Consider the following 53644-nt stretch of genomic DNA (forward strand, 5'->3'; position numbering starts at 1 on the left):
GCAGCCCGATCACCCCGCTCGCCGTCCTGTGAGCGCGCCGGGTCACCAGGTGACGGGCAGGCTCCTGACGCCGTACACGGAGGCGTCGTGCTTGACCGGCACCTCGGCCGCCGGCACGGCCAGGCGCAGGCCAGGGAAGCGCTCGAACAACGCCCGGTAGCCGATCCGCAGCTCGATCCTGGCGAGCTGCTGGCCGAGACACTGGTGCACGCCGTGCCCGAAGGCCAGGTGGCGGCGCGCCTCCGGACGGTCCGGGACCAGCCGGTCGGGGTCGGCGTACACGGCCGGGTCGCGGTTGATCACGGGCAGGGACAGGGCCACGGTCTCACCCGCCCTGACCGTCACGCCCGCCACCTCCACGTCCTCCAGCGCGGCTCTGGACGGCGCGCCGAGATGCAGGATCGACAACCAGCGCAGCAGCTCCTCGACCGCGCCCTCCTCGTACGGGCACCCGCGCTCCAGCAGCGCGAACACCCCCAGCGCCAGCATGTTCGCCGTGGTCTCGTGGCCCGCCACCAGCAGGATCACCGCGAGTCCGGCGAGCTCGTCGTCGTCGAGCTCGCCGGTCAGGTCGCCGATCAGGCCGCCGTCCGGTTCCAGGCGCCTGCGGCGGACCAGGTCGCGCAGGTAGCCGGTCAGCTCGGCGAGCGCCCCCGCGCCGTCCGCGCCGAAGGTGACGAGCCGGGCGCTGAGCTCCTGGAACCGGTCGTGATCGGCGTACGGGACGCCGAGCAGCTCACAGATGACCAGCGACGGGATCGGCAGCGCGTACGCCGTCACGAGGTCGGCCGGCGGCCCGGCGGCGGCCATGGCGTCGAGGTGGTCGGCGGCGATGCGGTCGATCCGCGGTTCGAGCAGGCGCATCCTGCGCAGCGTGAACCGGCCGGTGAGCAGCCGGCGGTAGCGGGTGTGCTCCGGCGGGTCCAGCGCCGCGAAGAAGCCCGGCGGGGCGGGGGCGCCGAGCCCGGCGGGGCCCCCGGGCGCGGCCCGGTGCTTGAGCTCCTGCCGGGCGCTGAACCGGGGATCCCCCAGCACCGCGCGGGCGGCCTCGGCGGTGGTGGCCAGCCAGCCGAGATGGCCGTCGGCGAACTCCAGACGGCTCATCGCCGGAAGGCCCGACAGCCCGGCCGGGGGATCGAAGGGACATTCCGCGGGACGTTCGATGGGAAGTCGCATAAATATGAGAGTAGGCTCTCAATTGAGAGTTGCATAGCAATATCCATCGATCTCCGACGATTGGACGCGCGGGCCGCCGGCCCGGAGAATGCGGTGACATGAGCGAACGACCTGCCCAGGGCCTGCGCGAGCGGAAGAAGGCCAGGACCCGCGCCCTGATCCAGAAGGAGGCGCTGCGCCTGTTCCGCGAGCAGGGCTACGCGGCGACGACCGTCGAGCAGGTCGCCGAGGCGGCGGAGGTGGCGCCCAGCACCGTCTTTCGCTATTTCCCGACGAAGGAGGATCTGGTGCTGGTCGACCAGTTCCCGCCCTTCGTCGAGGCGCTCAGGGCCGTGCCCGCCGAGGTCGGGCCCGTCCAGGCCGTCCGCGCGGCCATGCGGGCGGTCACGGACGCCCAGACGCCGGAGGAGATCGCCGACGGCATGGAACGGGAGAAGCTCATGCTCACCGTCCCCGAGCTGTGGGCGGCCAGCCTGGAGAACGTCACCGGCGTGCTGAGCACGCTGCGGGAGGAGCTCGCGGCGCGCCAGGGCCGGGACGCGGACGACCCGGAGATCAGGAACGTCACGGGGGCCGTCACGGGCGTGATGGTGGCCCTGTGGTTCGAGTGGGTCCGCAACCCGGCCATGGACGGCCCCGCCGAGCTGGACAAGGCGCTCGCGCACCTGGAGGCCGGGCTTCCGGTGCGGCCCGGCCCGCACCGGGCGGCCGGGCGCGCGGGTCAGGCGCCCGGGTAGTTGCCGCCGCCGTACGCGGCGTCGAGGGCGTCGTAGTCGGGGGTGAAACCCTGCTTGGGGATGGCGTCGGCGAACACCACCTCCCGCGGCCTCTTGTACGCCGCCAGCTCACCCCTGACGTGCGCGACCAGGTCCTCCTGCGAGGCGGCGGCGTCCGGCCTGAGCACGACCACCGCCTTGACCGCCTGGTGCCAGCGGGGGTCGGGCACGCCGATCACCGCGGCGTCGGCGACGGCCGGGTGGGTCCTGAGCGCGCGCTCGACCTCGGCCGGGTAGATGTTCTCGGCGCCCGACTTGATCATGCGGAGCCGGGGGCCGATGAAGGTGATGGTGCCGTCGGGTTCGCGGCGGCCGAGGTCGCCGGTGTGATGCCAGCCGTACCGCGACTTCTTCGCATTTAAGTCGGGTCGGGCGAAATATCCGGAAAAGAGGGTCTTGCCCCTCGCGCAGATCTCGCCCACCTCGCCCACCGGCACCTCATCGCCCTCGGGATCCAGGATGCGCACCTGGACCAGCGGCGACGGCCGTCCCGCGAACCCCGCGCCGCCCTCGGCCAGCCCGAGGAAGGTGAGCATGCCGCCCACCTCCGTCTGCCCGTACCCGCCCATCTTCGAGCGGCACCAGGGCGAGTCGTCCACGGTGATCATGTCGTCCCACTCGGCGGAGTGGGCGACGAAGCGCAGCGAGGACAGGTCGTACTTGCCGCCCGCGTTCGCCGCCGCGACCGCGTCGATCATCGGCCCGAACAGGAACGCCTGCGTCACCCGCTCGGCGTCGACCAGCCGGCAGACCTCCTCGGCGTCGAAGGCGGGCGTGAACACGTTCGTGCCGCCGATCTGGAGGGTGGCCAGGCAGAACATCATCGTCCCGACGTGGAAGAGCGGCCCGTCGTTGAGGAAGGTGAACCCCGGCTCCATCTGCCGTACGACGAGCAGCGTGGCGCTGTGGGCCACCAGGGCGGCGCTGCTGAGCAGGGCGGCGCCCGGCCGGCCGCCGAACGCGGCGGTGTAGAGGGCGAGCACCGGCTCGGCGTCGTCCACCTGCGGGAACTCGCGCGGCGAGCCCCCGGCGACCAGTTCCTCGTACGCGTCGCCCGCGCGCACCCACGTGGCCTCGTCGGCCAGCTCGGCGGCGGTGTCGGAGTGCTCCCAGACGACGACCCTCGGCGCCAGGTCGGCCAGGACGAACCGCAGCTCGTCCGCCGACTGCCGCCAGTTGGCCGGGCAGAGCACCGCGCCCAGGCGGGAGCAGGCCAGCAGCAGCTCCAGCACGGCGTGCGAGTTCTGGCCGAGCCACATCACCCGGTCACCGGCGGCCACGCCACGCCCGGCCAGGGCGTCGGCCAGCCGCGTCACGCGGGCGTCCAGCTCGGGGTAGGTGAGCCGCACGTCCCCGTCCACCACGGCGATGACCCGGGGGCGGCTGCGGGCGTGGTCGGCCAGGACGTCGGACAGGGTGAGGCTGTGGATCATCGTCATCCTCCTGCGGGGGCGAAGGCCGGCATGACCTCGGCGGCGAAGAAGCGCATGACCCGCTTCATGTCCTCCAGCGGCATGGGCCTGGTGCTGCCGAAGTCGCACAGGAGGTTGCCGAAGCCGGCGTCCCTGAGCAGCGAGATCTGCTCGATCACGCGGGCGGGGTCGCCGATGACCTCCAGCTGCTCCCAGCGGAAGTCCGGCGAGACCGAGCCGCCCTTGAGGTAGCGGTCCTGGTAGTACTCGAAGCCCTGGGCGGCCTTGCCGGTCCTTGGGTCGATGGGCGCGCTGCGCTCGTTGAAGATGCGCGAGCGGTCGAAGGAGGCCTCGAACCTGGCCTGGTCCTCGCGGGCCCGCTCCAGCGTGGAAGCGACGTAGACGCTGCGGGCCACCACCAGGTCGGCGCCCGCCGGGTGGCCGGCCCGCGCGGCCGTCTCCCGCCAGGTCTCGGCCGCCTTGACGACCTTGCGGAACGTCGCCGCCGGGTCGGCCAGGACCGGCAGGCCGCGCTCGGCGTACATGGTGACGGTCTCGGGGGAGACCGCGGCCACGTGCAGCGGCGGGTGGGGCGACTGCAGCGGCCGGGGCGCGAGCGAGACCTCGGCGCCGGTCCGGTAGAACTTCCCCTCGTGCCGGTACGACTCCCGCGTCCACAGCCCGAGGATCACCTCCAGCGCCTCGTTGAACCGGTCGCGCGCCTCGGCCAGGTCGATCCCGAAGCCCTCGAACTCGAAGCTCTGGTACCCCCGCCCGATCCCCAGGTCGAGCCGCCCGCCGGAGAGCACGTCCACCTGCGCGGCCTCCTCGGCCACATGGACGGGGTTGTGCAGCGGCAGCACCACGATGCCGGTGCCGAGCCGGAGCCGGGAGGTGCGGGCGGCGGCGTGGGCGAGCATGGTGAACAGGTTGGGCGCCACGCCGTAGTCGCGGAAGTGGTGCTCGGCCAGCCGTACCCCGTCGAAGCCCAGCTCCTCGGCCAGCTCGATGAGCTCCAGATGGTAGTCGTAGACGTCCTTGAAGCTCTGCCCGTCGAAGCGGTGGAAGAGGTGGAAGGTCGAGAACTTCATGCGGCGGCCTCTCCGTATATAAACCAAGCGCTCGCTTGGGAGCGTATCACGCCGGCTGCCGCTCCAGGACCACCTCCTGAGCCGCCTCGCGCGGCCGCAGCACCGGCGCGAGCAGCGTGAGCGCCACCAGGATCCCGGTGATCAGCGCGAACGCCGCCGGGTACGACACGCCGTCGGCCACCCATCCGGTCACCGCCGGCGCGGTCAGCCCCGACAGGTACGTGATCGTCGCGACCCCGGCGACCCCCTCGCCCGGCGTGGGCCCCGCGTTCCCCGCCGCCGCGAAGACCAGCGGCACGATGACCGCGACCCCCAGCCCGACCAGCGCGAACCCGACGATGCCCAGGGCGGGCGTGCGGGCCAGGACCACCAGCACGCCGCCCGCGACCGCGATGATCCCGCCCGTCCTGACCGCCCGCACCGGGCCGGTCAGCCGCACCACCCGGTCGCCCAGCAGCCGGGCCCCGGCCATGCAGAGCATGAAGATCGTGTAACCCGCGGCGGCCACGCCGGGCCCGGCGTCGGCGACGTTGGTGAGGTAGACCGCGGCCCAGTTGGAGCTGGCGCCCTCGGCGAACGTGCCGCAGAAGCCGACCACGCCGATGGCCGCGATGGCACGCGAGGGCAGGGCGAACCGGCGCGGCGCGGGCCCGGCGGCGGCTCGCGGCCCGTCGGGCAGCAGCCCGCGCCCGGCGATCCCGCCCGCGGCCACCAGGACGGCGGCGACGGCTCCCAGGTGCAGGCGGGCGTCGATGCCGGCGTGCGCGGCCAGGGTGCCGAGGCCGCCGGCCGCCAGGCTGCCGACGGCCCACATGCCGTGCAGGCCGGAGATGACCGGCTTCTTCAGGTGCCGTTCGAGCGTGACGCCGTGGGCGTTCATGACGACGTCGCACATGCCCGCCGACGCGCCGTACAGCAGGAAGATGGCGAACAGCCAGGCGGGGCCGGGGGCGAAGGCGGGCAGGGCCAGGCCGCCGCACCACAACGCGAGCAGCGCGCGCGTGGTGGCGCGGCTGCCGAACCGGTGGGCCAGGCGGCCGGCCAGCGGCATCGCGGCGAAGGCTCCGATCGAGGGGCAGAGCAGCGCGAACCCGAGCATGCCCGCGCTCAGGTGGACGTGCTCCTGGAGCCACGGGATGCGGGTGGCGAAACTGCCGGCGACGGCTCCGTGCGCGGCGAAGACGGCCGCAATGGCGCGATGAGGGCTCATGGCCAGAAAAACTATCAGGCAACCTTCCTGATGAAAAGAGCTATCAGGGAGCCTTCCTGACTATTATGGGCGGCGTGAAGACCGCGACCCCGTCCATGGCCCGTGCGATCAACGACCGGCTCGCCCTCGACCTGCTGCTGGAGCACGGTCCGCTGACCGCCCCGCAGCTTCGTGAGCTGACCGGCCTGTCCAGGCCCACCGTCTCCGACCTGATCGAACGGCTCAAGGGCGGCGGCCTCGTCGAGGAGGCCGGCGAGCGCGGCGAGGACCGGCGCGGCCCCAACGCCCGCCTCTACGCGCTGGTCGCCGGCCGGGCCCACGTCGCCGGGGTCGACCTGCGCCGCACGGCGATCAAGGTCACGGTCGCCGACCTCACCGGCCACGTGGTCGGCTCGGCGGTCCGCGAGATCTCCGGCGACCTGGCCGGCCTCGTCGCGGCCACGGTCGCCGAGGCCGCCGCGGGCCGTCCGCTCGACAACGTGGTCATCGGCGCGCCCGGCCTGGTCAAGCCCATGGACGGCGAGCTGGCGGTGGCCAACGACGTGCCCGGGTGGCGGCCCGGCCTGGTGGGCGCGGTGCGCGAGCGGCTGGGCGTGCCCGTCGTCCTGGAGAACGAGGTGAACCTGGCCGCCGTCGCCGAGCTGCGCACCGGCGCCGCCCAGGGCAGCGACGACTTCGTGCTGCTCTGGCTGGACGACGGCATCGGCGCCGCGGTCGTGCTCGGCGGACGGGTGCGGCGCGGCGCGTCGGGGGGTGCGGGCGAGATCGGCTTCCTCGACGTGGAGGGCACGCCGTTGTGCATCCTGCTCCAGAACACGACCCGGCCCGAGGAGCTGGCGCGGCGGGTCGCCAAGGGCGCCTTCGCGTTCGTCACCCTGCTCGACCCCGGCCTGGTGGTGCTCGGCGGGGCCACCGGCCAGGAGGGCGGCGACGAGCTGGCCGAGCAGGTCGCCGTCCGGCTGCGCGAGCTGTCGCCCGCGCCCACCGAGGTCAGGGCCACCCGGGTCGGGGGCGACGCGGTATTGGAGGGGGCCGTGCTGACGGCCCTCGACACGGCGCGGGACAACGTCTGGTGACCCGCGCCGCGTCAGAAGGTCCGGCTCAGCGGACCCGGCTCACTGGACGGCGGCGGGCTCGCGCAACGGCAGGCGCACCTCGAACCAGGTCTCGCCCGGCACGGAGCGCACCTTGATCTCGCCGCCGTGCCGCCCGGCCACGATGCGGTAGGAGATGTCCAGGCCGAGCCCGGTGCCCTCGCCCACGCTCTTGGTGGTGAAGAACGGCTCGAAGATCCGGTCCTTGATCGCGTCGGGCACGCCGGGGCCGGTGTCGCCGATCTCCACGATCGCCTCGTCCTCGTCGTGGGCGGTGCGGACGGTCAGCGTGCCCTCCTCGCCCATGGCGTCGAGCGCGTTGTGGATCAGGTTCGTCCACACCTGGTTGAGCTCGCCCGCGTAGCAGGGGATGAGCGGCAGCGTGCGGTCGTAGTCGGTGACCACGCTGACGCCCGGCGGGGTCTTGCCGCGGAAGATGGCGATCGTGCTGTCGAGCAGGTCGTGCACGTCGATCATCTGGAACGGCGCCCGGTCCATCTGCGAGTACTGCTTGGCCGAGCGGATCAGCGAGGTGATGCGCTCGGTGGCCTCGGTGACCTCGTTCAGCATCTGGGAGATCTCGACGGCCTCGGCCAGCCAGTGGAGGGCGGCCGGGGTGTGCTGCTCGCCCACCTTGCCGCGGATCTTCTGCAGGTACTCGGCGGTGAAACCGGCGTTGACCAGCGCGGGAGCCAGCTCCCACGCGTCCTCGACGCCGACGTCCTCCAGCGCCTCGCCCAGCTCGTCCTCGGCGTCGGAGATCTCCAGCGGGGAGCGCTGCGGCTGGTTGCCCAGGTTGCTCGTGCACGCCTCCTGGGCCTCGATCAGCGTGCGCAGCTTCTCCGGCGGGATGCCGGCCTCGGCCAGCTGGGCGAGCTGGATGCGGGACGCCTTGATCAGCGAGCGCAGCTCGCTCACCGCGCGCACGGCCGCCGCCGCCGGGTTGTTCAGCTCGTGCGTGAGCCCGGCCGTGATCGTGCCGAGCGCGGTCAGCCGCTGCCGCCGGTCGATGATCTCCCGCTGCATGCGCCCGCCCGACATCATGCCGTCGAGCAGGTGCATCGCCATCGGGAACCACTCGGCCACGATGTAGGCGAACTTCTTGGCGGGCAGCAGGAAGATCCGCGAGGGCGCGGTCGCGCGCAGCGTGTGCTGGTAGGTCTCCGGCGCCCGGTCGCCCAGGTACGCCGAGGTCGCGCCGCCGTAGACGCCGGGCTGGGAGGCGCGCGGCATGGCGACGGTGCCGGCGCTGACCGTCTCGTTGATCATCTGCACCTCGCCCTCCAGCAGCACGGCGAAGCACTCGGCCGGCTCGCCCTGCCGGACGATGTCCTCGTCCTGGGCGAACGAGCGCACCCGGCCGCTGGCGGCCAGCTTGCCGAGCTGCTCGTCGGTCAGCCGCTCGAACAGGAAGAGCTTGCGCAGTTCGTCGATGTCGACGGTGTCGGTCATTGCTTCTCCAGATAACGATGCACCAGCGCGACGGCCATCGCGCCCTCACCGACGGCGGAGGCCACCCTCTTGATCGACTCGGCCCGCACGTCCCCCGCGGCGAACACGCCCGGCACGTTGGTCTCCAGGTAGTAGGGCTCGCGGCGCAGCGCCCAGTTGCGCGGACGCCGGCCGCCCTGCACCAGGTCGGGCCCGGTGAGCACGAACCCCTTGGCGTCCCGCTCGACCGTCTCGCCCAGCCACGACGTGTACGGCTCGGCCCCGATGAACACGAACAGGTACTGGGCGTCGACCGTGCGCTCCTCGCCCTTGGTCGACAGCGTGAGCCGTTCGAGGTGGTCGTCACCGGCGCCGGCGACGACCTCGGTCAGGAGGCTGACCTCGATGTTGTCGATCGCGTTGATCTGCTCGATGAGGTAGTGGGACATGGACTTCTCCAAACCATCACCCCTCACCAACAAATGGACCTTGCGTGCGAATCCCGCCAGGTAGACGGCCGCCTGCCCGGCCGAGTTGGCCGCGCCGACGATGTAGACCTCGTTGTCCTTGCACGCCGGCGCCTCGGTCAGCGCGGCGCCGTAGAAGACGCCCCGGCCGACGAACTCGTCCAGGCCGGGCGCCTCCAGCCGCCGGTAGGTGACGCCGGTGGCCAGGATCACCGCGTGGGCGGCGATCTCCCCGCCGTCCTTGAACCCGATCACCCGGGCCTGCCCGCGCGGCTCCAGATGGGTGACCTTGCGCGCGCTCAGCAGCTCGGCCCCGAACTTCAGCGCCTGCCGGCGCGCCCGGTCGGCGAGCTGCTGCCCGGACACGCCGTCGGGGAAGCCGAGGTAGTTCTCGATCCTGGAGCTCTGGCCCGCCTGGCCGCCCGAGGCGTGCGCCTCGACCAGCACCGTGTTCAGCCCCTCCGACGCGCCGTAGACCGCCGCGCCGAGGCCCGCGGGCCCGCCGCCGACCACGATCAGGTCGTAGAAGTCGGTGGCCGGCGTGGTGGACAGCCCGACCGCGGTGGCCAGCGTGGCCTGGTCGGGGGACTCCAGCGTGGTGCCGTCCTCGGTGACCACCAGCGGCAGGTGACAACCCTCGCCGGCCGCCTTGACGAGCTGCGCGCCCTCGGGGTCCTCGGCCAGCATCCACTGGTAGGGCACATGGTTGCGGGCCAGGAAGTCCCGCACCTGGTACGAGCGCGCCGACCAGCGGTCGCCCACCACGCGCAGCTCGGGACGCGCCGTCCGGTCGGTCCGCATCCAGGCGTCGAGCTGGCCGTCGATCACCGGGTAGAACTTCTCCTCCGGCGGGTCCCACGGCTTGAGCAGGTAATGGTCGAGGTCGACCACGTTGATCGCCTGGATCGCGGCGTCGGTGTCGGCATAGGCGGTCAGCAACACCCGGCGCGCGTACGGGTACATGTCCATGGCGGCTTCGAGGAACTGCACGCCGTTCATCTGCGGCATCCGGTAGTCGGCCAGGATCGCCGCCACCTCGTCGCCGCGCAGCCGCATCTCCTTGACCGCCTCGATGCCGTCGTGGGCCGCCTCGGCGCGGACAATCCTGTACTCATGGCCGTACCGGCGCCTGAGGTCACGAGCCACCGCCCGCGACACCCCCGGGTCGTCGTCAACCGTCACGATGACCGGCTTGTCCATTCCCCTACCTTCTCCCCAATGGTCCCTAAGGGAAGGATGTCATGCACGCGTGGGTTGGTGAGCACTCGCTCATATCATGGGCGGATGAGCACCCGTGAGCGCATCCTCGACGCCGCCGAGCAGGCCATTCGGGAGTTCGGCATCTCGGGCGCGACCACCCGGCGCATCGCCCAGGCGGCCGGCTGCTCCGAGGCGCTGCTCTACAAACACTTCGCCGGCAAGGAGCAGATGTTCCTCGCGGTCCTGCTCGAACGGCTGCCCGCGCTCGCGCCCGCGCTGGCCCGGCTGCGGCTGAGCACGGGCGAGGGCGACCTGGCCGACAACCTCACCCGCTTCGCCCTGGCGGCGCTGGAGTTCTACACCGAGGCCGCCACCATCGCCTCCGGCATGCTGGCCGACCCCTCGCTGCTGGCCCGGTTCAAGCACATGCTCGTCACCACCGAAACCGGCCCCCACCTGCCGATCAGGGCGCTGGCCGAGATCCTCGACGGCGAGCGGGCCGCGGGCCGCGCCGACCCCGGCCTCGACCCCGGCGCGGCGGCCGCCCTGCTGATGGGCGCCTGCTTCCACCGGGCCAACCTGTCCTACTTCGTCGACCCGGCCGACAAGGACGAGGAGTGGGCGGCCGGCGTCGTCGCCACCCTGCTCAGGCGATGACCCGGCCGGCGCCGCCGTCGACCAGCATCGAGACGCCGTTCACGTACGAGGCCCGCTCGCTGGCCAGGAACGCGATCACGTCCCCCACCTCATCGGCCTGCCCGACTCGCCCGACCGGCACCGCCCGGCCGCGCTCCTCGACCACGTCGTCGCCGCCCGACATGCCGCGCAGGCGTTCGGTGTCGATCGCCCCCGGCAGCACGTTGTTGACCAGCACGCCGTCGCCGCCCACCTCGCGGGCCAGCGTGCGCACGAGCCCGGCGACGGCCGGGCGCATGGCGTTGGACAGCGCCAGCCCGTCGATCGCCTCGCGGACGGACGAGCTGGTGACGGTGACGATCCGGCCCCAGCCGCGCGAGCGCATCTCCGGCAGCACCGCCTGGATCAGCCGGACGGTGCCGAGCAGGTTGCGCTGCACCGCGACGTCCCAGTCCTTGAGGCCGACCTCGTCGGAGCGGCCGGTGGGCGGGCCGCCCGCGTTGGCCACCAGGATGTCGATCGGGCCGAGCACGTCGCGCGTCTCGTCGGCCACCCGCTGAGCCGCCGCCGGGTCCTCCACGTCGGCCAGCACGGCGTGCACCACGTGGCCGAACTGCTGCAGCTCCACCACCGCGTCCGCGAGCCGTTCGGGGTTGCGCGCGCTGACGCACACGTCGCAGCCCTCGCGCGCGAGGCTCTTGGCGGCGGCCAGGCCGATGCCCGCGCTGCCGCCGGTGACCAGGGCGACCTTGCCCGAGATGCCGAGATCCATAAGCCGACTATAGTGACGGGCCGATCAGTCAGGCCGCACCCGGGTCAGCTTGTCCGGGTTGAGTACGCCGTAGAGCCCCTGGATGCGGCCGTCGCGCACGTCGAGGGCGATGAGCTGGTCGGTCCCGGCCACGTGCGTCCACAGGGCGGGGCGGCCGTTGGCCTCGACGAGGCGCGCCCGGCTGAAGTCGTAGCGGGCCAGCAGGCCGCCGATGAAGCCGCTGACCTTGCGCCGGCCCTGGATCGGCCGCAGGGCGGCCCTGACCTTGCCGCCGCCGTCGTTCCACATGACGACGTCCTCGTGCAGCAGCTCGGTCAGCGCGTCGAGGTCGCCGCCGCCGGCCGCCTCCATGAACTTCGTCAGCAGCCTGGCGTGGTCCTCGTTCGTCGGGGTGAACCGGTCGCGGCCCTGCGACACCCGGACCGAGGCGCGGTGGTGCAGCTGCCGGGCGTTGGCCACCGACGAGCCGACGATCTCGGCGATCTGGTCGTACGGCAGCTCGAACGCCTCCCGCAGCACGAACACCGCCCGCTCCGGCGGCGACAGCTTCTCCATCAGGTGCAGGGTCGCGAACGAGACGGTGTCGCGCAGCTCGGCCGTGTCCAGCGGCCCGGCCTCGCCCGTCGCGACCGGCTCGGGCAGCCACGGCCCGGTGTACGCCTCCCGCCGCACCCGGGCCGAACGCAGCTGGTCGAGGGCCAGCCGCGAGACCACGGTCAGCAGGAACGCGCGCGGCTCCCTGATCTGGCTCCTGTCGGTGCCCTCCCACCGCAGCCAGGCCTCCTGCACGACGTCCTCGGCGTCCCACATGCTGCCGAGCAGGCGGTAGGCCAGGCCCAGCAACATCGGGCGGTATTGCTCGAAGTCCACGTCCGGCATCATGCCCTGTCGCCCGGCGGGGCGAGTCGGCGGGGCGGCCCGGTGGAGGGGCTCGGTGGGTGGTCAAGGCGGGCCGGGCGTGATGGGCTGGGGGCGTGGCGAGAAATCTGATCCTGTCAGGAGGGCTCTTCCACGACTTCGCCGCCACGTCGGCCGTGCTCGCCGACGTGCTGGGCGAGGTGGGCGTCGAGTCCGAGATCACCGAGGACATCGCGGGCGCGCTGAGCGAGCCGCCGGAGGTGCAGCTCATCACCGTCAACGCGCTGCGCTGGCAGATGGGCCAGGAGCGCTTCGCCGACCTGCGCGGCGAATGGCGCTTCGCGCTGCCCGCCCAGGCCCGCACCACGCTCCTCGACCATCTCGACCGGGGCGGCGGCCTGCTGTGCATGCACACGGCCGCGGTCTGCTTCGACGACTGGCAGGGCTGGCCGCGGGTGCTCGGCGGTTGCTGGAACTGGCCCAAGTCCCACCACCCGCCCCTGGGCTGGACCGGCGTGCGGGTGCACGGCGCCGCCCACCCCATCGTGGCGGGCCTGCGCGACTTCGACCTGGTGGACGAGGTCTACAGCGACCTCGACGTGCTGCCGGACGTGCGCCCCCTGGCCTCCTCGCACGGCCAGCCGCTGGTGTGGGCACGTCCGGTGCGCCGCGGCCGGGTGGTCTACGACGCGCTGGGGCACGACACCAGGTCCTACGACAACGAGGTCCACCGGACCCTGCTCCAGCGGGCCGCGTCGTGGCTGCTGAAACGGCCGGTGGGCGACACCGGCTGACGTGTCCGGTTCGGACAAGACCCGAGCTCGCGCGGCGGGCACGATGGCCCCATGAACGTCAATCTCTCGGCGGTCGCCGGGTTCCTGGCCACGCACGCGCGGGTCCTGGACCGGCGCCGCTTCCACTTGCTCATGGAGGAGACCGGCCCGGCCTCCGTGCTCGACGCCCTCGACGCCCTCGACGCCTACCGCAACCCCGACGGCGGCTACGGCTGGGGCCTGGAGCCCGACCTGCGCTCGCCGGAGAGTCAGCCGGGCGCGGCGCTGCACGCCTTCGAGGTGTTCGAGGAGATCGGCCCCGACACCGCGCCGCAGGCCGTCGCGCTGTGCGACTGGCTGGAGTCGGTGACGATGCCCGACGGCGGGCTGCCGTTCGCGCTGCCGCTCACCCTGGCCGACGGCACCGCGCCCTGGTGGGCCGGCGCGGACACGAGCACCTCGTCGTTGCAGATCACGGCCGTCTCCGCGGCGGCGGCCCACGGTGTGGCCGCCCACGACCCGGCCGTGGCCGCGCATCCGTGGCTGGAGCGGGCCACCCGCTACTGCCTCGACGCGATCCAGGCGCTGGACGGACGGCCGCACGCCTACGTGCTCTCCTTCGCCGTGCGCTTCCTCGACGCCGTGCACGGGACGCGGCCCGAGGCGGCCGGGCTGCTCAAGCGGCTGGCCGCGCACATCCCCGAGGACGGGCGGGTGCCCGTGGAGGGCGGTACCGCGGAGGAGCGGCTGCACCCCCTCGACTTCGCGCCCTACCCGGGGCGGCCGGCGCGCGGGCTGTTCGCCCCCGAGGTGATCGCCGCCGACCTCGACCGGCTGGCCGGGACGCAGCAGGAGGACGGCGGCTGGGTCGTGGACTACGCGCAGATCTCGCCCGCCGGCGCGCTCGAATGGCGGGGCGCGGCCACCGTGCGGGCCGTCGAGATCCTGCGGCGCAACGGCGTGCTCTGACCGGCCCTGACCGGCTTTCGGCCGGCGCTGACCGCTAGCGCTGCCCCACCCGGCGGGCCGACTCCGACTCCTGGGCCATGCGGCGCAGCGTGTCGAACGCCTTGCCGTACAGGACGGTGCCCAGCACCAGGGCCTCCACGGCGGCGTCGCGCGGCCCGTCGAAGGGGATGGTGTCCATCTCGACCTCGGTCACCAGCCTCCTGACGGCCTCGACGTACGGCGTGAGGTCGACGCGCAGGCCGAGCTGGCGCATGCGGACCACCGTCTGCGCCAGCTCGTCGCGGGTGGGGGCGTCCGCGGCGACGGTCCAGCCGAGCTCGTCGAGCAGCCGGTCGACCTCGGCCCTGGCGGTCCGCCACTCCTCGTCCTGCTCGGGCTCGACGACCGGGCCGAGCGCGTAGTGCGCGATCCCCAGCATGTGGTGGATGGGCAGCGTCTCGTCGTCGACGGCGGCGATGACCTGCTTGATGGCGGCCACGGGGAGCCTGCCCACCTCCAGCAGGGCCCGGATCAGGCGCAGCCTGCGCAGATGGGACTCGTCGTACTCCGCGCGGGTCGCGGCGGTCTGCTCGCCCTGGTGCAGCATGCCCTCACGCAGGTAGTACTTGATCGTGGGGATGGCGACACCGGATCGGGCGCTCAGTTCTGAGATGCGCATCGATAGATAATAGCGCTATCCAGAGCGGGCGACGTGGCGGGCCGCGCTCACCACCTCGTGCACGTCGGCCTGCCGGTTCCACAGGAAGACCGCCTCCAGCGGCGGCACGTCCTCCTTGATGGGGACGAAGGTGAGCGCGTCGGGCACGGTGCTGCCCTCGTGGACGCACAGGCTGTAGCCGGCCCCCGCGCCCACCATGTCGATCACCAGGTCATGGGTGGCGGCGGACGGGCCCAGCCGGGGATGCAGCCGATGCCGGACGAACCCCTGCAGGAACCGCCGGGCCCCGGCGACCGCGTCCGACTCCGGCATGATCAGCGGCTCGCCGGCCAGGTCCGCCAGCGACAGCGCCTCCTGCCCGGCCAGGGGGTGGTCGCGGGGGAGCAGCGCGCGGACCGGGAAGCGGTGGACGAGCATGCGGGCCACGCCCCTCGGCAACGAGCCGGGGGCGTAACCGAGGCCGGCCTGCAACGTGCCGTCGGCGATGGAGACCATCTGCTCGGCCGTGCTCATCGGCGCGATGCGCACCGGCACGTTCTGGAGCTGCGCGAGCAGGCGGGCGGCCACGTCGGCCAGCCCGTCGGCCACGCCCAGCCGGGCGGTGCGGCCCCTGCCGCGGGCGGCGGCCACGGCTCGTTCGTAGGCGTCGAGCGCGACCGTGGCCTGGGCCAGGAACGCCTCGCCCGCCTCGGTGAGCCGCACGCCGCTGGACGAACGGCTGAACAGCTCGACGCCTATCTCCTTCTCCAGCGCCCTGAGCTGTTCCGACAGCGTGGGCTGCGCGATGTGCAGCGCGGTCGCGGCGCGGCGGAGGCTGCCGGCGCGCGCGATCGCCATCGCGTATCTGACGTAGCGCAGATCCATCTCTCACCTCGGGGTGATGATGATGGGCTATCGGCTGATCACCTCTCCGTATTACAAGACGGGGCAGCCCGCGTGAAGACATCCAGTCACGGCTTATGCCTTCCCGCTGCTCAGGACCTCGCCCAACCTGGCGGCGAAGGCCTTCGGACGGAAGACGCCGCCGTTGTGGCCGCCCGGAAACTCCGCGTACGGCACCCCCAGCGCCTCGGCCAGCAACACCCCGCACCGGTACGGCATGATCGGCCCCGTGCTCACCCCCACGGCGGGCACCAGGCGGTCGGCGACCGACCTGAGCGCGGCCAGGTCCAGCCGGTGGCGGCGCACGGCGGGGGCGTCGTGGGTGAGGAAGAACTCCAGGTTCGCCTGCCGCTGCCGGCCCGGCCGGGGCAGCACGGCGTCCTGCTCGCGGTCGGCCGGGTCGATGCCCGCCATGACCGCGAACTTGGCCAGCGCGGCGAAGGCCCCCTCCGCCGCGAACGTCTCCTCCACCTCGCGCTGCGCCGCGTCGGCCGCCGCCCGCTCGACCTCGGGCAGCAGCTGGACGGCGGGCGGCTCGTGGGCGACCAGCAACCGCACCTGGCCGGGGTGCCGGGAGAGGTGCTCAAGGGCGATCAACGCGCCGATGCTGCTGCCGTAGACGTGGGCGGGCTCGGTGGTGAGCGCGGCCAGCAGCCGGTGGACGTCGTCGGCGTGGGTGGCCAGGGTGGTCGGCCGCGCGGGGTCGTCGACCGTGCTGGCCGACAGGCCGCGCCGGTCGTAGGTGAGGACGGTGTAGCGGTCGGCCAGCCCGTCGGCCAGCGCCGCGCTCGCCCGCGAGTCGCCGTCGCCGCCCGCGACGAGCAGCAGGAGTGGGCCGGTGCCGCGCAGCTCGTAGTGGAGGCGGGCGCCCGGAACGGTCAGCATGCTCGTCCTCGATTCCCTCGACGTTGCGCTACAGGTATACACGCCCATCTGCCGAGCAAGCGCTTGTCTCGTCGTGTTATCGTGATCGCCGAGCTGGAGGGGGCGGGATGCAGTCCTTCGCCGGGTGCGCGGCCGTGGCCGGGATCGGGATGACCGCGCTGACCAGGCAGTCCGGGCGCACCGAGCTGGAGCTGGCCGCCGAGGCGTGCCGGGCCGCCTGCGCGGACGCCGGGATCGCGCCCGGCGAGGTCGACGGGCTGCTCAGTTACCACATGAACGACTCCGCGCCGGTCGTCCAGGTCGCCCGCGCGCTGGGGATCGAGCGGCTGCGCTGGCACAACGACATCTCCGGCGGCGGGACGCAGGCGGCGTCCGTGCTGGGGGACGCGGCCATGCTGATCCACGCCGGCGTGGCCAGGAACGTCCTGGTCTTCCGGGCGCTCAACGGGCGGTCCGGCACGCGCATGAACACCGCCTCCACCGGCCCACTGGAACGCCACACCTACGGCCTGGCGGGGCCGATCCCGCTGTTCGCCATGGCCGCGACCCGCTACCTGCACGACACCGGGCTCACCGCCGAGCACCTGCACGCCGTCGTCGACCAGTCCAGGCGCAACGCCGCCGCCAACCCGCGCGCCCTGCGCCGCGAGCCCCTCGGCCTGCCCGCCTACCTGGCCAAACCGTACGTCTGCACGCCGCTGCGCACCGCCGACTGCTGCCTGGAGACCGACGGCGCGTGCGCGCTGCTGGTGAGCGGCGTCCTGGACGGTCCGCGCATCCGGGCGGTCGTCCGCGGGGGCGGGCCCGGTTGCTCCTCCATGGACCGCTCGCCGGACGTGACGGCCGTCTTCTCCGCGCACGTCGCGCCGCTGTTGTGGGCGGCGTCCGGGATGCGGCCCTCGGACGTCCGGGCGGCGCTGCTCTACGACGCCTACTCCTGGCTGGTGCCCCGGCAACTGGAGGACTTCGGGCTGGCGGCACGGCAGGACCTGGGGGCGTACCTGCTGGAGCGGCGGCACGCCTGGGTGAACCCGCACGGCGGCCTGCTGTCGGAGGGGTACGTGCACGGGCTCAACAACGTGGCCCAGGCGGTGCGGGAACTGCGCGCCGGGCGCGAGACCGCCCTGGTGACCGGCTTCGGCGGCAGCTACGGCAGCGCGGCCCTCCTCACGCGTTGAACGTCAGGGGGGCGAGCGTGAACGCGGCCCTCCTCACGCGTTGAACGTCAGGGAGCGAGCGTGAACGCGGCGTGCGAGCTCCTGCCGTCGTCGCCGGGCAGCACGCCGCGGGCCGCCAGCCAGGCCGCCGCGCCCGCCGCGTCGCGCGCCGTGCGCACCCGCTCGCCGGACAGCCGCGCCAGCACGGCCCGGCGCACCGGCCCCTCGCTGGTCAGCACGCTGCCCGCGAGCACGACGTCGCCCGAGACGTGCACCCTGCGCAGGGTGGCCACCAGACGGTCGGCGGCCTCCTCGGCGACCTTGAGCGCCATCGGGTCACCGGCCTCGGCCGCCCGGCTGACCAGGGTGGACAGCGCGGCCAGCCGCATGTGGTCGGCCTGCGCGAGCCGTACGAGCCGGTCGGCGACCGCCCGCGGCGACCCCGGACGCTCCTCGCCCAGGAAATGCTCCACGACGAGCGCGACCAGGCCGCCCGGCTCGCCCGTCGCGCCCCGGTCGAGGGCGCGGACCACGGCCTTGGCGGCGGCGCGGCCGATCCAGAAGCCCGAGCCCTCGTCGCCCAGCAGCCAGCCGAGCCCGTCGGCGATCGTCTCGATGCGGTAGCCCGTGACCCTGGCCGCGACCGCGCCCGTGCCCGACAGCAGCAGCGAGCCGTCGGGCTCGGCGGTGCCGGCGGCGTAGGCCACCGCCACGTCGCGCTCGATCCGGGGGCCCGCCTCGATGCCCTGGCCGGCCCACACCCGGGCCAGCTCGGGGACCAGCGTGTCGACCTGGCCCGCGACCCCGGCCAGCGAGGCCACGACCTGGCCGCCGTCGTGCGACCCCAGCGCCTGGCCGAGCGCCGTGCCGATCGCCGCCACCGCCTTGTCCAGGCCGTGCGCCGATGGGTTTCCGGCGCCCGCCCGCGCGTAGCCGACCCGGATGCCGTCGAGGGTGTGGACGGAGACGCGCGTCGAGGTGGCTCCCGCGTCGACACCGACCACCAGCGATTTGGTCACGGTCGAATTCTGGGGGTTGACGTGACCGGGAAGCAAGAATAATTTTCGCCAGAAGACCGAGTATTCGGAAGGAATATTCGTGACTTCAGGAGCCCTCGGGCGCGTCGAAACAGAACTGCCCGGTCTGCCGGAGGCGTTGCGCCGGGTCGGCGAGGTGATACTCGGCGATCCCGCCGAGGCCGCGCGGTCGACCATCATCGCGCTGGCCGAGCGCGCGGGCAGCTCGCCCGCCACCGTGACGAGGTTCTGCCGGGCGTTCGGCTTCTCCGGCTACGCCGAGCTGCGGGTCGCCCTCGCCACGGAGACCGGCCGGGCCGCGCAGGCCGGCTGGGGCGCGGGCGTCGGGCACGAGATCGGCCCCGACGACCCGCTCGACTCGGCCATCGAGGTGATGGCCGCCGCCGACGCCAGGCTCATCCAGGACACCGCCGCCCAACTCGACCTCGCGGTGGTCGCCCAGGTCGCCGACGCCGTCGTCAGGGCCCGCCGGGTGCTCCTGATCGGCGTCTCCACCAGCGGGAACGTCGCCACCATGCTCGAAGGCAGGCTGCGCCGCATCGGCATCCCGTGCTGGAGCGCCGGCGACGCGCACGTGGCGCTGTCGGAGGCGGCGCTGCTCGGCGCGGACGACGTCGCCATCGGCATCAGCCACCGGGGCCGCACCCGCGAGGTCATGGAGGCGCTGGCCGAGGCGGGCAGCCACGGCGCGACCACGGTCGCCGTCACCTCCTTCGCCCGCTCGCCGCTGGCCGAGCTGGCCGGCCTGGTGCTGACGACGGCCAGCAGGGAGACCACGTTCCGGCTGGGCGGGCTGGCGGCCGTGCACTCGCAGCTCTTCGTGCTCGACGCCGTCTACGTGGCGGTCGCGCAGCGCACGTACGAGCGCACCAACGAGGCGTTCGAGCTCACGATCAGCGCGGTGGAGAGCCACCGCGTGGAGAGAGGCTGACATGCGGTACGCGCCCACGGCCCTCGCCCTCGCGGGACGGGTCGCCGAGAGCCAGGCGGAGCCGGTGCGCCGGGCCGCCGCCCTGATCGTCGCCGCGCTGCGCGCCGGCGGGGTGGTCAACGCGTTCGGGTCGGGGCACTCCGAGGCCATCGCCATGGAGATCGCCGGACGGGCCGGCGGCCTGGTGCCCAGCAACCGCCTCTCCCCGCGCGACCTCGTCCTGTACGGCGGCCGGCCGCCGAGCGTGCTCACCCCGGAGCTGGAACGCGACCCGGCCGTCGCCCACGCGATCTACGACCTGGCCCCCGTCGAGCCGCAGGACGTGTTCGTCCTGGTCTCCAGCTCCGGCGTGAACGGCACGGTCGTGGAGCTGGCCACGCTGGTCAAGGAGCGCGGCCACCCGCTCGTCGCGATCACCTCGGTCGCGCACAGCACGCGCATGACCTCGCGCCATCCCTCGGGCGGCAAGCTCATGGACCTGGCCGACGTCGTGCTCGACAACGGCTCCCCGTACAGGGACGCCGTCCTCGACCTGCCGGACGGCGGCACGTACGGCGCGGTCTCCACGATCACCTCGGCGCTGCTCGCGCAGATGGTGGTCACCGAGGCGGTGGAGGAGCTCGTCGCCCTGGGCGAGCGGCCCCCCGTCTACCTGTCGGTCAACGTGACCGGCGGCGACGAGCACAACAAGGCCCTGGAGAGCCGATACGCAGGGCGAATACGACGAGGATCATGAACATCTAGGAGCCATCAATGTCTGACACCCCCCATATCAGCCGTCGTCAACTCCTGCGCGGCGCGGCCCTCGTCCCCGTCGCGGGGGCGCTGGCCGCCTGTGCCACCCCGGCCGCCAAGCCCACGGCCACCACCTCCTCCGCGCCGGTGGCGACCAGCGCGGCCAACCCGTTCGGCGTCGCGGACGGCAAGCCGCTGGAGGTGTGGATCTTCGACGGCGGCTTCGGCCAGGACTACGCCAAGAACATCCACGAGCCGCTGTTCAAAGCGAAGTACCCGAAGAGCGAGATCAAGCACAACGCGACCAAGGAGATCACCAAGGTCCTCCAGCCGCGGTTCGCCGGCGGCAACCCGCCGGAGGTGATCGACAACTCCGGCGCCAACTTCATGGACTTCGGCGCCCTGTCCCAGGACGGCCAGCTCCAGGACCTCACCGCCCTGCTCGACGCGCCGAGCTGGGACGACCCCGCCGTCAAGGTCAGGGACACCATCGACCAGTCGGTCATCGACATCGGCACCTACGACGGCAAGTTCAGCGTGCTGGGTTACGTGAACTACATCCACGGCATCTGGTACTCACAGAAGGTGTTCAGGGACAACGGCTGGGAGATCCCCAAGACCTGGGACGAGTTCGTCAAGCTCTGCGAGACGATCAAGAAGTCCGGCAAGATGGCGCCCTTCACATACGCCGGCAAGTTCCCCCAGTACCTGTACGAGCCGCTGCTGACCATGGCCGCCAAGATCGGCGGCAACGAGGTGCTGGTCAACATCGACAACCTGGAGGACGGCGCCTGGACCACCGAGGCCATGAAGACCGCCGCCGCGGCCTGGGCCGAGGTGGGCGCCAAGTACCTCATGGAGGGCACGACCGGCCTCGACCACGTGCAGACCCAGACGGCCCAGAACAAGTACAAGGTGGCCATGTTGCCGTCCGGGTCGTGGCTGGAGAACGAGCAGAAGAGCACCACCCCGCCCGACTTCGAGTACGGCATGTTCCCGATCCCCGACGTCACCGGCTCCGACAAGATGCCGTACGGCACCCTGCACACCCAGCCCGGCGAGAACTTCATGGTCTCGGCCAGGAGCGCCAACCCGCAGGCGGGCATCGAGTACCTGCGCGGCATGTTGTCGAAGAAGGCGGCCGGCGACTTCAGCGAGATGGTCAAGACGGTGACCGCGGTCAAGGGCGCGACCGAGGGCCGTACGATCTCGCCCGGCGTCACCAGCGCATCCAAGGCCGTCGCCGACGCGGGCGCCAACACCGTCTACTACCGCTGGAACACCTGGTACGGCCAGCTCAAGGACGAGGGCATCGCGGCCACCGGCGAGCTGATGTCCGGCGGCCTGACGGCGGAGAAGTACCTGGAGCGCATGCAGAAGAAGGCCGACGAGATCAAGAACGACTCCTCGATCAAGAAGTTCAAGCGCTGATGTTGTTCAACAGGTATCGCCGCGGGCTGTTCATCACCGCGTTCCTGGCAGCCCCGGTGATCCTCTATCTCGTCTACGTCATCTCGCCGCTGCTCCAGGCGTTCCGCATCGCGATGACCGACTGGCGCGGCGTGACGGCCACACCGAACTTCATCGGGCTGGACAACTTCGTCCGGCTGTTCAAGGACGGCGTCTTCTGGAAGGCCGTCAGCCACAACGCCATGCTGCTCGTGCTGCTGCCGCTGCTCACGATCGTCATCGCGCTGTTCTTCGCCTTCCTGCTCAACGTGGGCGGGCGCAAGGGCTCCTCGGGCATCGCGGGCTCGAAGTTCTACCGCGTGGTGTTCTTCTTCCCACAGGTCCTGGCCGTGGCCGTGGTGGGGGTGCTGTTCCAGCAGGTGTTCCGGCCCGACGGCAGCGGCATGCTGAACGGGCCGCTGATCGCGCTCGGCGCCAAGCCGGTCGGCTTCCTGTCCGACCCCGGCGTGGCCTTCTGGTCGGTGCTCGGCGTGCTGGTCTGGCAGGCGGTCGGCTTCTACGTCGTGCTGTTCTCGGCCGGGCTGGCCTCCATCCCGCGCGACATGTTCGAGGCGGCGCAGATCGACGGCGCGGGCCGGTTCAGCCTGTTCTTCCGCATCACGCTGCCGCTGCTGTGGGACACGATCCAGGTGGCCTGGGTCTACCTCGGCATCCTGGCGCTCGACGCGTTCGCGATCGTGTGGGTGATGACCGACCAGCACGGCGGCCCCGACTGGTCGACCACCGTCATGGCCGCCGAGATCTACCGCAACGCCTTCCAGTACTTCCGCTTCGGCTACGCCTCGGCCCTCGGCGTCATGATGTTCTTCTTCACCGTCGGCTTCGCCATCCTCTCGCTGCGCCTGTCACGCCGCGAACGAATCGAGTACTAGATGACAACGACGACCACGTGGACGGTGGCGAACTCCCGCAAACTGGCCCGCCAGGAGCGCCGGCGACGGCTCGGGCCGATGGCCGTGCTCTCCCACGTCGCGCTCCTGGTGTGGACGGTGCTCGTCGTGGTGCCGATCCTGTGGACCTTCCTGGCCTCGGTGAAGAGCGAGGACGAGATCTTCGGCGAGGCATGGGGGCTGCCGGCCAAGCTCAACTGGGACAACTTCGCCCGCGCCTGGGAACAGGCGCACATCGGGCAGTACATGCTCAACAGCGTCATCGTCGTCACCTTCAGTGTGGCCGGGACGATGCTGCTCGGCTCGATGGCCGCGTACGTGCTGGCCCGCTACCCCTTCCGCGCCAACCGGCCGATCTACTTCCTGTTCGTGTCCGGGCTGGCCTTCCCGGTGTACCTGAAGCTGACGCCGCTGTTCTTCGTCGTGCAGAACATGGGGGCGGTGCCGCTGGTGGGGCCGTACATCGGGCTGAACACGCACGCGGGGCTGGTGCTGGTCTACATCGCGTACTCGATGCCGTTCACGGTGTTCTTCCTGACCGCGTTCTTCCGTACGCTGCCCACGGCGGTGGGGGAGGCGGCCATGGTGGACGGGGCCTCGCACACCCGCGTGTTCTTCCAGATCATGTTGCCGATGGCGCGGCCGGGCATCATCAGCATCACGATCTTCAACGTGCTCGGGCAGTGGAACCAGTACCAGCTTCCGCTGGTGCTGCTCCAGGACCGGGACAAATGGGTGCTCACGCAGGGGATCGCCGACATCTCCACGTCGGCGGGGTACGACCAGGACTGGTCGGCGCTGTTCGCCGCCCTGACGTTGGCGATCCTGCCGATGCTGGTGGTCTACACGGTGTTCCAGCGCCAGATCCAATCCGGCCTGACCTCTGGAGCCCTCAAATAGGGCCTTTGGGCCAATGGTCTTCGCCGATGGGCGCTTCGCGCCTCGGGAGCTCAGGCAGTTCTTCTTGAGGCGCCTGTCGGCGCAACCCCCGCGCCTGGCGGCGCCATGGTCCGGCCCGCTCACGACCGGCTACCGGGTTGCCCCTGGGCCCCGCCGGGAGGCTCCATCACAGTCGGCATGGGGTCGCCGTGGACGGGCGCGAGCGTCGTTCCGCTTCCACGAGACATCGACGACAACGGAATCCAGGTCAATCGATATGAGGATGCCTCTGCTCCAGATAGTCGATGAGCTGCCGCCACTGGGTCGGATGGATGTCGAGCGTGTGCAGTTCGCCCGGCTCGACCCAGCGCACGTCGCTCGCCTCGTCGTTGGCCTCCGGACGGCCGCCGACCGGGCGGGCGATCAGCATCACCTCGTACTCCTGGCGGACCTCGCCGTCGGTGTAGGCCACGATGTGGCCCGGGTCGGAGTAGACGCCGAGGAGGCCGGTGGGCTCGACGCGGACGCCGGTCTCCTCCTCCGTCTCCCGTACGGCGCACTGTGAAGGGGTCTCGCCGATCTCCATCTTGCCCATCGGCAACGCCCACTGACCGGTGTCGCGCCGGCGCTGCATGAGGATGCGGCCGGCGTCGTCCACGGTCACCGTCCCGCAGGCCGGCACCAGGCTGTTGGCCTTGGGGGCGTCCGGGGCGTTCCAGTACTCGACTCGTCCCATGGGGAATGGCTCCTCAGACTTCCGCGCCGGACCACGGAACGGCTCCGGCCCAGACTCGCTCGAAGGATGACATGTAGTGCTCAGCCATCGTCCCCCCGTCGAGACGATGGAAGTGGAAGGTCGGGTTGGCGGAGGCTGGTTCGCCGTACGCGTGCGGGTTGACCAGGATGTCGTCGTCGTAGCGGAACAGCGAGGCGTACAGAGTGGTCGCGTGCAGACGAATCTCGCAGCCATCCAGGTCCGGCAGCGTCCGGTAGTAGGTCAAGGATGAGCGGATCTTGGCGGGCAGCGTTCCGCCCAGCCCTTCCTCGCGATCTCGCGTCTCCACCGACTGCGCGTCGGGGTCGCCGAAGCACAACCTGATCGCGACACCGCGCTGTGCGATCTCGGTGAGCAATCGGGCGATCCTGGGTTGTGTCTGAGCGTAGAAGGTTCCTGAGAAGACGAGAACGTCCACCCGCTCCTGAGCGTCGGTGAGGAGCCGAAGCCACAGCTCGCGAGGCACGCTGGCACGGTCGGGAAAGACCTCCACGAGTTCGGACCGGTTCGCCCTGCCGCGGCGAGCCCCGCTGCTTTCCAGCACGTCGGGCCACAGGTACGTCTCGTCGGCGGTCAGCAGCTTCGCCGCAGCCCACCTGTGCCTTCGGTGCGGAACACGGCCGGTGTTGATCCAGCGTTCGACTGTCTTGGGCTCGACGCCGCAGGTCTCGGCCAGGTCCTCCAGGGCCACACCATGACGGAGCATCGCTGTGCGTAGGCGCTCGTTCACGCATCCAGTGGACGCGAACGTCCGGGACGTTTCAAGGCCGTCCCGGGACGTTTCCGTGTGCCGTGACACGTCCCGGCAACGGGCTGCGGCGAGGTTCAAAGGTCCCCTCCATTTGGCTTCACTTGGCGTACCGGGACCGAAAGTCATTGGAGGCAGGCGCGGAGTGAATCCACAACACACACGATCTCGCCCGTGGGTCATGACGTCGCTGGACGCGGCCGAGCAGTTGCGGCGGGAGCTGGCGCAGCTGAACGTGCCTGGCGACGTACGTGACGGCTTCGGGATGGCGCTCGTCTCCGTCTGGGTCGGACTCGTCGTCTGGTGTCGCCCCGACGGGTTCTGGTGGCGTACTGGCTGGGAGCCGGAACGCGAGCGCGCCTACGACGCATGGCACCCACTTCCGGAGCCGGGAAGAGCAGCACGGCGCGTCGCTTTCCGTTACGCGGAGCTGCGCCGTTCGCATGAGCGTCCCGCGCTGACCGCGGGAGCGCGGCCATGAGCCTGACCGTGCAGCAAGTGCTCGGCAGGTTTCCCGGCTGGCGGATCATCGACGTGACCGGCGGCTGGGTCGCGTTCCGCGTCCCCCTCGTGTCCCGTGACAGCGGGCTCTCCAACGTCCGCTGCGGGGCGACCCTGGCGGAACTGGCCGGGAACCTCCAGGCCGAGAGCAGGCTCCACGAGTCGCGCTCACCCACGACGAGCAACTGATCAGACGGAGGCCGCCCGGGCACGCCATGCCTGTCCCGCCGCCCCCGAAGCAGTCGTTCTCAGAGTTTTTTCTGGCAGGAGGAGCAGCGAATGGGTGTGGTGCGGGCGCACCACCGTGAAGTGCCGGCGATCGAGCGTGGCCACCTCTGGCGTGTTGAGCCGTTCGGCGATCGCTATGACGGAGGCGTCGACCGCGCCCAGGGGCAGGTTCGCATAGGCGGCGACCAACCTGCTCATACGCCGAAGGTCCTGCTCAGTGAGATCGACCAAGTGCAGACCTGCCCCGAAGGTTCGCAGGAACGAAGCCTCCGCTGAACTGCCCTGCCGCCTCTCCACCAGCTGACACACCTCATGGTGCCTGTCTTAGCTGTTGAGCGCCGCGACCAACGGGCCTGTGTCAAGGACGATCACAAGGGGTGATTGTCCTCCGCCCGCAGGATCTCCTCGGCGCGTTCCGCGACATCCGGCTCCGCCTCGAGCATCCCGATGAACGGCAGGTCCCGCACCGCCTGCTGCTCGTCGAGCTGATCCCGGACCAGACGGAGCAGAGGCGCGACCTTCTCTTCGGGCAGCCGGTCCACCAGGTGATGAAGTTCGTCGCGCATCACGCTCATGCCATCCAGGCTACGAGACATGAGCGTCCTGAGCCTGGGACACCCTTGTCCTGGCAGGGGAAGGTCGTTCCGTCGAGCTCCGGCTCGCCGGAGTAAGGCCGACCGGGCAAGCAGCACCTCGTCGATGACGGCGCCGAAGCACCATCTGATCGCGACGCCGGCCTACCCCTCAGTGACGGCCTTGTGGACGTCGCTGAGGAAACGCTCGATGGTGGCCTGTTCCGTGGTGTCGTACCGGCCCATGAGGGCGACGATGTCCTGGATGAGCGGGCCGAAGAAGCTCCAGCCGAGCGTGACGGCGCTCTCGTCGACCTTCAGCAGCACCCGCCGCCGATCCCGGGTGTCGCGCTCCCGGCGGACGTGACCGAGCCGTTCCAGACGGTCCACCACCGCTGTGGTGCCCGCGCTGTTGAGCCCGAGCTGCGTGCCCAGCGTTCCGGGGGTGGCGGGGGCGCCGGTGCGGGCGGAGTCGAGGAGGCAGATGAGGGCGCGTACGTCGGTCGGGTGCAGGGCATGCGCGGCGGCGAACCGCTCGCCCATGCGGTCGAGTTCCACGGTGACGGCGCGCAGCAGGTGGACCAGCCGCATCCCGGCGTCCTGATCGTCCACGTTCCCGGCGTCCTCCCGCGGCATCGTCATGCCACCAGTATGGCATTATCTCGCCCAACGAGATTGTTGCTGAGCAAGCTATTTAGCGAGGTGCGGCATGTCCGACTTCCTCTCCGCGTACGACGCGGTCCTCGAACGCTGGCCGGTTCCGGTCGAGCCGATCGACCTGCCCTCGGTGTACGGCACGACCCGGGTGAACGCGTGCGGCCCCGCGGACGGCCCGCCGCTGGTCCTGTTGCACGGCGGCGGCACCACGGCGGCGATGTGGTTCGCCAACGTCGCCGAGTTCGCCCGCCGCCATCGCGTCTACGCCGTCGACCGCATCGGCGAGCCGGGACGGAGCATCCGGGGCGAACGCCCCCCGCGCAACGTCCACGACCTGCTCGCCTGGCTGGACGGCGTGCTCGACGGCCTCGGGATCGACAGCGCCGCGGTGTGCGGACACTCCTACGGCGGGTGGATCGCCCTGACGTACGCACTCCACGCACCCCGGCGGGTCCGGCGGCTCGTCCTGCTCGACCCGACGCAGTGCTTCGGCGGGTTCCGGGCGGGATACCTGGCCCGCGCCCTGCCCACCCTGCTGCGGCCGACGGCCTCGCGCGCGCGGGCCTTCCTGGAATGGGAGACCGGCGGCGCGCCCGCCGACCCCGCCTGGCTGCGGCTCTACGGCCTGGCCGCGGAGTTCCCGGACACCAAGATCGTCACCGGGAGGCGTCCCGGGCCCGGATCGCTGCGCGCGCTCACCACGCCGGCCCTCGTGCTCGTCGCCGGACGTGGCAAGGCGCACTCCCCGCACCGCGTCGCGTCGGCCGCCGCCCGCCTGCTGCCGGGCGCGCGGACCGCGGTGCTGCCGCACCTGTCCCATCACGCGATGCCGTGGCACCAGCCCGCCGACCTCAACACCCGCGTCGTCGACTTCCTGGACGGACGAGCTGCCTGACCCGACGTCGGCGCTCACGTGGAACCGCGCCCCTCGCAGGCTCGCAAGGCGTCCTCCCGGAGGCGCGCGAGAGCGCCCGTCCCGCCACGCCGGAGCCTAGACTCCTGGGCATTCCGCGACGCAGCAGGCCGTGAGGAGACTCCCATGTCATCCGCGCCCGAACAGGAATCACTCGCCGCCCTCGCGACCCGGCACGGGCTGCGGCGAGCCATGGCCCGCCCGGACATGCACGTCTACCTGCGCCGATTATGGGAACGCCGGCACTTCATCCTGGTGTACGCGACCTCGCGGACCGCCTCGAAGTACTCCGCCTCCGCGCTCGGGCAGCTCTGGCAGGTGGTGACGCCGCTGCTGAACGCCGGCATCTACTGGGTCATGTTCGGCCTCGTCCTGGGCGGACAGGAGCACATCGAGAACTATGCGGCGTTCCTCGTCACGGGGATATTCGTCTTCACCTACAGCCAGCGGTCGGCCTCGGCGGGGGCCAAGTCCGTCTCGGGGAACCTCTCGCTCATCCGCGCCCTGCACTTCCCCCGCGCCGCGCTGCCCCTCGCCTACACCCTTCAGGAACTGCGGCAGTCGGCCATCTCCATGGGCGTGCTGCTCGTCCTCGTGGTCGTCATGGGGGAGTTCCCCACCTGGTTCTGGCTGCTGATCCCGGTCGCCCTGCTCCTGCAGACGATGTTCAACATCGGGCTGAGCCTGGTCCTGGCGCGGTTGGGGGCCTCGCTGCGCGACGTGAACCAGCTCCTGCCGTTCGTCCTGCGGACCTGGCTGTACGCCTCCGGGGTCTTCTTCTCGATCCAGTACAAGATCGTGGGATATCCGGACCCGGTCACCGGCAAGCCGGTCGGCGGGGTCGGGCTGCCGCAGTGGGTGGCCGACGTCATGTATCTCAACCCCGCCGCCTCCACCATCGAGTTCATGCGCGACCTCCTGATCCACGCGTACAGCCCTCGCCCGCTCGTCTGGCTGAGCTGCGCGTTCTGGGCGGTCGCCGGACTGATCTCCGGGCTCTGGTACTTCTGGCGGGCCGAGGACACGTACGGGCGCGGGTGAGGGCCGGAAAAAGGGTTCGCGCGCGGGGGGCGTGCTCTGGTTTGCTCCCCTTCATGACGTCTGCGTGGGTCGGCGAGCGGGTGCGCCTGAGGGCCATCGAACCGGAGGACTGGGCGGCGTTCCTCGCCTTCGAGGAGGACACCGACGCGGCCAGGAACGGCTGGCGGCTGCCTCCGCCCCGCTCGGCCGCCCAGGCGCAGAAGTGGGCCAGGGAGCTGGCCGAGCAGGAGTCCGACATGGACGAGCTGCGCCTGGTGATCGCCGACGCCGGCGACGGCCGCCCGGTCGGCATGCTCAACACGCACGAGGTCGAGCGTGTGCACGGCACGTTCTGCTACGGCATCTCCATCGGCACGCCCCACCACCGCAAGGGCTACGCCAGCGAGGCGATCGTCCTGCTGCTGCGCTACATGTTCGCCGAGCGCCGCTTCCAGAAGGCCGAGGCGTGGGTCTACAGCTCCAACGACCCGTCGCAGGCCCTGCACCGGCGGCTCGGCTTCGTCGAGGAAGGCCGCCGGCGCAGGAGCCGCTTCGCCGCCGGGCGCTACGACGACGGGATCCTGTTCGGGATGACGGTCGAGGAGTTCACCGCGCTCTACGGCTGAAGCTCGGCCCGCAGCCGCCGGGTGGCCTCGACGACGTGCGCCAGCGAGGCTTCCACCTGCTCGTACGTGCGCGTCTTCAGCCCGCAGTCGGGGTTGACCCAGACCCGCTCGGCCGGCAGCGCCGCCAGCGTCCTGCGCAGCAGGTCCTCGACCTCGTCCGCGCCGGGCACGCGCGGGGAGTGGATGTCGTACACGCCGGGGCCGAGGCCGCGGCCGAACGCGCGCACCGCGCCCAGGATGCGCGCCCCCGAACGGGCCGACTCGATCGTGGTGACGTCGGCGTCCAGGCCGTCGATGGCGGCCAGGATCTGGTCGGCGTCCGAATAGCACAGGTGGGTGTGGATCTGGGTGCGGTCGGCCGCGTCGGAGGTGGCCCGCCGGTAGGCCGCCACCGCCCACTCCAGGTAGTCGGCCTGCGCGGCCCGCCGCAGCGGCAGCAGCTCGCGCAGGGCGGGCTCGTCCATCTGGATGATCGACACCCCGGCCGCCTCCAGGTCGCGCACCTCCTCGCGTACCGCGTCGGCCACCTGGAACACCACGTCCCGCAGCGGCAGGTCGTCGCGGACGAACGACCAGGCCACGATCGTCACCGGCCCGGTGAGCATGCCCTTGACCGGCTTGGCGGTGAGCGACTGCGCGTAGGAGGCCCAGCGCACGGTGATGGGCGCGGGACGGCCGACGTCGCCGTGCAGGATCGGCGGCCGGGTGCAGCGCGACCCGTACGACTGGACCCAGCCGTTCCTGGTGACCGCGAACCCGTCCAGGTGCTCGGCGAAGTACTGCACCATGTCGTTGCGCTCGGGCTCGCCGTGCACGAGCACGTCCAGGCCGAGGCGTTCCTGCACCCTGACGACGTGCTCGATCTCGGCCTCGACGCGCCGCTCGTAGTCCTCCTCCGACAGCGTGCCGGCCACCACGGCCGCCCGCGCCGCGCGCAGCTCGCCGGTCTGGGGGAACGAGCCGATGGTGGTGATCGGCAGCACGGGCAGGCGCAGGTGAGCGTCCTGGGCGGCGGCCCGCACCGCGTACGGCGCGCGCTCCTCCGGCGCGGCCGGCGCGGTCAGCGGCACCGAGGGCCCGGCCGGGACCGGCCCCCGGAAGTCCGACCGGGCCAGCGCCACCACCTCGGCCACCTTCTGCTCGGCGAACGCCAGCCGTTCCCGCAGCGCCGGATCGAGGTCGGGCTCGGCGTCCACGTCGTAGGGCACGTGCAGCAGCGAGCACGACGTGCTCACCGTCACCCGGTCCGCGCGCACGCCGCCGAGGGCGGCCAGGGCGCGTTCCGGCGCGGTACGCCACACGTCGCGGCCCGACACCACGCCCGCGACCACGGTCTTGCCCGGCAGGTCGGGCACGGCGCCGCCGCGCACCAGGTCCACGCCGATCGCCTCGACGGGCGTGCCGGCCAGCACCGGCAGCGCGGGCCCGAGGTCGCCGAAGTAGGAGGCCACGAACAGCTCCGGACGGACGGCCGCCGACCCCAGCCGGTCGTAGGCGAGCCGCATGGCCGCCAGTTCCTCGGGCGTGCGGTCGCCGACCAGCGCCGGCTCGTCGAGCTGCACCCACTCGACGCCCTCGGCGGCCAGCGCCGCGAGCAGCTCCTCGTAGCAGCCGAGCACGTCCTCCAGCCGCTCGGGCGCCCCGGCCAGCAGCAGGAACGTCACCGGCCCGACCACGACGGGCCGCGTCTCGTGGCCGAGCGCGCGGGCCTCACGCACCTCGGCGAGCGGCTTGGCGGCGTCCAGCTTGAAGACGGTCTCCGGGCCGATCTCCGGCACGATGTAGTGGTAGTTGGTGTCGAACCACTTCGTCATCCGCAGCGGCGCCAGGCCCTCGGTGCCCCTGGCCATCGCGAAGTAGGGGTCCTCGGCCGCGCGGTAGCGCTCGGGCACCGCGCCCAGCAGCACCGCCGTGTCCAGCACGTGGTCGTACAGGGAGAAGGTGTTGGACGGCAGGCCCGCAAGGCCCAGCTCGGCCAGCCGGCGCCAGGTCCGCTCCCTGATCTCCGCGCCCGTCCGCTCCAGCTCCGCCCGGCCGGACCGCCCGTCCCAGTACGACTCCAGGGCCCGCTTCAGCTCCCGTCGCGGCCCGATCCTCGGGTACCCGAGCACCGTGGACGTGGGGAATGGCGACATCTCAGCTCCTCGATCACGTCGGTCAGATGCGGGAATCGTGTCCGGCGGAGCCGAGGTGGTGCATCATCGATAAGTGCTGCTTATGCTCAAGGAGATCCACTGCTTCCTCCTGGTCGCCGAGCGGCTCGGCTTCTCGGCCGCCGCCGCCGACCTGGGCATGTCGCAGCCCGCCGTGAGCCAGGCCATCAACCGGCTCGAACGCGCCGCCGGGGTCAGGCTCTTCGAGCGCAGCGCCCGCGAGGTGCGGCTGACGGCCGAGGGGAAGGGGCTGCTGCCGTACGCCAGACAGGTGCTCGAATCGGCTCAGACGTTCACCGCCGAGGCCGCCAGACTGGCCCGTGCGACCATTCACCTGGCTTATCCACCGCTGGTGGGCACGCTCGCCGCGCGCATCGCCAGGCGGCTGGCCGGGCGCGCCCCGGCGATCGGCGTGGAGCTCGTCGCGGCCGGACGGGGCGCCGCGGCCCAGGCGCTGGGCAGCGGGGAGGTCTCGGCCGCGATCCTGGCCACGCCAGCGCCCGCGCAGTTCGTCACGGCGGCCCGCTTCCACGTGACCGTGGACCATCTGGCCGTCCCGCTCGGGCACCGGCTGGCCGGGCACGGCAGGGTCACGCCGGACGACCTGGGCGGGCAGGTGCTGCTGACGCCGGGGAGCCGGCCGTGGGCGGGGCTGCCGGGGCGTTCGCGGATGGTGGCCGACGACGACTTCGCCGCCGCGCTCGATCTGGTGGCCGCCGGGGCGGGGCTGCTGCCGATCCCGCAGCTCCTGGTCAGGTCCATCAGACGGGACGACGTGCGGTTCGTGCCGCTGGAGGCGGGGGAGCTGCGCATCACCTACGCGCTGGCCTGGGCGCGGGAGCGGGTGACGCCGGAGCTGATGGCGCTGGTGCAGGCGGTGCAGGACGCGCTCTGGACCAGGTGAGACCGGGTAGGACCGGGTGAGGCCGGATGGGCAGGGTCTAGCTGACGGGCAGGTTCTTCAGGGCCTCGCGGCGGCTCAGGCCGGAGATGCCCTTGGCGCGGACGTACCGGATGACTTCGTCGGGGTTGGTCTTGGCGTACTCGCGTAAGGACCAGCCGATGGCCTTGCGGGCGAAGAAGTCGGTGTCGGACAGGCTGGGCTCGATGCAGGCGTATAACAGGGCCGTGTCGGTGCGGGACTTGAAGCGGTTCTGGCACAGGATCGCGGTGCGGCGCTTCCACAGGTCGGCGTCGGCCGCCCACTCCAGCATGAGCCGGCGCATGGTGTCGGGGAAGGCGGCCAGCAGGCCGCCGACGCGGTGGGTGGCCAGTTCGTCGACCAGGTCCCACCAGGCGCCGGTGACGATCATCTCCTCGTACATCGGCACGGTGTAGAGGGTCTGGAAGTCGCGGTAGTAGTGGTGGCCGGTCAGCTCGACGGCGGCGTAACGCTCCTCGCGGTATTCGGCCTCCCGCCACAGCGAGAGCACCGCGCGCCGCCACTCGGGCGCGGAGTCGATGCGGTGGCCGGCGAACACCCGCCTGAGCGCCGCCCGCCTCGGCGTCGCCTGCACGCCGAGGAAGGGCATCTCCGACTTCATGTACGCGCGCATCGGCTCGGCCTTGTCCGGCTCGGCGACCTCCTCAAGGGCCAGCCGCACCGCCTTGCCGAGGCTCATCCCTGACGCTGGGTCGTGCGCTCGCCGGTGGCGAGCCCGTCGAACAGCACGGTGATGTAGTGCTCGGCCAGCGCGGTGGTGTTGAGCCTGCCGCCGGGACGGAACCAGCGCACGGCCACCCAGATGGTGTCGCGGATCATCCGGTAGGTCAGCTTGGGGTCGACGTCGGCCCTGAACAGCCCGGCCGCCTGACCGGCCTTGATCTGGGTCACCCAGATCTGCTCGACCTCGTCCTCGGCCTTGACCAGATAGTTGAAGCGCTCGAACTGGCGCAGGTAGTTCCAGTCGTTCTGCATGACGGTGATCGCGGCGCGGTGGGGCTCCAGCGTGCCGAAGCCGATGCGGACCATCTCCGACAGGACCGTGCGGGCGTCGGAGTTGTTGTCGACGGCGGCGCGGTAGCGGGCGATGAGGTCGTCGAGGAAGGTGGACAGCACCTCGTCGACGATCGTCTCCTTGGAGTCGAAGTGGTGGTAGAGGCTGCCGGACAGGATGCCCGCCTCGTCGGCGATCTCGCGTACGGTCGTGGCCTGGAAGCCCTTGCGCGCGAAGAGCTCCGCGGCGAGCTTGACGAGGTGGTCACGCCGCTCTGAGGCCGCCCCAGTGGAGGAGGCGCGCTGGCGCTTCGCCGGTGACGTGGTGGTGCCGGAGTTCTTTCGCGTGGTCACGTTTCCCATTATGAGCCCTCAGACAATCGCTTGTTCACGCGTCAGGCCCAGCTCGTGGGGCATTATCTTGCTTACCAAGCGCTTGTTAGGATGCGGAGATGAACGAGGCATACATCGTCGCCGCCGTCCGTACCCCCGTCGGGCGCAGGAACGGCGGGCTGGCCGCGGCCCACCCGGCCGACCTCGGCGCGCACGTGCTCCGCGAGCTGATGGACCGCGCGGACGCCGACCCCGCCGCCGTCGAGGACGTGATCTTCGGCTGCGTGGACACGATCGGGCCGCAGGCCGGGGACGTCGCGCGTACCTGCTGGCTGGCCGCCGGGCTGCCCGAGGAGGTGCCGGGCGTCACCGTCGACCGCCAGTGCGGCTCCTCGCAGCAGGCCCTGCACTTCGCCGCCCAGGCCGTGCTGTCAGGCACCAGCGACCTGGTGGTGGCGGGCGGCGTGCAGAACATGAGCATGATCCCGATCTCCTCGGCCATGCTGGCGGGCCGGCCGCTCGGGCACGAGACCCCGTTCGCCGGGTCCAAGGGCTGGGCCGCCCGCTACGGCACGGCGGAGGTCTCCCAGTTCGCCGGGGCCGAGCAGATGGCGGTGGCCTGGGACCTGTCGCGCGAGGACATGGAGCGCTACGCCTACGAGTCCCACCGCCGCGCGCTGCGGGCCGTGGACGAGGGGCGCTTCCGGCGCGAGATCGTCCCCTGGGAGGGCGTCGCCGACGACGAGGCCCCCCGCAGGGACACCACGCCGGAGAAGATGGCCGCGCTCAGGCCGCTGGCCGAAGGGGGGCGGCTCACGGCGGCGCTGGCGTCCCAGATCTCCGACGGCGCGGCGGCGCTGCTGGTCGCCTCGCCCCGGGCCGTACGCGACCACGGGCTGACCCCGCGCGCCCGCGTGCACCACCTCTCGGCGCGCGGCGCGGACCCGATCATGATGCTCTCCGCGCCCATCCCCGCCACGGCCCACGCCCTGGGCCGGACCGGCCTGGCCATCGACGACTTCGACGCGATCGAGATCAACGAGGCGTTCGCCTCCGTCGTGCTGGCCTGGATCAAGGAGACCGGCGCCGACCCGGCCCGGGTGAACCCCAACGGCGGCGCCATCGCGCTCGGCCATCCGCTCGGCGCGACCGGCGCGGTCCTGACCGTGAAGCTGCTGCACGAACTGGAGCGCACCGGCGGCCGGTACGGCCTGCAGGCCATGTGCGAAGGCGGCGGACAGGCGAACGTCACCGTCATCGAACGCCTCGGCTGAAAGGCCGCGCCGCGCCAACTCAAGTGAGCATTTCCGGCAATGGTTGAATAAGACACGGAAGGAACCGGGCTGACATCAGAAAATGCCTCTAGCAAATAGGAAACTTTCCTATTAGATTTCGGGTCATGCCCCTCAGCGGTGACCTTCTTCACCTCGCCGACGCCGTCCTCCTCCCTGGTTTCGCGGGACAGATGCCTCCGGACTGGATCCGCCGACGACTCGGCGAGGGACTGGCCGGTGTGGTGCTGTTCTCCCGCAACATCGCCGACCCCGCACAGGTCGCCCGGCTCACCGCCGCGCTGCGCGCGGAGAACCCCGCGGTGCTCGTCGGCACCGACGAGGAGTCCGGCGAGGTCACCCGGCTGGAGGTGAGCACCGGCAGCAGCCGCCCCGGCGGGTACGCGCTCGGCGTCGTGGACGACGTCGGCCTCACCGAGGCCCTGGCCAGGGACATGGGCGGCGAACTGGCGGCCGCGGGCATCACGATCGACTTCGCCCCCTCCGCCGACGTCAACTCCAACCCCGACAACCCGGTCATCGGCCTGCGCTCCTTCGGGGCCGATCCCGCGCTCGTCGCCCGGCACACCAGGGCGTTCGTCCGCGGCCTGCAGTCGGCCGGGGTGGCCGCCTGCGCCAAGCACTTCCCCGGCCACGGGGACACCACCGTCGACTCCCACCACGGCGTGCCCGTGGTGGCCGACGCCGGCATCGAGGAGGCGCTCTTCCCGTTCCGGGAAGCGATCAAGGAGGGGGTCAAGTCGATCATGACCGGCCACCTGCTCGTGCCCTCCTACGACGCCGAGCTGCCCGCCACGCTCAGCCCCAAGGTCCTCACGGGCCTGCTGCGCGAGGAACTGGGCTTCCAGGGAATGATCATCACGGACGGCATAGAAATGGCCGCGGTGTCGGGGGCGTACGGGATCGGGGGCGCCTCCGCCCGCGCCATAGCCGCGGGGGCCGACGCGATCTGCGTGGGCGGCGAGCGGGCCGACGAGGCCACCGCCGTCGAGGTCCGCGACGCCATCGCCGCCGCCGTGACCGAAGGACTGCTGCCCGAGGAGCGACTGGCCGACGCCGCACGCAGGGTCCGCGAGCTGGCCGCCTGGACCACCTCCTCGGGCAGCCCCGTACCGGAGGACGGCTACCTCGGGCTCTCCGCGGCCCGCCGGGCCGTCCGCGTCACCCGCAGGTCCACGGCCCCCGTGCTGCCGCTCACCGGGGCGGCGCACGTGGTCGAGCTGACGCCCGAGATGAACCTGGCCATCGACAAGGGCACTCCGTGGGGCGTCGGCGAGCCGCTGGGACGGCTGCTGCCCGGCACCGCCGTCACCCGGCTGGCGGCCGGGGACACCACCGGGGCCAGGCTGGAGCGGCTGATCGGCGAGGCGGCGCAGCGCCCGCTGGTGATCGTGGTCCGCGACGCGCACCGCTACGCCTGGCAGGGCGAGGCGCTGCGGCACCTGCTCAGCGCCCGGCCGGACGCCGTCGTCGTGGAGATGGGCCTGCCCGCCCGCTCCGACCTCGGCGCCGTGCACATCGCCACGTACGGGTCGGCGCGGGTCTGCGGCCAGGCGGCGGCGGAGGTGCTCACCGGTACGCTGTGACACCGTGATCCTTGACGGCGAAGACCTCTCCCACAGCCGCCCCGCCCTCCACGACGACGGGCCGCACGTCTTCCGCGGCTGCGACCTGACCGAGGCCGACCTGTCCGGAGCCGCGCTGGCCGGCGCCCGCTTCGAGTCCTGCGTGCTCGACGGCGCCGACCTGCGCAAGGCCGACCTCGACGGCGCGGTCTTCGCGGGCGGCGGCGGCATGCGCCCGAGGTTCAACGACGCCGACCTGATCGACGCGACGTTCACCGACGTCGACCTGTCCTCGGCCCAGTTCGGCGGCGCCCTGCTCACCGACGCCTCCTTCCAGGGCTGCCGCATGATCGGCGCCGCGCTCACGGCCTCGCGCGGCACCGGCTTCAAGGTCGCGCGGTGCAACCTGACGCTGGCCAACCTCGGCGGCTGCTCGCTGCGCGGCGAGTTCATCGAGGGAGTGCGCTTCGACGACGCCGACCTGTCGGGCTGCGACTTCACCGAGGCCACCTTCAGCGACTGCCGGCTCATCGGTACGCGGCTGCTCAACACCACGTTCGCCAAGGCCGACCTGCGCGGCGCCGACCTCGGGCAGCCCGACGACGCCAAGCTGCGCGCCTTCGCCGGCGCGATCATCAACCAGGCCCAGGCCAACGCCATCCTCGCCGCCCGGGGCATCACCGTCGTGTGAGCCAGGCGTCGTGCGGGTCAGGTGTCGTGCGGGTCAGGTGTCGTGCGGGTCAGGCGTCGTGCGGGTCAGGTGTCGTGCGGGTCAGGGCAGGTGCTTGCGTACCTCCTCGGCCTCGGCCATCACCCGCCCGATCAGCTCGGCGCACGACGGCAGGTCCTCGATCACGCCCACCACCTGGCCGGAGGCCATCACCCCGAGGTCGGCCCGCCCGTCCACCATCGCCGCGCGCAGCAGCACCGGCGTGTTGGCCGCCTGGAGCACCTGCGCCCAGGTCAGCTCCCGGCCGCGGCGCATCCGGCGTCCCTCGCGGACCAGCGCGCCCCACGACAGGCCGGACAGCCGACGGAAGCGGGCGCCGTTCAGCACCGCGCGCAGCAGCCGCGAGCGTTCCAGCGAGGCCACGAACGGGGTGCTGAGCACGCGGTGCGGCACGCCGTCCACCCTGGTCGTCACGACGGTCTCGCGGGCGGCCAGGTAGACGTCCTTGACCGCGCCGGGCACCGGGGACTCGCGGGTCAGCAGGAACCGGGTGCCCATGGCGATCCCGCACGCGCCGTAGGCCAGCGCGGCGACCAGGCCCCGGCCGTCGAAGAAGCCGCCCGCCGCGATCACCGGGATGTCCACCGCGTCCACGACCTGCGGCAGCAGCAGCGTGGTGGCCAGTGGGCCGGTGTGCCCGCCGCCCTCGCCGCCCTGCACGATCACCGCGTCCACGCCCCACGCGGCCACCTTCTCGGCGTGCCGGCGCGCCCCCACCGACGGGATGGTGACGACCCCCGCGTCCTTGAGCCGGGCGATCAGCTCCCGTCGGGGCGCCTGGGCGAACGACGCCACCCGCACGCCCTCCCTGATCATCACCGCCACCCGCTCGGCCGCGTCGTCGGCGTCGGATCGGATGTTCACCCCGAAGGGGGCGTCCGTCCGCTCCTTGACCCGCCTGACCGCCGCCGTCATCTCGGGCACCGACATGGTGGCGGCGCCGATCACGCCCAGCCCGCCCGCCGCCGAGACGGCCGCGGCCAGCCGGGCGCCCGCGACGTACCCCATGCCGGTCTGGACGACGGGATGGCGGCAGCCGGTGAGCTCGGTCAGCGCCGTCCTCACCCGGCCACCTCGCGGTCGCGCGCCCGCCCGGGATCCAGCCGGTCCAGGACGGCCAGCTCGACGGCGTCCGGCTCCCGTGTCGTGGGCACCTCCGGCGGGACGACCAGGTCGAAGCCGGTGGCGGCCAGCACGTCGGCCACGCTCACCCCCGGATGCGTGGACACCAGGCGCATCGAGCCGTCGGGGGTGGCGAAGTCGAGCACCGCCAGGTCCGTCACCACCCGCCGCAGCTCGTACGCCCCCCGGTCGGTGCCCAGCCCGCTCACCATGTCCACCTCGGGCACGAACACCCGCCGCGAGTGCCGCGGGATCCAGTAGCTCGTCGGGTCGCACCGCGTGTTCCCCGGCGCCCCGCGCACCCCGAGGAGCTGGGCCTTGGGACGGGCCCAGTCGCCGATGCAGGAGATGTTGCTGTTCCCGTGCCGGTCGATCTGGCTCGCGCCGAGCATCACGTGCCGGCGGCCGTTCAGCACCAGCCACAGGTGCTCCCGGAACGGCAGCCACCCCTCCACCACCCCGGGCGCCGCCCCCAGCGCGGGCACGTCGCCGGTGAGCAGGCAGACGCCGTCGGAGGTGAGCAGGCCGGGCTCGAACGTCAGCCGGGCCAGCCGCGCGGCCAGCACCGTGACCGCCCCGCCGATCCCGGCCGCCAGGATCTCCCCGTCGCCCCTGAACGCCTCCGCGCAGGCCAGCACGCACACATCAGCCCTGCTCATCGGTGTCGCCCTCCACGTATCGCCGCTGCCGTTCCTCGTCGCGCCCGTAGTCCGGCTCGCAGGAGGTGAACCCGGCCCCGCCGGGCGCCTCGACCACGCCCGTCACCATCGACCGGCTGATCAGCAACGACTGCACCGGCCCCTCCTTCAGCAGGTCGGCGGTGTCCACCAGCCGCTCGCAGGACACGTAGCAGCGGCTGGCCGCCTTGGCGTACAGGTCGTCGAAATACGGGTCGAGGCCGAGGTACTGGGCGTTCCCGCGGACGTCGGCCCGGTTCAGGTGCACCAGCGCCACGTCCATGGTCAGGGCGGGCACCGCGACCAGCTCCTCCCCGTCCCCGTACGGCGAGCGCACGGTCCGCAGCTCCGGGTTGACCCGCAGCACGCCGGACCCCAGCCCCGCCCGCGTCGGCAGGAACGGCAGCCGGTGCGCCGCCGCCAGCAGCCCGAACATGAACATGCCCTCGTCGTACTCGGTGAACTCGACCGCGCCCGCCTGCCTGGCCGCCCGGAAGTGCGGTTCGAGGGGGATGGAGTCGAGCGTGACGAACGGCGCCACGACCCTGCGCACCTTGCCCGCCGCGCACAACATGCCGACGTCCGGCCCGCCGTAGGAGACGATCGTCAGATCCCGGACGGACGTGCGCAGCAGGCCGCCCACCAGCGCCATGGGCTTGCGCCGCGAGCCCCAGCCGCCGATCCCGACCGTCATCCCGCTCTCCACCGAGGCCGCGACCTCCTCGACGGACATCACCTTGCTCATCGGAACCGCTCCCTGTGCTCGTCGCCCATGCCCATGAGGTTCAGCTCGAAGGTGAAGCCCTGCTCGAAGCGGTAGCTGCGCCGCACGTCCACCGGGTCGATGCCGTTCAGCGACTCCTTGGCGCGGCGGATGACGTACGGGTCCTTGGCCGCGATCTGCCCGGCCACCTCCATCGCCGCCTCGCGCAGCTTGTCGGGCGGCACCACCTCCAGCACCGACCCGAACGCGTGCAGCTCGGCCGCCGTGACGTTCCGGCAGGTGTAGACCATGGCCCGCATGAGGTGCTGGGGCACCAGCCGGGCCAGGTGCGTGGCGGCCCCGAGCGCCCCGCGGTCCACCTCGGGCAGCCCGAAGTAGGCGTCCTCGCTCGCCACCACCACGTCCGCGTTGCCGGCCAGGCCGACGCCGCCGCCCAGGCAGTACCCGTGCACGGCGGCGATCACCGGCACCTCGCACTCGTAGACGGCCGCGAACGCCTCGAAACACTGCCGGTTCGCGGCGACGAGCGCCGTGTGCCCGGGGTCGGCCCGCATCTCCTTGATGTCCACGCCGGCGTTGAACCCGCGGCCCTCGGCCCGCAGCACCACCACCCTGGTCGCCGGGTCGCGCCCGGCCGCGCGCACCGCCGCCGCCAGGTCGGCCCAGCCCTGGACGGTCAACGCGTTCACCGGCGGCACGTCCACCACGACCTCGGCGACCGGCCCGTCCCGCAGTGTGATCCCCATCGCGCTCCCTGGTCGCACCTAACGCTTGCTTGGTACGGTAGCACCCGTGACGGTCACTTACGACTACACGGGCAGGTCCGTGCTGGTGACGGGCGGCACCCAGGGCATCGGCGCGGGCATCGCCCACGCCTTCCGCGCGGCCGGCGCCGACGTGACGGTCTGCGCCAGGAAGGACCCCGGCCCCCTGGACGGCCTGCGCTTCGTCCAGGCCGACGTGCGCGTCCCGGCGGACGTCGAACGGCTGGTCGCCGGGTTCGACCGGCTCGACGTGGTGGTCAACAACGCCGGCGGCTCGCCGCCCGCTCCCGTGTCGGGCACCTCGCCGCGCCTGCACGCCCGCGTCATCGAGCTCAACCTGACCGCCCCTCTGCTGGTCTCCCAGCGGGCCCACCCGCTGCTGGCCGCGGCCCGCGGGGCGATCGTGATGATCGGCAGCGTCAGCGGCGCGCGTCCCTCGCCCGGCACCGCCGCGTACGGCGCCGCCAAGGCGGGCCTGCACCACCTGGCCCGCTGCCTGGCCGCCGAATGGGCCCCCGAGGTCAGGGTCAACTCGGTCGTGGTCGGCCTGGCCGACACCACGGCGGCCGAGCGGTACACCGGGCAGCGGCGGGCGGACGCCACCATCCCCGCCGGCCGCCCCGCCACGCCCGCCGACGTGGCCGCGGCGTGCCTGTGGCTGGCCGCCCCCGGCTACGTGACCGGCGCCGAGGTACGGGTGGACGGCGGCGGCGAGATCCCCGCCTGGCAACACCTAGCTTCTGACGATATTTCTTGATATCTGTGCATGATCCCCTTGGGAGGTCTTGTGGGCATTTGCGCTGGCCGCGTGGTGATCGTGACAGGCGCCGGACGCGGCATCGGCAGGCAGCACGCCCTGGAGTTCGCCCGGCAGGGCGCCCGCGTCGTGGTGAACGACCTCGGCACCGCCCGCGACGGCGGCGGCGCGTCGTCCGGCCCGGCCCACGAAGTCGTCGCGGAGATCGAGGCCCTCGGCGGCCGGGCGGTGGCCAACTGCGACGACGTGTCCGACTGGGCCGGCGCCGCCCGGCTGGTGAAGACCGCCGTAAGCGCGTACGGCCGGCTGGACGTCCTGGTGAACAACGCCGGCTTCCTGCGCGACCGCATGCTGGTCTCGATGACCGAGCAGGAGTGGGACGACGTCGTCCGCGTGCACCTCAAGGGCCACTTCCTGCCGCTGCGGCACGCGGCCGCGTACTGGCGGGAGCGCTCGAAGGCGGGCGAGGAGGTGTCCGGCAGGGTGGTCAACACCTCGTCGGGCGCGGGCCTGCTGGGCAGCGTCGGCCAGGCCGGCTATTCGGCGGCCAAGGCCGGGATCGCCGCGCTCACCCAGGTCGCCGCCGCCGAGCTGGCCCGCTACGGCGTCACCGTCAACGCCATCGCACCGGCCGCCCGCACCCGGATGACCGAGGAGGTGTTCGCGGCGACCATGGCCAGGCCGCGGGCCGGGTTCGACCCCATGGACCCGGCGAACGTCGCCCCGCTCGTGGTCTGGCTCGGCTCGGCGGCCGCCGCGCACGTGACGGGCCGGGTCTTCGAGGTGGAGGGCGGCACGATCGCGCTGGCCACCGGCTGGCGGCACGGCCCCGCCGTGGACCGGGGCGCCCGCTGGTCGCCGGAGGAGGTGGGCGAGGCCGTCGCCACGCTCCTGGAGGCCGCGCCCGCCCCCGAGCCGGTCTACGGCGCGGCCCCCTGATCCCCGCCTGCTAGCGGACCAGGCCGGGCACGGACGACTGGCCGTCCCCCCGCAATGCGAACAGCTCGGTGGCGCGCCCCGAGGTCACGTCCACCGCGTAGACCCTGGCGACGGCGCGGGGGTCGTCGTCCGGATAGGCCAGCAACGTCACCTCCTGGGGGGAGGTCCAGCCGCCCAGCTTGGCCGGCCGCAGCCCCTCGGCGAGTCCCGACGGCCTGACCCGGCGCTCCTTGCCTCCCGTGACGTCGAAGACGACGATCGTGCCGTCGCGCTGCACCATGGGCTCCCGGTTCCGGTCGAGGGTCGTGCCGACGCGGGCGATCGTGCGCCCGTCCGGGGCCAGGGCGCTGAAGTCGTAGGTGTGCTCCGGGACCGTCACCGGGTCGCGGCCGAGCACCCGCAACGACGTGGTGTCCCCCTTGGCCCTGGCCAGCACGACCGGGCCCGTCCCGTCCGCCACGCTCACCGGCCACCAGCCCTTCGTCAGATCGGTCACCGTGCCGCGTTCCAGGTCCACGAGCCGGGGCGCGCCGGCCCCCGCCACCACGAAGCGCAGGCCGCCGGGCGAGAGCCGCAGCGCGTACTCGGCGGCGAAGTCCTCCGCGTCCTGCTTCAGCGGCGACGTCCACACCTGGCCCCCGGCCAGGTCCCGGACGACGATCGCGTGCTTGCCGGGGCTGTAGTAGGCGATCCTGCGCCCGTCGGCCGTAGCCTCGACCGGCCCGTTCTGCGGCCCGTCGGCCAGCTCGTACGTGGCGCCGTCCCGGGTCACCAGCCGCCACGGGCAGGCCGAGGCGTCGTCGCGGCACATCGGCCGGTAGAACTGCTCGACCGGCGCGACCCCCTCGGCGGGCAACTCCAGGGCGGTGGCCGTCGGCGGGGCGAGCACGATCGGCGCCGCCGGGCGCGCCTCCCGCAGGAGCACCGCGCCTCCGCCCCCGAGCACGCAGACCGCCGCCGCGACGCTCACGGCCAGGCGGGCCGCGCGCCTGCGCCGGGCGCGCAGCACGGCCCGCGCGCCCAGGTCGACGACCGGCGCCTGCTCGGCCAGCGCCTGCAGGTCCGCACGCAGCGTCTTCATCGGTACACCTCCGCGGGGGTGAGGGCGCGCAGCCTGGACAGCGCGTAGTGCGTCTGGCTCTTGACCGTGCCGAGCGAGACGCCCATGAGCCGGGCGGTCTCGTGCTCGGTGCGGTCCTCGTAGAAGCGCAGCACGATCACCGCGCGCTGTTTCGGGGTGAGCCGGGCCAGCGCCTCGAGCAGGGCCAGGCGGCGCACGGTCGCCTCGTCGTGCGCGTGCCCGCCGGTCTCCGGCAGCTCGGCGGCGGGCAGCTCGGGCCGTCTGCGCCGGCGCCAGGAGATGGTCTGGTTCACCAGGGCCCGGCGCGCGTACGCCTCGGGGTTGCCGTCCCTGGCGAGCTTGCCCCAATGCGAGGCGACACGGGTGAGGACCGTCTGCAACAGGTCCTCGGCGAGATGGGGGTCTCCGGTGAGCAGGTACGCGGTCCGCATCAGCGACTGCTGACGGGCGCGTACGAACTCGTGGAACCCCTCGTAGCGGTCCATGTAGGAAATCAACTCCACCGAGGGCCCGAGGGTTGGAAGAAGTCGTCAGCGCATCGACGACCGGGCGGTGGGACGCAGGCGCAGCCGCACCGGCGGGGCGGTCAGGTGGGCGTCCAGCATGGGCAGGTCCGCCCGGCGCTCGTCCTCGGGCCGGGCGAACCGGGTGAACCACACGAACACGTTCTCCCCGGTCCGGACCGGCAGGCGGGGAAAGGTGTTCTCGGCGTGCTCGCTCTCCAGGCAGCCGACCGGCGGCGTCCCGGCCTCGGCCAGCGCGGGCGCCACCCGCCGGGCGAAGAACTCGGCGAAGCCCGCCCCGACGTGGCAGATCGTCGCGACGTACAGGGCGGCGGGCGGCTCGGCGGCGCCCACGGGCGGCCGTTCCCAGGAGGGCAGCTCCGGCCCGGACGGGCGGAGCAGGAGCACGTCGTCGGAGTCGATCATCGTGGCGTTGGCGGCGTCGCGGTGCGCCCGCCAGACGGGGCCGTCGTAGAAGCCCTCCAGCGCCGCCCGGCGCGCCTCCATGTCGGGGAAGGCACGCAGCCAGGTGAAGGTGTCGGGCGCGTCGGGATCGCGGAAGGTGCCCGCCACGCGCATGCCCTGCGCCTCCTGCGGCTCGACGAACTCGCGCTCGAACAGCGTGATCAGCGTGTCGCGCCGTCCGGGGTGAAGGGTGTACCGCCGTAGTTCATAGATCATGCCCGGACGATAGGGCGGGGTCGCTGCCACCTCATGTCAGGGTAGGCGGCGAACAATGTTCTGATCACACTGTGCTACCGAACGGCAACGCAGAGTTATATAGTCGCATTGACCTTGATCCCAATGGGTCACAGAAGGTCAAAAAGCGGGCGGCGGTTGCCCAGGGCCCTGGCGCCCGCCGTCCTCGCAGGGGTCCTCACCGAAGGAGCAGAAGTGATCAAAAGGCTGTGCGCCGCAGGTGCCGTGCTGGCCGCGGCCGGCGTCGCCATAGCGGCCGTTCCCGCCCACGCTGACACCTGGTCCGACAACTGGAGCAGCAACAGCGACTCGTCGCAGTCGGGCAACAACTTCGGCGACGTCTCCGCGGCCAACCGTGGTGGCTGGGACTCGACCAACGTCAACAACATCAACGGCGTCGCGACCACCGCCACCGACGGCGGTATCGCGGTGACCTACATCTTCTACTGACCTCCGTACAGCTCTGAGGAAGGGACATCGACATGATGAAGAAGCTCTGCGTGACCACCGGCGCCGTCGCCGCGGCCGCCGCCCTGACGCTCCTGTCCGCCCCGGCCCACGCCGACGTCACCGCGGGCAACTCCAGCTCCAACCATGACACCTCCCAGTCGGGCAACAACTTCGGCAACGTCGTGAACGTCAACGTGAGCGGCACCGACGCCACCAGCGTCAACAACGTCAACGGCAACGCCACGACCGCCACCGACGACAGCCACGCCGGCACCAGCGTCGACTCCTAGCCGGACCCGGGGGCGCCCTCCGGCGCGGAGAGGGCGTCCCCGTGCGGGCCGGGTCGAGGCGGCCCGGCCCGCTCCCACTACCATCCCTGGATGACGAACTGTGCATATGTCACCTTTGATGACCCAACCGGCCTGGACGACGAGCGCGACCTCGCGCTCTCCCACTGGCAGGCCAACGGCATCGAAGGCCGCGCCGAACGCTGGGACGACCCCGCGGCCGACTGGAGCGCCTACGACGCCGTCGTGGTGCGATCGGCCTGGGACTACATCGACCGGCGCGCGGAGTTCCTGGCCTGGGCCCACCGCGTCGAGTCCGTCACCAAGCTGCTCAACCCGGCCGTCGTCCTGGAGGGCAACACCGACAAGACATACCTGAGAGACCTGGGCGTGCCGACCGTGCCCACCCATTGGTCCGCCCACGACCTGCCCGACTGGCCCGAGTACGTCGTCAAGCCCGCGATCTCCGCCGGAGCCCGCGACACGACCAGGACCACCGACCGCGACCAGGCGGCGGAGCTGGCCGCCGCGCTCCAGGCCGCGGGGCGGCAGCCGATGGTCCAGCCCTACCTCGACATGGTGGAGTCGGAGGGCGAGACCTCCCTGCTGTACTTCAACGGCCGCCTCAGCCACGCCGTCCGCCGCCATCCGATGCTCGCGGCGGAGGCGACCCTCGACTACAACGCGCGGGCCGAGCTCCGCACCCCGGCCCCGGACCAGGTCGACCTGGCCGAGAAGGTGCTAGCAGTCATTCCCCACGCCCTTCTCTACGCCAGGATCGACCTGGTCCGGCTGTCCGACGGCACACCGGTGGTCATCGAGCTGGAGCTGACCGAGCCGTACCTGTTCCTGCGGTACGCGCCGGACGCCGCGGCGAACTTCGCCAGGGCCCTGAAGGAGCTGGTCTGATCAGCAGGAGATCCCGCCGTCCACCGGGATGACCGTGCCCGTCAGGTACGACCCCGCCCGCGAGGACAGGAAGACGGCCGCGCCCGCCATGTCGTCGGGCCGGCCGATCCGTCCCAGGGGCACGGTCGAGGCGATGGCGGCGCGGGTGGCGGGGTCGTCCAGGGCGAAGGCCATCATCTTGGAGTCGAACGGCCCGGGGGCGATGGCGTTGACCGTGATGTGCTCCTTGGCCAGCTGCCTGGCCAGGTGGCGGGTCAGCATGTGCACGGCCGCCTTGGTGGAGGAGTAGGCGTAGCTCTCCAGGGCGGGCACCCGGATGCCGTCGATCGAGCCCACGTTGATCACCCGGGCCGGGTCGTCCGGGCCGGCCGCCTCCCGCAGGTTTGGCAGGAACTTCTGGGTCAGGTAGAAGACGCCCTTGACGTTGATGTCCCAGAGCTTGTCGAAGGCGTGCTCCGGATACTCCTCCAGAGGCGCGCCCCAGGTGGCGCCGGCGTTGTTGACCAGCACGTGCAGCGGGCCGCCCACCGCCGTGACCAGCGTGTCCACCCCTTCGGGCGTGGACAGGTCGGCCTGGACGGCCGTGCAGCCCAGCTCGGCGGCGGTCTTGTCGACCTCCGCCGCCTTGCGTGCCGATATGACGACGGTCGCGCCGGCCGCCACGAACCCGGCGGCGATCATGCGGCCGATGCCGCGCGAACCGCCGGTGACGACGACCGTCTTGCCTTCCACCGAGAACAGACTCATGTTCCGGAAGCATGCCATACCGACTGGTCGGTTACTAGCTGCCCTCGTCCTTCACCCAGAGTCGCAACAGCCCCCGGAAGTGCTCGGTGAACCGCTCGCGCTCGGTCGCCGGGTACGTGGCCGCCACCGTGTCGACCAGCAGCCGGTCGAACTCCGGCCCGGCCACCCACTCCAGCACGATCTCGTCGATGTGCCCCAGATGCGTACGGCAGAACTCCTCGTACCGGTCCACCTCGAAGTACCGGTCGGCCAGCTCGCGGTACCGGGCCAGCCGTTCCCCGTAGTCGCCGGTGACCTCGAAGTAGTCGTGCGTCTCCAGGTCGATGCGCGGCCGGCGGCGGGTGGCCACGCAGAACACGCTCCACTTCACCAGCGCCTTGATCGCCCAGGGGAAGTAGTAGTGCAGGCTGGTCAGGGCCACGTCGGGGCAGGCGTTGGCGTAGTCGATCGGGTGCACGTCGGCGCCCTTGACCAGCGTCTCGCAGGAGTTGAACTCCCAGCGGAAGAACGCGTTCACCAGCCGCCCGACGGTGACGACCTCCTCACCCACGGACGGTGAGAGGAACTCGTGGTCCACGGCGTACCGGGCGTGCATCGGCTCGTCGGGGCGGAAGCGCATGACCATGGTCTCCGCGCCGATCGACAACGACCTGGCGAAGGCGTCGTACCCCTCGACGGACTGCTGGAGGTGCATGAGCATCTCGCCGCTCTCGTCGTAGGCGCGGTGCAGCTCGTCGCGGTCGCGGACGCGGGAGACGCCCCGCCAGGCGCCGCCGTCGTACGGCTTCATGAACAGCGGATAGCCGATGCGCTCGGCGACCGCGTCGAGGTCGAAGGACTGGTTGTAGCGCTCGGCGGTGTAGGCGTACCGGGAGTTGTCCACCGGGTTCTTGTACGGCACCAGCACCGTCTCCGGCACCTTGAGCCCCAGCCGCATCATCGCGCAGTAGGCCGCGTGCTTCTCCATCGACTGGAAGGTGAACGGGCTGTTCAGCAGATAGACGTCGTCCATCATGGCGATCTTCTTCAGCCACTCGCGGGGGTGGTAGTACCAGTACGCCAGCCGGTCGATCACCAGCTCGTGACGTGGCTTGGCACGCAGGTCGAACGGCTCGATCGTGATGCGCTCGACGTCGAACTCGCCCACCCCCTTGATCGGCCCCAACCGGCGTAACACGGTCTCGAACGCCGCCGGCCAGTCCTCCTCGGTCCCCAGCAGCAGCCCAATGAGATGACGCACGATGCTCCTCCGCGGCCGCCGCGAGGGCTCACACTCCGGGCAGGCGACCGTTCCTGAACAGGTCGACGAACCGTTGATGGTCTTCACGAGCCTGTGCCCCATATCGGTGGGCGAAATCCACCAACATGCCGATGAATCCGGATTGATCGCCGTTGATGACCGCCACGATCGCCTCCTCCGTCGAGAAGTCCACCAGGTCGTGGCTGGACTCGTCGTCGGCCACCGAGTGCATGCGCGCCACCGCCCGTCCCAGGTCGCGCATGATGGAACGCAGCTCGTCGGGTTCGTTGACGTCGTCCCAGTCGAGGTCGGCCGAGTACGGCGACACCTCGGCCACGAGCTGGCCCACCCCGTCGAGTGAGGCGTACCCGAGCCAGGGGTCGGCGTAGGCCTGCAGCGCCCGCTGCGACTCGGCCGTGCGGTGGCCCTGGTGCAGGAAGTAGGAGGCCGCCTTCTCGTTGTCGACGTACCGGGCCACCGCCGGCACCTGGGCCTGCTTCATGTAGAGGACGACGTCGTTCTCCAGCGCCTGCGAACGCCCCTCCAGCAGCAGGTTGTACGACGGCAGCCCCGCCGACCCGATCCCCACGCCCTTGCGCAGCGCCACGTCCTTGACGACGTGCTCGACCGGGTTGGACGGCGTGGGCAGCGTCCCCAGGTAGCCCTCGAACGCCGCCAGCACCCTCTCCCGGGTCGCGGCGTCGACCTCCTCGCGGCCGTCCATGAGGGCGAAGCGCCGGTCGTAGTCGTCGATCACGGTCTCCACGTCGAGCATCGCCACCCGCGTGCTGAGCCGCGCCGTCTGCAGCACTCGGTGCAGCACGCCGCCGGTGGTCTCCAGGGTGAGCGAGCCGATGGCGTCGTCGCCGCCGGTCGCGATGCCGTGCAGCTCGGTCAGGTACGCCCGCGCGAACTCGGTCACCAGCGCGCTGATCGTCTCGTCCGACAGCGCCTTGGCGTAGCCGATCAGCGCCACGCTGGCGGCGAAGCGCTTGAGGTCCCAGACGTAGGGGCCGACGTAGGCCTCGTCGAAGTCGTTGACGTTGAAGACCAGCACCCCGGAGGCGTTCATGTACGTGCCGAAGTTCTCGGCGTGCAGGTCGCCGTGGATCCAGACCCGGCCCGTGGGCTCGTCGAGGTAGGAGCCGTCGGCGAAGTCGCCGGTCAGGTCGGCGTAGAACAGGCCGGCACTGCCCCGGTAGAAGGCGAACGGGGAGGCCGCCATCTTGCGGAACTTGCGCCGGAAGGCGGCCGGGTCCCGTTTGATCGACTCGCCGAACTCGCTGATCAGGACGTCGAGCAGGAAGGAGGAGCGTGTGCCCATGACACGGACGGTAGCCCGCCGGATGCCCGCCGCCTACCCCGAATTCTCCCTGACAGGGCCAGGTCAGGGATGTTGCGAGGACACCGAGACGGTCTCGCCCGTCATGTACGAGGAGTAGTCGCTGGCCAGGAAGACGATCACGTTGGCCACCTCCCACGGCTCGGCCGACCGCCCGAACGCCTCCTTGGCGGCCAGCTCCGCCAGCAGCTCCTCGCTCGTCACCTTCGCCAGGAAGGGATGCACGGCCAGTGACGGCGCCACCGCGTTCACCCGTACGCCGTGCTCGGCGACCTCCAGCGCGACGCACCTGGTCAACGCCATCACCCCGGCCTTGGCCGCCGCGTAGTGCGCCTGCCCGCGCTGCGCCCGCCAGCCGACCACCGAGGCGTTGTTCACGATCACGCCGGAGCCCTGGCCGATCATGTGCCGGACCGCCGCCCTGGTGCACCGCATGGTGCCGTTGAGGGTGACGTCGAGGACCGCGTGCCACTGCTCGTCGGTCATCTCGGCCAGCGGGGCCGTACCGCCGAGGCCGGCGTTGTTGATCACCACGTCGAGCCGGCCGTGCGCCTCCACCACCGCGTCGAACAGCGCCAGCACCTGCGGCTCCGACGTCACGTCGCACGGGACCGCCAGGGGCTTGACGCCGGTCAGCTCGGTCAGCGCCTCGGCGGCGGCGGCCAGGCGGCGCTCGTGCCGGTCGGACAGGACGATCGTCGCCCCCTCCTCCGCGCAGCGCCTGGCGGTGGCGTAGCCGATGCCCGCGCCCGCGGCGGCGGTCACCAGCGTGACCTTGCCGTCGAGCAGACCGTGCGACTTCGGATAGGGCGGTGCCATCCGTGCTCCAATCAGCGGGGGAGTCCGAGAGTGCGCTCGGCGATGATGTTCCGCTGGATCTCACTCGACCCGGCATAGATCGTGTCCGCCCGGCTGAACAAATACAAGCGCTGCAGGTCGTTCAGCCCGTCCGCCGCCACGAGCCCGGCCTTCCCCTGGACCTCCTGCGCCAGCTCGCCCAGCCGGCGATGCCACTCCGACCAGTAGAGCTTGGCGATCGACACCTCCGGACCCGGGGCCGGGCCCAGCATCCGCAGGGCGTTCAGCCGCATGATCTCCAGCTCCAGCCACGACCGGACGAGCCGGTCGCGCAGCACCGGGTCCTCGGCCGCCCCGGTCCGCCGGGAGGTCGCGATCACTTCTGCCAGCTCCCGCCGGAACCCGATCTGCTGCCCCAGCGTGGACGCGCCGCGCTCGTGGCCCAGCGTGGCCATGGCCACCCGCCAGCCGTCGCCCGGCGCCCCGAGCAGGTTCCCCGCCGCCGTGCGCGCGCCGTCGAAGAACACCTCGTTGAACTCGGAGGTGCCGGTGAGCTGCCTGATCGGACGTACGGTGACGCCCGGCCCGCCCATCGGCACCAGCAGGTACGACAACCCGCGATGCCGCTGCGAGCCCTCCTCGGTCCGGCACAGGACGAAGCACCAGTCGGCGACGTGGGCCAGCGACGTCCACACCTTCTGCCCGGTGATCACCCACTCGTCGCCTTCGAGCCGCGCCCTGGTCTGGACGTTCGCCAGGTCGGACCCGGCCTCGGGCTCGGAGTAGCCCTGGCACCACAGCTCCTCGCCGCGCTGGATCGGCGGGAGGAAACGGTCCTTCTGTTCGTCGGTGCCGAACTCCAGGATGGTCGGGCCGATCAGCCCCTCGCCGATCAGGCCGACCCGGGCGGGGGCGCCGGCCCTGGCGTACTCCTCGTAGAAGGCGACCTGGTCGTCGAGGGAGGCGGCCCGGCCGCCGTACCGCTCGGGCCAGCTCAGGCAGGTCCAGCCCGCCTGGCCGAGCCGGCGTTCCCAGGCCAGGCGCAGGTCGTGCCCCTCGTGCTCCCTGCCGGGCCCGCCGAGACCGCGGACGTGCGCGAACTCGCCGGCCAGGCTCTCCTCCAGCCAGGCGCGGGCCTGCTCACGAAGGCTCAACAAAGCCCCCGTAGCCGCCCTGGAAGAAGACCAGGGGGCCGCCGTCGGCGTGCGTGTCGAGCTGCAGCACCCGGGCCACCACGATCATGTGGTCGCCGGCCGGGTGCTCGGCCTCGATCACGCAGTCGAGCCAGGCCAGCGCGCCTTCCAGCACCGGGTTGCCGCCGGGGGAGCCGGTCCAGGCCAGACCGGCGAACTTGTCGCCGCCCTTGGCCGCCATCTGCGCGCAGACCGGCTGCTGGTGCTCGGCCAGCACGTTCACGGTGACGACCTTCGCGCCGCGTACCCGGGGCCAGCTCGTACTGGTGTGGGCCACGCAGAAGGCCACCAGCGGCGGGTCGAGCGAGACGGAGGTGAAGGAGTTGGCCGCCAGGCCGCACGGCTGGGCGTTCGCCGGGTCGAGGGCGGTGATCGCCACCACGCCGGTCGCGAACCTGCCGAGGACCTGACGGAACCGGCGGCTGTCGACGTGGCCGTTCCCGTTGTGCTGTGTTGGGCCGGGCGGCATGGCGGCTCCGTTGCGAGTCCTGCTGCGCTGGTGGGGCGCCGGAAGGCCGCGACAGCCGTCCGGCGCGATGAGCCGGGCAGCGTGTGTGCTCATGGGGTCCGCCTCCTCGTCACCGACAGCGCCCATCATACATACCAAGCGCTTGCTTGGACACTAGGTCCGTCCCGGAACCCTGTCAACCCGTCCGGAGCTCGGCCCGGCCCGGCCGCCGCCTGCCTCCCGGCTGCCGGGTCGCCCTGTGGTTGACATGGGGAAAAGGGTGGGCATAGCGTGATCTGTGTGCCCAAGCGCTTGCTTGATTTCCGGGATGTGACCGCCATAGCGGGGATCGGCTACACCCCCTTCACCAAGAACTCGGGCGTCAGCACCCTCACCCTGGCCTGCCGCGCCGTCCTGGCCGCCCTCGACGACGCCGGCCTGCCCCCGGACGCCGTGGACGGCCTGGCCACCCACCGCGTCGGCGACTCGGCCCCGCCCTCCCTGGTGGCCCCCGCCCTCGGCCTGCCCGACCTCGCCTGGCACCTCGACCAGTTCGGCGGCGGCAGCGTCTCGCACGCCGTCGTCGGCCAGGCCGCCCTGGCCGTGGCCACCGGGATGGCCGAGACCGTCGTCTGCTACCGCGCGATCAACGCCCGTTCCGAGTTCCGCATGGGCGGCACCGGGCGTGGCGTGCCGGTCAGCCCCGAGGTCCAGTACCAGGCGCCGTACGGCTACTTCGCCCCGCCGCAGCAGTACGCCATGTACGCCCGCGCCCACATGCTCCGGTACGGCACCAGGCCCGAGCACTTCGGCCGCCTCGCGGTCACCCAGCGCGCCAACGCGGTCAAGAACCCGCGGGCCCTCATGCGTACCCCCATCACGCTGGAGGACTACCTGGCCAGCAGGTGGATCGCCGAGCCGTTCCGCCTCCTGGACTGCTGCCTGGAGACCGACGGCGCCTGCGCCCTCGTCCTCACCACCGCGGAACGCGCCCGCGACCTGCGCCGCCACCCCGTCCTGATCTCGGCGGCGGCCTGGGGCGGCGGCACGTCCCACCTGTCGGGCACGGGCCCGGCCGACCCCACGGTGACCGCGGCCGCCGCCCTGGCCCCGCGCCTGTACGCGCAGGCCGGCCTCGGCCCCGGCGACGTGGACGTGGCCGAGATCTACGACTGCTTCACGTACTCGGTGATCGTGCAACTGGAGGACTACGGCTTCTGCGCCAAGGGCGAGGGCGGCCCGTACGTGGAGTCGGGCGCCACGGCCCCGGACGGCGAGCTGCCCGTGAACACCCACGGCGGATTCCTGTCGGAGGGGTACGTGCACGGCGTCAACCACGTCGCCGAGGCGGTGGCCCAGCTCCGGGGCGAGGCCGGCGACCGGCAGGTGCCCGGCGCCGAGGTGGCGCTCTCGACGGCCCAGCCCGGCTACATCCTGCCCGCCACCTCCGCCCTGATCCTCAGGAGGTCCTGACCCATGACCCACGGCCCCCGTCCCGAGCCCGACCGCGACTCCGCCGAGTGGTG

General features: G+C 72.0%; 61 protein-coding genes (2 of these 61 only partly in view). 28 read left to right on the top strand and 33 right to left on the bottom strand.

Going from position 1 to position 53644, the window contains the following annotated elements; translation table 11 throughout:
* On the top strand, positions 1–32 hold the end of the coding sequence (locus tag ABZ444_RS23600) for a cyclase family protein (RefSeq protein ID WP_358000527.1). It extends 877 nt beyond the left edge of the window; the window shows 32 of its 909 coding nt (coding positions 878–909); its start codon lies off the left edge, out of view; the stop codon is at positions 30–32.
* A gap of 10 nt (positions 33–42) precedes the next feature.
* On the opposite strand, the gene ABZ444_RS23605 is transcribed toward ABZ444_RS23600, so the two are convergent.
* A complete protein-coding gene (locus ABZ444_RS23605) occupies positions 43–1176 on the bottom strand; it encodes a cytochrome P450 (RefSeq protein ID WP_358000530.1) in 1134 nt (377 codons plus the stop codon).
* Between the two features lie 98 nt (positions 1177–1274).
* Between ABZ444_RS23605 and ABZ444_RS23610 the strand changes: the two genes are divergently transcribed.
* A complete protein-coding gene (locus ABZ444_RS23610) occupies positions 1275–1913 on the top strand; it encodes a TetR family transcriptional regulator (protein ID WP_358000533.1) in 639 nt (212 codons plus the stop codon).
* Here ABZ444_RS23610 and ABZ444_RS23615 read toward each other — a convergent pair.
* From ABZ444_RS23615 to ABZ444_RS23625, 3 genes are read right to left on the bottom strand one after another with little or no spacing between them, the layout of a single operon-like run.
* On the bottom strand, positions 1898–3385 hold the full coding sequence (locus ABZ444_RS23615) for an AMP-binding protein (protein WP_358000536.1): 1488 nt from the start codon (positions 3383–3385) through the stop codon (positions 1898–1900). The genes ABZ444_RS23610 and ABZ444_RS23615 overlap by 16 nt on opposite strands.
* Positions 3386–3387: 2 nt before the next feature.
* The gene (locus tag ABZ444_RS23620; RefSeq protein WP_358000539.1) at positions 3388–4455 is read right to left on the bottom strand and encodes an LLM class flavin-dependent oxidoreductase; all 1068 of its coding nucleotides are present in this window, start codon (positions 4453–4455) and stop codon (positions 3388–3390) included.
* Positions 4456–4501: 46 nt separating this feature from the next.
* On the bottom strand, positions 4502–5665 hold the full coding sequence (locus tag ABZ444_RS23625) for an MFS transporter (RefSeq protein WP_358000542.1): 1164 nt from the start codon (positions 5663–5665) through the stop codon (positions 4502–4504).
* Between the two features lie 74 nt (positions 5666–5739).
* Between ABZ444_RS23625 and ABZ444_RS23630 the strand changes: the two genes are divergently transcribed.
* Entirely contained in the window at positions 5740–6741 is a 1002-nt protein-coding gene (locus ABZ444_RS23630; RefSeq protein WP_358000545.1) for an ROK family transcriptional regulator, read from the top strand.
* A 39-nt stretch (positions 6742–6780) separates the two neighbouring features.
* Here ABZ444_RS23630 and ABZ444_RS23635 read toward each other — a convergent pair whose 3' ends face one another.
* Together ABZ444_RS23635 and ABZ444_RS23640 are read right to left on the bottom strand one after the other, a co-directional pair.
* Positions 6781–8211, bottom strand: a complete 1431-nt coding sequence (locus ABZ444_RS23635) for an ATP-binding protein (RefSeq protein ID WP_358000548.1) — start codon at positions 8209–8211, stop codon at positions 6781–6783.
* Positions 8208–9857, bottom strand: coding sequence for an FAD-dependent oxidoreductase (locus ABZ444_RS23640; protein ID WP_358000551.1), 1650 nt, complete (start codon positions 9855–9857; stop codon positions 8208–8210). Before ABZ444_RS23640 ends, ABZ444_RS23635 begins: the two co-directional genes overlap by 4 nt.
* Before the next feature lie 84 nt (positions 9858–9941).
* Here ABZ444_RS23640 and ABZ444_RS23645 point away from each other — a divergent pair, with 84 nt between their 5' ends.
* Positions 9942–10514 carry a helix-turn-helix domain-containing protein gene (locus ABZ444_RS23645; RefSeq protein WP_358000554.1) on the top strand — a complete coding sequence of 191 codons (573 nt, stop codon included), beginning with the start codon at positions 9942–9944 and terminating at the stop codon, positions 10512–10514.
* Here ABZ444_RS23645 and ABZ444_RS23650 read toward each other — a convergent pair.
* A complete protein-coding gene (locus ABZ444_RS23650) occupies positions 10504–11265 on the bottom strand; it encodes an SDR family oxidoreductase (protein WP_358000557.1) in 762 nt (253 codons plus the stop codon). The two genes, ABZ444_RS23645 and ABZ444_RS23650, sit on opposite strands and share 11 nt — an antisense overlap.
* 24 nt (positions 11266–11289) lie before the next feature.
* Positions 11290–12135, bottom strand: coding sequence for an RNA polymerase sigma-70 factor (locus tag ABZ444_RS23655; RefSeq protein WP_358000560.1), 846 nt, complete (start codon positions 12133–12135; stop codon positions 11290–11292).
* 104 nt (positions 12136–12239) lie between these two features.
* Here ABZ444_RS23655 and ABZ444_RS23660 point away from each other — a divergent pair, with 104 nt between their 5' ends.
* Together ABZ444_RS23660 and ABZ444_RS23665 are read left to right on the top strand one after the other, a co-directional pair.
* Positions 12240–12917 (top strand): ThuA domain-containing protein, encoded by a 678-nt coding sequence (locus ABZ444_RS23660; RefSeq protein WP_358000563.1) that lies wholly within the window; start codon positions 12240–12242, stop codon positions 12915–12917.
* A gap of 51 nt (positions 12918–12968) precedes the next feature.
* The gene (locus ABZ444_RS23665; protein ID WP_358000567.1) at positions 12969–13865 is read left to right on the top strand and encodes a hypothetical protein; all 897 of its coding nucleotides are present in this window, start codon (positions 12969–12971) and stop codon (positions 13863–13865) included.
* Between the two features lie 34 nt (positions 13866–13899).
* On the opposite strand, the gene ABZ444_RS23670 is transcribed toward ABZ444_RS23665, so the two are convergent.
* From ABZ444_RS23670 to ABZ444_RS23680, 3 genes are all read right to left on the bottom strand, one after another.
* Positions 13900–14523, bottom strand: coding sequence for a MerR family transcriptional regulator (locus ABZ444_RS23670; protein ID WP_358000568.1), 624 nt, complete (start codon positions 14521–14523; stop codon positions 13900–13902).
* 15 nt (positions 14524–14538) lie between these two features.
* Entirely contained in the window at positions 14539–15387 is an 849-nt protein-coding gene (locus tag ABZ444_RS23675) for a LysR substrate-binding domain-containing protein (protein WP_358000571.1), read from the bottom strand.
* Between the two features lie 93 nt (positions 15388–15480).
* Positions 15481–16290 (bottom strand): alpha/beta hydrolase, encoded by an 810-nt coding sequence (locus ABZ444_RS23680; RefSeq protein ID WP_358000574.1) that lies wholly within the window; start codon positions 16288–16290, stop codon positions 15481–15483.
* A 107-nt stretch (positions 16291–16397) separates the two neighbouring features.
* Between ABZ444_RS23680 and ABZ444_RS23685 the strand changes: the two genes are divergently transcribed.
* Positions 16398–17468 (top strand): acetyl-CoA acetyltransferase, encoded by a 1071-nt coding sequence (locus ABZ444_RS23685; protein WP_358000576.1) that lies wholly within the window; start codon positions 16398–16400, stop codon positions 17466–17468.
* A 47-nt stretch (positions 17469–17515) separates the two neighbouring features.
* On the opposite strand, the gene ABZ444_RS23690 is transcribed toward ABZ444_RS23685, so the two are convergent.
* On the bottom strand, positions 17516–18466 hold the full coding sequence (locus ABZ444_RS23690) for a BadF/BadG/BcrA/BcrD ATPase family protein (protein ID WP_358000579.1): 951 nt from the start codon (positions 18464–18466) through the stop codon (positions 17516–17518).
* Positions 18467–18545: 79 nt separating this feature from the next.
* Between ABZ444_RS23690 and ABZ444_RS23695 the strand changes: the two genes are divergently transcribed.
* From ABZ444_RS23695 to ABZ444_RS23715, 5 genes are read left to right on the top strand one after another with little or no spacing between them, the layout of a single operon-like run.
* Complete coding sequence (locus ABZ444_RS23695; protein ID WP_357983927.1) at positions 18546–19415, top strand: MurR/RpiR family transcriptional regulator; 870 nt, start codon at positions 18546–18548, stop codon at positions 19413–19415.
* 1 nt (position 19416) lies between these two features.
* Positions 19417–20151 (top strand): SIS domain-containing protein, encoded by a 735-nt coding sequence (locus ABZ444_RS23700; RefSeq protein ID WP_358000582.1) that lies wholly within the window; start codon positions 19417–19419, stop codon positions 20149–20151.
* Between the two features lie 17 nt (positions 20152–20168).
* Positions 20169–21581, top strand: coding sequence for an N-acetylglucosamine/diacetylchitobiose ABC transporter substrate-binding protein (ngcE, locus tag ABZ444_RS23705; protein ID WP_358000586.1), 1413 nt, complete (start codon positions 20169–20171; stop codon positions 21579–21581).
* Entirely contained in the window at positions 21581–22492 is a 912-nt protein-coding gene (locus ABZ444_RS23710; RefSeq protein WP_358000589.1) for a sugar ABC transporter permease, read from the top strand. The genes ngcE and ABZ444_RS23710 overlap by 1 nt, the downstream gene beginning before the upstream one ends.
* Positions 22493–23410, top strand: a complete 918-nt coding sequence (locus tag ABZ444_RS23715) for a carbohydrate ABC transporter permease (protein WP_352363084.1) — start codon at positions 22493–22495, stop codon at positions 23408–23410.
* A gap of 247 nt (positions 23411–23657) precedes the next feature.
* On the opposite strand, the gene ABZ444_RS23720 is transcribed toward ABZ444_RS23715, so the two are convergent.
* Together ABZ444_RS23720 and ABZ444_RS23725 are read right to left on the bottom strand one after the other, a co-directional pair.
* The gene (locus ABZ444_RS23720) at positions 23658–24125 is read right to left on the bottom strand and encodes an NUDIX domain-containing protein (RefSeq protein WP_358000592.1); all 468 of its coding nucleotides are present in this window, start codon (positions 24123–24125) and stop codon (positions 23658–23660) included.
* 13 nt (positions 24126–24138) lie between these two features.
* Positions 24139–24894, bottom strand: coding sequence for an XRE family transcriptional regulator (locus tag ABZ444_RS23725; RefSeq protein ID WP_358000595.1), 756 nt, complete (start codon positions 24892–24894; stop codon positions 24139–24141).
* A gap of 199 nt (positions 24895–25093) precedes the next feature.
* Between ABZ444_RS23725 and ABZ444_RS23730 the strand changes: the two genes are divergently transcribed.
* Both ABZ444_RS23730 and ABZ444_RS23735 read left to right on the top strand, forming a co-directional pair.
* The gene (locus tag ABZ444_RS23730; protein ID WP_358000598.1) at positions 25094–25393 is read left to right on the top strand and encodes a hypothetical protein; all 300 of its coding nucleotides are present in this window, start codon (positions 25094–25096) and stop codon (positions 25391–25393) included.
* Positions 25390–25602 carry a hypothetical protein gene (locus ABZ444_RS23735; RefSeq protein WP_358000601.1) on the top strand — a complete coding sequence of 71 codons (213 nt, stop codon included), beginning with the start codon at positions 25390–25392 and terminating at the stop codon, positions 25600–25602. Before ABZ444_RS23730 ends, ABZ444_RS23735 begins: the two co-directional genes overlap by 4 nt.
* Here ABZ444_RS23735 and ABZ444_RS23740 read toward each other — a convergent pair whose 3' ends face one another.
* The 3 genes from ABZ444_RS23740 to ABZ444_RS23750 all read right to left on the bottom strand — a co-directional run bounded on the left by ABZ444_RS23740 (position 25603) and on the right by ABZ444_RS23750 (position 26855).
* Positions 25603–25950 (bottom strand): PIN domain-containing protein, encoded by a 348-nt coding sequence (locus ABZ444_RS23740; RefSeq protein ID WP_358000604.1) that lies wholly within the window; start codon positions 25948–25950, stop codon positions 25603–25605.
* A gap of 59 nt (positions 25951–26009) precedes the next feature.
* Entirely contained in the window at positions 26010–26216 is a 207-nt protein-coding gene (locus tag ABZ444_RS23745; RefSeq protein WP_358000608.1) for a hypothetical protein, read from the bottom strand.
* Positions 26217–26378: 162 nt separating this feature from the next.
* Positions 26379–26855, bottom strand: a complete 477-nt coding sequence (locus tag ABZ444_RS23750; protein ID WP_358000611.1) for a MarR family transcriptional regulator — start codon at positions 26853–26855, stop codon at positions 26379–26381.
* A gap of 67 nt (positions 26856–26922) precedes the next feature.
* Here ABZ444_RS23750 and ABZ444_RS23755 point away from each other — a divergent pair, with 67 nt between their 5' ends.
* The 3 genes from ABZ444_RS23755 (at position 26923) to ABZ444_RS23765 (ending at position 29429) form a co-directional block, all read left to right on the top strand.
* The gene (locus ABZ444_RS23755; RefSeq protein ID WP_358000613.1) at positions 26923–27765 is read left to right on the top strand and encodes an alpha/beta fold hydrolase; all 843 of its coding nucleotides are present in this window, start codon (positions 26923–26925) and stop codon (positions 27763–27765) included.
* Positions 27766–27909: 144 nt separating this feature from the next.
* On the top strand, positions 27910–28824 hold the full coding sequence (locus tag ABZ444_RS23760) for an ABC transporter permease (RefSeq protein ID WP_358000616.1): 915 nt from the start codon (positions 27910–27912) through the stop codon (positions 28822–28824).
* A gap of 53 nt (positions 28825–28877) precedes the next feature.
* A complete protein-coding gene (locus ABZ444_RS23765) occupies positions 28878–29429 on the top strand; it encodes a GNAT family protein (protein ID WP_358000619.1) in 552 nt (183 codons plus the stop codon).
* Here ABZ444_RS23765 and metE read toward each other — a convergent pair.
* On the bottom strand, positions 29420–31564 hold the full coding sequence (metE, locus tag ABZ444_RS23770) for a 5-methyltetrahydropteroyltriglutamate--homocysteine S-methyltransferase (RefSeq protein WP_358000621.1): 2145 nt from the start codon (positions 31562–31564) through the stop codon (positions 29420–29422). The two genes, ABZ444_RS23765 and metE, sit on opposite strands and share 10 nt — an antisense overlap.
* An 82-nt stretch (positions 31565–31646) precedes the next feature.
* Here metE and ABZ444_RS23775 point away from each other — a divergent pair, with 82 nt between their 5' ends.
* Entirely contained in the window at positions 31647–32486 is an 840-nt protein-coding gene (locus tag ABZ444_RS23775) for a LysR family transcriptional regulator (RefSeq protein ID WP_358000736.1), read from the top strand.
* Between the two features lie 37 nt (positions 32487–32523).
* Here ABZ444_RS23775 and ABZ444_RS23780 read toward each other — a convergent pair whose 3' ends face one another.
* Complete coding sequence (locus ABZ444_RS23780; RefSeq protein WP_358000624.1) at positions 32524–33204, bottom strand: DNA alkylation repair protein; 681 nt, start codon at positions 33202–33204, stop codon at positions 32524–32526.
* Positions 33201–33872: a TetR family transcriptional regulator gene (locus ABZ444_RS23785; RefSeq protein WP_357983878.1), complete on the bottom strand. Its 672-nt coding sequence runs from the start codon at positions 33870–33872 to the stop codon at positions 33201–33203. The genes ABZ444_RS23780 and ABZ444_RS23785 overlap by 4 nt, the downstream gene beginning before the upstream one ends.
* 98 nt (positions 33873–33970) lie before the next feature.
* Between ABZ444_RS23785 and ABZ444_RS23790 the strand changes: the two genes are divergently transcribed.
* The 3 genes from ABZ444_RS23790 (at position 33971) to ABZ444_RS23800 (ending at position 37399) form a co-directional block, all read left to right on the top strand.
* Positions 33971–35125 carry an acetyl-CoA C-acetyltransferase gene (locus tag ABZ444_RS23790; RefSeq protein ID WP_358000626.1) on the top strand — a complete coding sequence of 385 codons (1155 nt, stop codon included), beginning with the start codon at positions 33971–33973 and terminating at the stop codon, positions 35123–35125.
* 125 nt (positions 35126–35250) lie between these two features.
* Positions 35251–36729, top strand: coding sequence for a glycoside hydrolase family 3 N-terminal domain-containing protein (locus ABZ444_RS23795; protein ID WP_358000629.1), 1479 nt, complete (start codon positions 35251–35253; stop codon positions 36727–36729).
* Between the two features lie 4 nt (positions 36730–36733).
* Positions 36734–37399, top strand: a complete 666-nt coding sequence (locus ABZ444_RS23800; RefSeq protein ID WP_358000632.1) for a pentapeptide repeat-containing protein — start codon at positions 36734–36736, stop codon at positions 37397–37399.
* An 81-nt stretch (positions 37400–37480) separates the two neighbouring features.
* Here the strand turns inward: ABZ444_RS23800 and ABZ444_RS23805 are convergent, their stop codons facing one another.
* Genes ABZ444_RS23805 through ABZ444_RS23820 form a run of 4 tightly spaced genes read right to left on the bottom strand, consistent with a single transcriptional unit; the run spans position 37481 to position 40707 of the window.
* Positions 37481–38503, bottom strand: coding sequence for a nitronate monooxygenase (locus ABZ444_RS23805; RefSeq protein ID WP_358000635.1), 1023 nt, complete (start codon positions 38501–38503; stop codon positions 37481–37483).
* Positions 38500–39219 carry a CoA-transferase gene (locus ABZ444_RS23810; RefSeq protein ID WP_358000638.1) on the bottom strand — a complete coding sequence of 240 codons (720 nt, stop codon included), beginning with the start codon at positions 39217–39219 and terminating at the stop codon, positions 38500–38502. Before ABZ444_RS23810 ends, ABZ444_RS23805 begins: the two co-directional genes overlap by 4 nt.
* Positions 39206–39982 (bottom strand): CoA-transferase, encoded by a 777-nt coding sequence (locus ABZ444_RS23815; protein WP_358000640.1) that lies wholly within the window; start codon positions 39980–39982, stop codon positions 39206–39208. The genes ABZ444_RS23810 and ABZ444_RS23815 overlap by 14 nt, the downstream gene beginning before the upstream one ends.
* Positions 39979–40707, bottom strand: a complete 729-nt coding sequence (locus ABZ444_RS23820; RefSeq protein ID WP_358000643.1) for an enoyl-CoA hydratase family protein — start codon at positions 40705–40707, stop codon at positions 39979–39981. Before ABZ444_RS23820 ends, ABZ444_RS23815 begins: the two co-directional genes overlap by 4 nt.
* A 46-nt stretch (positions 40708–40753) precedes the next feature.
* Between ABZ444_RS23820 and ABZ444_RS23825 the strand changes: the two genes are divergently transcribed.
* Entirely contained in the window at positions 40754–41482 is a 729-nt protein-coding gene (locus ABZ444_RS23825; RefSeq protein ID WP_358000646.1) for an SDR family oxidoreductase, read from the top strand.
* 9 nt (positions 41483–41491) lie between these two features.
* On the top strand, positions 41492–42421 hold the full coding sequence (locus ABZ444_RS23830) for an SDR family oxidoreductase (protein ID WP_358000649.1): 930 nt from the start codon (positions 41492–41494) through the stop codon (positions 42419–42421).
* A gap of 10 nt (positions 42422–42431) precedes the next feature.
* Here the strand turns inward: ABZ444_RS23830 and ABZ444_RS23835 are convergent, their stop codons facing one another.
* From ABZ444_RS23835 to ABZ444_RS23845, 3 genes are read right to left on the bottom strand one after another with little or no spacing between them, the layout of a single operon-like run.
* On the bottom strand, positions 42432–43502 hold the full coding sequence (locus tag ABZ444_RS23835) for a hypothetical protein (RefSeq protein ID WP_358000652.1): 1071 nt from the start codon (positions 43500–43502) through the stop codon (positions 42432–42434).
* The gene (locus ABZ444_RS23840) at positions 43499–43987 is read right to left on the bottom strand and encodes a SigE family RNA polymerase sigma factor (protein WP_358000739.1); all 489 of its coding nucleotides are present in this window, start codon (positions 43985–43987) and stop codon (positions 43499–43501) included. The genes ABZ444_RS23835 and ABZ444_RS23840 overlap by 4 nt, the downstream gene beginning before the upstream one ends.
* A gap of 45 nt (positions 43988–44032) precedes the next feature.
* Positions 44033–44686: an NIPSNAP family protein gene (locus ABZ444_RS23845; protein ID WP_358000655.1), complete on the bottom strand. Its 654-nt coding sequence runs from the start codon at positions 44684–44686 to the stop codon at positions 44033–44035.
* Between the two features lie 213 nt (positions 44687–44899).
* On the opposite strand from ABZ444_RS23845, the gene ABZ444_RS23850 reads away from it, so the two are divergent.
* The 3 genes from ABZ444_RS23850 (at position 44900) to ABZ444_RS23860 (ending at position 46350) form a co-directional block, all read left to right on the top strand.
* Positions 44900–45154: a hypothetical protein gene (locus ABZ444_RS23850; protein WP_358000658.1), complete on the top strand. Its 255-nt coding sequence runs from the start codon at positions 44900–44902 to the stop codon at positions 45152–45154.
* Positions 45155–45186: 32 nt separating this feature from the next.
* Positions 45187–45444, top strand: coding sequence for a hypothetical protein (locus ABZ444_RS23855; RefSeq protein ID WP_352363132.1), 258 nt, complete (start codon positions 45187–45189; stop codon positions 45442–45444).
* A gap of 90 nt (positions 45445–45534) precedes the next feature.
* Positions 45535–46350 carry a hypothetical protein gene (locus tag ABZ444_RS23860; RefSeq protein WP_358000661.1) on the top strand — a complete coding sequence of 272 codons (816 nt, stop codon included), beginning with the start codon at positions 45535–45537 and terminating at the stop codon, positions 46348–46350.
* Here the strand turns inward: ABZ444_RS23860 and ABZ444_RS23865 are convergent, their stop codons facing one another.
* The 6 genes from ABZ444_RS23865 to ABZ444_RS23890 form a co-directional block, all read right to left on the bottom strand.
* A complete protein-coding gene (locus ABZ444_RS23865) occupies positions 46351–47097 on the bottom strand; it encodes an SDR family oxidoreductase (protein ID WP_358000664.1) in 747 nt (248 codons plus the stop codon).
* A 34-nt stretch (positions 47098–47131) separates the two neighbouring features.
* On the bottom strand, positions 47132–48337 hold the full coding sequence (locus tag ABZ444_RS23870; protein ID WP_358000667.1) for a hypothetical protein: 1206 nt from the start codon (positions 48335–48337) through the stop codon (positions 47132–47134).
* 28 nt (positions 48338–48365) lie between these two features.
* Positions 48366–49661: a DUF2252 domain-containing protein gene (locus ABZ444_RS23875; RefSeq protein ID WP_358000670.1), complete on the bottom strand. Its 1296-nt coding sequence runs from the start codon at positions 49659–49661 to the stop codon at positions 48366–48368.
* 63 nt (positions 49662–49724) lie between these two features.
* Positions 49725–50498 (bottom strand): SDR family oxidoreductase, encoded by a 774-nt coding sequence (locus tag ABZ444_RS23880; protein ID WP_358000672.1) that lies wholly within the window; start codon positions 50496–50498, stop codon positions 49725–49727.
* Positions 50499–50509: 11 nt separating this feature from the next.
* Positions 50510–51631, bottom strand: a complete 1122-nt coding sequence (locus ABZ444_RS23885) for an acyl-CoA dehydrogenase family protein (RefSeq protein ID WP_358000674.1) — start codon at positions 51629–51631, stop codon at positions 50510–50512.
* Positions 51618–52139, bottom strand: coding sequence for a flavin reductase family protein (locus ABZ444_RS23890; protein ID WP_358000742.1), 522 nt, complete (start codon positions 52137–52139; stop codon positions 51618–51620). The genes ABZ444_RS23885 and ABZ444_RS23890 overlap by 14 nt, the downstream gene beginning before the upstream one ends.
* 291 nt (positions 52140–52430) lie before the next feature.
* Between ABZ444_RS23890 and ABZ444_RS23895 the strand changes: the two genes are divergently transcribed.
* Together ABZ444_RS23895 and ABZ444_RS23900 are read left to right on the top strand one after the other, a co-directional pair.
* The gene (locus ABZ444_RS23895; RefSeq protein ID WP_358000745.1) at positions 52431–53591 is read left to right on the top strand and encodes an acetyl-CoA acetyltransferase; all 1161 of its coding nucleotides are present in this window, start codon (positions 52431–52433) and stop codon (positions 53589–53591) included.
* Positions 53592–53594: 3 nt separating this feature from the next.
* On the top strand, positions 53595–53644 hold the 5' end (the start) of the coding sequence (locus ABZ444_RS23900) for a zinc ribbon domain-containing protein (RefSeq protein WP_358000676.1). It continues 394 nt past the right edge of the window; 50 of the gene's 444 nt are visible here — the first part of the coding sequence; it begins with the start codon at positions 53595–53597; its stop codon lies beyond the right edge, outside the window.

Source organism: Nonomuraea sp. NPDC005730 (genome assembly GCF_040630865.1).
In the GTDB taxonomy this organism is placed as follows: Bacteria; Actinomycetota; Actinomycetes; order Streptosporangiales; family Streptosporangiaceae; genus Nonomuraea.

What these genes read in the sequence shown, in the direction of transcription:
- ABZ444_RS23635 (WP_358000548.1), bottom strand. Translation starts at nt 8,211, where the DNA reads ATGACCGACACCGTCGACATCGACGAACTGCGCAAGCTCTTCCTGTTC.
- ABZ444_RS23680 (WP_358000574.1), bottom strand. Translation starts at nt 16,290, where the DNA reads ATGCTGACCGTTCCGGGCGCCCGCCTCCACTACGAGCTGCGCGGCACC.
- ABZ444_RS23715 (WP_352363084.1), top strand. Translation starts at nt 22,493, where the DNA reads ATGACAACGACGACCACGTGGACGGTGGCGAACTCCCGCAAACTGGCC.
- ABZ444_RS23820 (WP_358000643.1), bottom strand. Translation starts at nt 40,707, where the DNA reads ATGGGGATCACACTGCGGGACGGGCCGGTCGCCGAGGTCGTGGTGGAC.
- ABZ444_RS23645 (WP_358000554.1), top strand. Translation starts at nt 9,942, where the DNA reads ATGAGCACCCGTGAGCGCATCCTCGACGCCGCCGAGCAGGCCATTCGG.
- ABZ444_RS23675 (WP_358000571.1), bottom strand. Translation starts at nt 15,387, where the DNA reads ATGGATCTGCGCTACGTCAGATACGCGATGGCGATCGCGCGCGCCGGC.
- ABZ444_RS23780 (WP_358000624.1), bottom strand. Translation starts at nt 33,204, where the DNA reads ATGAGCCTCGGCAAGGCGGTGCGGCTGGCCCTTGAGGAGGTCGCCGAG.
- ABZ444_RS23875 (WP_358000670.1), bottom strand. Translation starts at nt 49,661, where the DNA reads ATGGGCACACGCTCCTCCTTCCTGCTCGACGTCCTGATCAGCGAGTTC.
- ABZ444_RS23760 (WP_358000616.1), top strand. Translation starts at nt 27,910, where the DNA reads ATGTCATCCGCGCCCGAACAGGAATCACTCGCCGCCCTCGCGACCCGG.
- ABZ444_RS23855 (WP_352363132.1), top strand. Translation starts at nt 45,187, where the DNA reads ATGATGAAGAAGCTCTGCGTGACCACCGGCGCCGTCGCCGCGGCCGCC.
- ABZ444_RS23795 (WP_358000629.1), top strand. Translation starts at nt 35,251, where the DNA reads ATGCCCCTCAGCGGTGACCTTCTTCACCTCGCCGACGCCGTCCTCCTC.
- ABZ444_RS23650 (WP_358000557.1), bottom strand. Translation starts at nt 11,265, where the DNA reads ATGGATCTCGGCATCTCGGGCAAGGTCGCCCTGGTCACCGGCGGCAGC.
- ABZ444_RS23710 (WP_358000589.1), top strand. Translation starts at nt 21,581, where the DNA reads ATGTTGTTCAACAGGTATCGCCGCGGGCTGTTCATCACCGCGTTCCTG.
- ABZ444_RS23730 (WP_358000598.1), top strand. Translation starts at nt 25,094, where the DNA reads ATGACGTCGCTGGACGCGGCCGAGCAGTTGCGGCGGGAGCTGGCGCAG.
- ABZ444_RS23720 (WP_358000592.1), bottom strand. Translation starts at nt 24,125, where the DNA reads ATGGGACGAGTCGAGTACTGGAACGCCCCGGACGCCCCCAAGGCCAAC.
- ABZ444_RS23605 (WP_358000530.1), bottom strand. Translation starts at nt 1,176, where the DNA reads ATGCGACTTCCCATCGAACGTCCCGCGGAATGTCCCTTCGATCCCCCG.
- ABZ444_RS23830 (WP_358000649.1), top strand. Translation starts at nt 41,492, where the DNA reads ATGATCCCCTTGGGAGGTCTTGTGGGCATTTGCGCTGGCCGCGTGGTG.
- metE (WP_358000621.1), bottom strand. Translation starts at nt 31,564, where the DNA reads ATGTCGCCATTCCCCACGTCCACGGTGCTCGGGTACCCGAGGATCGGG.
- ABZ444_RS23840 (WP_358000739.1), bottom strand. Translation starts at nt 43,987, where the DNA reads ATGGACCGCTACGAGGGGTTCCACGAGTTCGTACGCGCCCGTCAGCAG.
- ABZ444_RS23835 (WP_358000652.1), bottom strand. Translation starts at nt 43,502, where the DNA reads ATGAAGACGCTGCGTGCGGACCTGCAGGCGCTGGCCGAGCAGGCGCCG.
- ABZ444_RS23815 (WP_358000640.1), bottom strand. Translation starts at nt 39,982, where the DNA reads ATGAGCAAGGTGATGTCCGTCGAGGAGGTCGCGGCCTCGGTGGAGAGC.
- ABZ444_RS23665 (WP_358000567.1), top strand. Translation starts at nt 12,969, where the DNA reads ATGAACGTCAATCTCTCGGCGGTCGCCGGGTTCCTGGCCACGCACGCG.
- ABZ444_RS23700 (WP_358000582.1), top strand. Translation starts at nt 19,417, where the DNA reads ATGCGGTACGCGCCCACGGCCCTCGCCCTCGCGGGACGGGTCGCCGAG.
- ABZ444_RS23670 (WP_358000568.1), bottom strand. Translation starts at nt 14,523, where the DNA reads ATGCGCATCTCAGAACTGAGCGCCCGATCCGGTGTCGCCATCCCCACG.
- ABZ444_RS23865 (WP_358000664.1), bottom strand. Translation starts at nt 47,097, where the DNA reads ATGAGTCTGTTCTCGGTGGAAGGCAAGACGGTCGTCGTCACCGGCGGT.
- ABZ444_RS23735 (WP_358000601.1), top strand. Translation starts at nt 25,390, where the DNA reads ATGAGCCTGACCGTGCAGCAAGTGCTCGGCAGGTTTCCCGGCTGGCGG.
- ABZ444_RS23810 (WP_358000638.1), bottom strand. Translation starts at nt 39,219, where the DNA reads ATGAGCAGGGCTGATGTGTGCGTGCTGGCCTGCGCGGAGGCGTTCAGG.
- ABZ444_RS23750 (WP_358000611.1), bottom strand. Translation starts at nt 26,855, where the DNA reads ATGACGATGCCGCGGGAGGACGCCGGGAACGTGGACGATCAGGACGCC.
- ABZ444_RS23790 (WP_358000626.1), top strand. Translation starts at nt 33,971, where the DNA reads ATGAACGAGGCATACATCGTCGCCGCCGTCCGTACCCCCGTCGGGCGC.
- ABZ444_RS23890 (WP_358000742.1), bottom strand. Translation starts at nt 52,139, where the DNA reads ATGCCGCCCGGCCCAACACAGCACAACGGGAACGGCCACGTCGACAGC.
- ABZ444_RS23845 (WP_358000655.1), bottom strand. Translation starts at nt 44,686, where the DNA reads ATGATCTATGAACTACGGCGGTACACCCTTCACCCCGGACGGCGCGAC.
- ngcE (WP_358000586.1), top strand. Translation starts at nt 20,169, where the DNA reads ATGTCTGACACCCCCCATATCAGCCGTCGTCAACTCCTGCGCGGCGCG.
- ABZ444_RS23745 (WP_358000608.1), bottom strand. Translation starts at nt 26,216, where the DNA reads ATGAGCGTGATGCGCGACGAACTTCATCACCTGGTGGACCGGCTGCCC.
- ABZ444_RS23640 (WP_358000551.1), bottom strand. Translation starts at nt 9,857, where the DNA reads ATGGACAAGCCGGTCATCGTGACGGTTGACGACGACCCGGGGGTGTCG.
- ABZ444_RS23685 (WP_358000576.1), top strand. Translation starts at nt 16,398, where the DNA reads ATGCAGTCCTTCGCCGGGTGCGCGGCCGTGGCCGGGATCGGGATGACC.
- ABZ444_RS23775 (WP_358000736.1), top strand. Translation starts at nt 31,647, where the DNA reads ATGCTCAAGGAGATCCACTGCTTCCTCCTGGTCGCCGAGCGGCTCGGC.
- ABZ444_RS23755 (WP_358000613.1), top strand. Translation starts at nt 26,923, where the DNA reads ATGTCCGACTTCCTCTCCGCGTACGACGCGGTCCTCGAACGCTGGCCG.
- ABZ444_RS23625 (WP_358000542.1), bottom strand. Translation starts at nt 5,665, where the DNA reads ATGAGCCCTCATCGCGCCATTGCGGCCGTCTTCGCCGCGCACGGAGCC.
- ABZ444_RS23615 (WP_358000536.1), bottom strand. Translation starts at nt 3,385, where the DNA reads ATGATCCACAGCCTCACCCTGTCCGACGTCCTGGCCGACCACGCCCGC.
- ABZ444_RS23880 (WP_358000672.1), bottom strand. Translation starts at nt 50,498, where the DNA reads ATGGCACCGCCCTATCCGAAGTCGCACGGTCTGCTCGACGGCAAGGTC.
- ABZ444_RS23610 (WP_358000533.1), top strand. Translation starts at nt 1,275, where the DNA reads ATGAGCGAACGACCTGCCCAGGGCCTGCGCGAGCGGAAGAAGGCCAGG.
- ABZ444_RS23765 (WP_358000619.1), top strand. Translation starts at nt 28,878, where the DNA reads ATGACGTCTGCGTGGGTCGGCGAGCGGGTGCGCCTGAGGGCCATCGAA.
- ABZ444_RS23860 (WP_358000661.1), top strand. Translation starts at nt 45,535, where the DNA reads ATGACGAACTGTGCATATGTCACCTTTGATGACCCAACCGGCCTGGAC.
- ABZ444_RS23620 (WP_358000539.1), bottom strand. Translation starts at nt 4,455, where the DNA reads ATGAAGTTCTCGACCTTCCACCTCTTCCACCGCTTCGACGGGCAGAGC.